Raw genomic sequence first — 46,344 nt, forward strand, 5'->3', positions numbered from 1 at the left:
GGCATCATCTTCATGTCGGTGCTGTGGTTCGGGCTGTTCCGGATGAAGACATTCATCAGCCTCACGCTCGGTTCCGCAGTCGCATTTCTCGTGCTCGGGCTTACTGCTGGTTACCGCTCGGATCGCATCAAGGCTTTCCTCAATCCTGATCTCGACCCGCAGGGTTTGAACTTCCAGAGCACTCAGGCCAAGTACGCATTGGCGAACGGCGGCATCTTCGGTCGCGGTCTGGGGCAGTCCGACGCCAAATGGAGTTACCTCCCGCAGGCGCACAACGACTTCATTTTTGCCGTGATCGGTGAAGAGTTGGGTCTGGTCGGTGCGCTGATCGTCGTTGCTCTCTTCGCCGCGGTTCTGATCGTCGGACTGCGAATCGCGAAGCGGTCGACCGATCCGTTCCTCAAGGTCATGACGGCGACAGCAACGACGTTGATCGTCGTGCAGGCGTTCATCAACATCGCCTACGTCGTCGGCCTGATTCCGGTGACCGGTCTGCAACTACCGCTCATCTCGGCGGGCGGAACGTCGATGATCACCACCCTGCTGATGTTCGGGCTCATCGCGCACGCAGCCTTCCGTGAGCCCGAGGCTGTCGCCTCGGCCGAGAGCAGCGGTCGCGGTTGGATACCGCTGGTCTTCGGCAAGCCTCGGTTCGGCATTGCCAAGAAGCCACAGACCGATCGACGGAGGCCGCCAGCTCGCCGCGCCCAGCCTGCTCCAACTGGGCAACGCCGACCGGAACGACGGGCACCACAACCCGACAGACGCCGGACGCCAGCTCCGGGCCGACGCGCACCCTCTCGCGACTGGTCGGAAGATCCACGTAGACGCGGCCGATCCGATCGGCCGCGGCGCGCTTCCTGATCTGGGCCAGTTCCACTGGCGGGCAGTTCGGAAGCGGGCAGTCATGCACCCGACAATTGCGTTGGGCGGCTACATTGGGAGTCGGCAAAACGACGTCTAATAAGGGTTGTGGACATGGCAGGTGGCGACAAGGCAGACCAGTCGGTGGTCGAACGTAGCTCGGTGACCGGACGTCGTACGACGCCGTCGCAGCGAGCGCGTTTTCGCCGGATTGTCGACGCCGCAATGGAATCCGCCTCCGAAGGCGGCTACGACGCGGTGCAGATGCGATCGGTGGCCGATCGCGCCGGCGTCGCGATCGGCACTGTTTACCGGTATTTCCCGTCCAAGAACCACATGCTTGTCGTCGCATTGTTGTGGATGTTCGAGGGTTTGCGTGACAGATTCCAAGACTTTGTAATCCCGGGCGAGACTCCGTCGGACCGGATTCTGTTTGTGCTGCGCAAGAATACGGAGGTCCTCGAGACCGATCACCTCCGTTACGAAGCGTTGGTTCGGGCGTACATGTTCGCGGACGCGTCGGCGACCCCGGAACTCAACGCGCTCGGTGGGGTCGTGACCGAGATGTTCGCGAAGGCGATCGGTGTCGAGGAAGTCTCGCAGCAGCAGTTGGACGCGGTGAAGGTGATCGACGACGTCTGGATGTCGAGTCTCGTCTCGTGGGTTGCGGGCCGGATGACGACGGACGAGGTGATGGCGCACCTCGAACTTGCCGTGCGACTGGTCTTTCGCAAGTTGGGCGGATAGCGCTCAGACGGTGTAGCCACCGTCGACGTTGAGCTTCTGACCGCTGATGAATCCGGCCGCGTCGCTTGCGAGGAAACATACTGCTTCGGCGATGTCGGCAGCTGATCCGAAGCGCTTCAACGGGATTCGGCTCATCGTCACGTCGAGCGCGCCTTGGTCGAGTTCGGCGGAGCTGATCAGGCGCTCCGCCATTCCGTCCGTCAACATGCCTGGTCCTACAGCGTTGAACCGGACGCCGTAGCGTCCTTCCTCTGCGGCGAATCCGCGAACAAGTTGTTCGACAGCCCCTTTGGTGCCAGCGGAGAGTCCGTCGCGCACGGGAAAGCGATCCGTTGCCGCGGTTGTCACCGCCACCACCGAACCCGAGGATGCACGCAGCGCAGGCAGGGCGGTGTGGACGAGGGTGAAGAACGCCGCGGCCTCCTGGTTGAGTTGTTCGGTGAAGAACGCCGGCGTCACACGTGAGAGGTGCGTCATCGGGACGTGCGGTCCCGCAGCGTGGACCAGCGTCGTCAATGTGCCCAGATCATCGACCGCATCGTTGACGGCGGCGCTGATCGACAACTCGTCGGTCAAGTCGAGAGAGTACGAGTGGGCGCGCACGCCATGCGCTCGAATCTGCTCGCTCAGTTGCTCGGCAGCGCCCTTGTTGTTTCGGTAGGTGAAGGCGACGTCGTGTCCGCGTTCGGCAAGGGTCAGGGCGATCGCCGACCCGATTCCACCGGTTCCGCCGCTGACAAAAGCGGTGCGTACTGCGCTCACAATGCCTCCAGATGTCTGCCGATTCCAAACCGAACAAATGCTTGGTTGGGGTGCCAATCGGAATATATCAGTCCGCGAAGGACAGGCTCAGATTGCTATCGCAACCGGACTGATCGTCCTAATCTGTTGCCATGTCCGGAGACAGTGTGCAGTTGACCGACGGGGCGCCCGGTGGGGAATCGGAACCTCACGCACCGAGTTTGAACAATCGCCTGAACTGGCTGCGTGCAGGTGTTCTGGGTGCAAACGACGGAATCGTCTCGACCGCAGGCCTCGTGGTCGGTGTTGCGGCAGCCACAACCGAGCGCTCAGCAATCTTCACAGCCGGTTTTGCTGGACTGGTTGCCGGCGCTGTGTCCATGGCGTTGGGCGAGTACGTCTCGGTCAGCGCTCAGCGGGATACCGAACGCGCACTCCTGCAGAAGGAGAAGAAGGAACTCCTCGAGACCCCGGAGGCTGAACTTCAGGAACTGACCGAGATCTACGAGAACAAGGGATTGAGTCCGGAGACGGCCCGCCGCGTCGCCGAAGAATTAACCGAGCACGACGCCTTCGCGGCGCACGTAGAAGTCGAATTGGGTATCGATCCAGACGATCTCACCAATCCGTGGCATGCAGCGATTTCGTCGGCAATCTCGTTCACGATCGGCGCGGCGATCCCGTTGGTCGCAATTCTGGTGCCGCCGACAGGCATCCGCGTCCCCATCGCATTTTTCGCGGTGCTGATCGCACTTGCGCTGACCGGGACGATCAGCGCGACGCTCGGCGGAGCTCGCAAGACCAGAGCGGTGCTACGCGTGGTGATCGGTGGCGCGCTGGCGATGGCCGTGACGTACGGAGTAGGTCAGTTGGTGGGCACGGGTCTCGCCTGACCCCTGCTGTGCGCCTTTATTAACCGCGGGGGGTTAATAAAGGCGCACAGCAATTCAGGCGCGACAGATCATGACCGGCCCTGGCGCATGGTGCAGCAGATTCTGGCTGGTGGAGCCCATCACGGCGCCCGCCATCGCACTGCGGCCGTGACTTCCGACAACTATCAACTGTGCGTCGTCGGCGTATTTGAGCATGACGGGAGCAGCGGCACCGGGTTCACTGATGCGGGTGACCGGCACGTCCGGGTACTGGTCGGCCATACCGGCTAGATTTTCCGCCAGTAGCGCCGATTCCTCCTGCTCGACAGCCTCCCAGTCGATCAGGATTCCCGCTCCGCCTTCGCGGAAGGTGGACGAGCCCTGCCAGGTGTGGACCGCGATGAGCGGCGCGTCGAACTGATCGGCATAACGAAACGCGTACTCGACGGCCTTCTTGCTCAACGCGCTTCCGTCCACTCCGACGATGACGGGACGCTGATCCGGACCGGGATTCTCCGCCGAACCACGCCACACGGTGACCGGACAGGTTGCATGATTGGCCACCTTCAGTGCGGTCGATCCGAGCAGCCGTGAGCGCAGTGCGCCCGATCCGGTCGACCCCATCACGATCAGGCGTGCGGTACCCGAGGATTCGAGGATATGCGTCGACGCCGGCCCTGGCGCGATCTCGGATTCGATGGTCAGTTCGGGGAATTCGGCCGAAATCACCGTGGCGGCGGCATCGACGATCGCTTCGCCGTCTTCGCGGATCTGACTGAGGAACTGTGACTGCAACATCACTGCAGCGGGACTGTAGATCGGGCCCTCTTGCGGCAGGGCGTGCGCCAGAATCAGTCGTGAGTTCACCGCGTTCGCGACGGAGGCCGCCCACCGGGCCGCCGCCGTCGAGGCCTCGGATCCGTCGATACCGGCGACGACATCCTGGTGTCCTGCAAGTGTGTTCATGTCTACTCCCTCTGAAATGATCGAGATCGGTCGACTGGTTACAGCGACGTCACCAGAGTGACGATGCTGACTTCACGGCTTCCTTCCACGTCTTGCGTAGCAGGGTCGATTGCCCGTCGGCTATTTCCAGTTCTCGTCGGTAGGCCATGCCCAATCCGAAACTGGTGAGCGAGGTATGCTCCTGCTCGGCTGCCATTGCAAGTAGATGATGTTGGGCGACAACGGAATCCTGGTGCTCGCCGAGAACATCCTGGAAGTGGCTGAAATGCTTCAGTGCACGCTTCGCTCGGCTCTTCGACACGGGTTCCATGACCTCGATCGCGTACTTCATCCGCTTGGCTCCCTTGCGGGCGCGGTGCATTCGCTCGTCACGCTCGGTGCGGCTATCGGCATCGAAGACGTGATCGACCCGCTTACCGACCTTGTGTGCCAGGTGCCGCAGGGTATGGGCCAACTCTCGTGCCGATGCCTTCTTTCCGACGCGGTGGGTGGCGGTGTCGAATTCGAGGTCGCCGACGTACTCGTCGAGGCGATCGAGCAGCGTGGTGTATCGCTCGGAATCGAGCGCCTCGAGGGCTGTTTCCTGGGCGGTTTCACCACGTGCAGAGAAGAACTCGTCGATTCGAGCTCGCACAGCTTCTCGCTCGGGCATCTCGTCGATTTCGCCGAGGCGTTCCACAAGACGCTCCCACTGGACCTCGACGTCGCGGGCGTCACCGAACTTTCCACCGATCCACCGCAGATCCGTGATGAGATCGTCGGTCTTGGGGGAGTGGCCGGCGTACGACTGCAGAGCGCTGCGGATGCGACGTGCCGCAACCCGGAAGTCGTGAACGGCTTCGTCGTCGGCCCGACGCGTGCCGAGATCCGCGGCGACCAGTGCGCGCAATTGTTCGATGAGGTAATTACGCAACAAGATCCGCGGATTCGACGCCTTGCTCGAGGTGACCTCGTGACCGGCGTACGGTGTGACCGACGTGCCCAGTGCTCGTTTGAGTTTGGACGGACTCGCAGAGCGCTCCAGCCCGGCGTCCAGTAGAACCGACTCGATTGCATCGGCCAGCTCTTGCCCGCCTGCGCCTTGTTCGACCTCGACTTCCTGCCACGTGGACTCTCCGGAACCGTCTGCCTTGCAGGCGATGACGGTGTCGGAGACCACTTCGGCAAGCAGCACACCGTTTTCGCCGTTGAGCCTGGTGCGCTCCCGATCGGTGATGATCAGGGCGACCGGCACCAGATCGTGACCGCGAATGATCGCCCGGATCAGACTCGACAGCGGCGAGGGCACATCGGTGCTCTCGTCCGGGGGAAGTTGGATTTCGGTTCGAGTGTCCTGGCCTGCGGGAAGTTTCATGTGCCACCCCGCGTCGTCGCCACCCTCACGCTTGCGCAGCGTGATCTTCTCGGCCAGCAACCGGTAGTCCGCGGTGTCGAAGTAGGTGGCAGAGAGCTGTATCGAGTCGTGGACCGGTTCGCCGACAACACCGGGAAGTCCGCCCAAGGCGGGAACTTCCTGCTCGGCCGGCGCCTCGTACTTGCGCTCGATCTCCCGTACGGCTTCGGGTACGACGGCGGTCTTGCTCATCTGGTCTCCTCTTGCGGTGCGGTCTGCGCTTCCATCCTCCCGGTATCGGAGGCGCAGTGGAAGGGTCCGGGGTCCCTACGGCGAGTCGCCACGGCCTGATTCGTCCGGCCAGGACAGGGTCCGCCGACTTTCGAACCGTTGCAGCCGGCCGGTCGTGGGATCCTCGAACTCGAGAACCTTCGACAGCAGGCGCAGCGGGTTCGAATAATCTTCTGCGGCAACGTCGTAGAAGTCGGGATAGAAGTTGTCGCCGTGGATCGGGAGCCCGAGCGAGGTCATGTGCAGCCGAAGTTGATGGGTCTTGCCGGTATGGGGAGTCAACCGGTACCGCGCGAAGCTGTCTCGCGTCTCGATCAGTTCGATCCGCGACTCGCTGTTGGGTTCGCCCTCGATCTCCGCGGCCTTGAGCACGCCGCGTTCTTTCACGATGCGACTGCGCACGACCACGGGAGTGCTCACCTGCGCGTCGTAACGCGCGATGGCCTCGTATTCCTTGGTGACGCGGCGGTCGGCGAACATGGTCTGATAGCCGCGCCGGGCCGCCTGATGCACGGTGAACAGCAGCAGTCCTGCCGTGACGCGGTCGAGGCGATGCGCTGGACTCAACTCCGGCAGATCGAGATCCCGACGCAACCGCACCAAGGCCGATTCGGCGATGTATCGCCCGCGGGGCGTGCTCGCGAGAAAGTGCGGCTTGTCCACGACCAGGATGTTTTCGTCCCGGTAGAGGATGTCGATCTCGAACGGCACCCGCGCTTCGACCGGAGCGTCGCGGTACAGGTAGACGAACCGCCGGGGAGCAAAAGCGCTCGTCTCGGTGATTCCGACACCCTTCTCGTCGACGACCTCCCCGGCTGCGACCTTCTCCCGCAATCGGACGGCGTCCTGGGGGAACCGTTCGAGCAGGTAGTCGAGCGTCGTCGTCCACATGCCGTCGTCTGGCTGACGGATGCGACTGGGGTTCAGGCCGTCGCGGACGGGAAGCGGTGATCGTGACACATCTTCAAAGCTAGCCGTCCGGTCGGCATTCAGACCTATTGACGACATATGGGACGGAAGTTACTATCCGGTAAGTTCGTGACACCGGTCACTGTCGTGGGGGCAGGGCTGGGTCATCACAACAGAAAATTGGGGTTTTCGTGAGGACACGACTTCTACGTCGAAGGTCGACAACGATTGCGGTGGGGCTGTGCGTCGTGGGATTGACGGTGCCGAGCGCCGTCGCTTCTGCGGATCCGACGGGAGGGTCGGACGGGCAGGCCTGGCTCGCGGCAACGGAGGCGACGCCGCAGTATCCGGGGGTCTCGATCGAGTGGGACGTGCCCATCACGATGAGTGACGGCACAGTTCTGCAAGCGAATGTGTACCGACCGGCGGATGCATCCGGGGTGGCCGTGGAATCGAAGACGCCATCGGTCCTCAACATCACGCCGTACACGAAACTGCTGGACACACTGGTGGATTCAGCTCTGTCGATCCCGCAGGTCGGTGAGACGCTGATGGACGTTGCGAACTCGCTCGACCTCGCGGCGCCGTTCGACGGCGTGTCGGAGTTGACGGGCGTCATCGCCGGCGGAGGCGCCAGGGTTCTCGGCGTCAACCGTGATCTGGTCCAGAACGGATACACGCAGGTAGTGGTCGACGCACGTGGAACCGGCTTCTCCCAAGGTAATTGGGACGTGCTCGGTAAGCGCGAGCAACAGGATTCGGTCGAGGTCATCGACTGGATGAGCAAGCAGGGGTGGTCCGACGGGAAAGTAGGGATGGCGGGCATCTCGTACTCCGCGATCAACTCGGTGCAGGCGGCGAGCAACAATCCACCTGCACTGAAGGCGATCTTCCCGGTCGAACCTGGCAACGATCTGCTGCGCGACATCGTCGGAACCGGTGGCGGCCTCGGAGTCGGGTTCATGCCGTTGTGGTTGACCGCGGTCAACGGGCTCAAACTCATCCCGAACGTTCAGGACATCCTGCAAGGAAACTTCGATCCCCTGTGGTTGGCGAGCCGCCTCGAGGATCCGGGAACGCTGATTCCCGAACTGGTGCAAGCGATGACGGCTCAGAGAATCGAGGACGTGTCACCGTCGACTCTGCAAGTCGCGCAAGACGGGCAGTTCTATCAGGACCGAGCCGCTGACGTCGGCAACATCGCCGTTCCGACGATGGTCTACGGCGGTTGGCACGACATCTTCGCCAACAGTGAGCCGCGGATCTACAACGGAATCGATCTGCCGCCCGGGCAGAAGCAGTTGATCATGGGGAACGGCTATCACGTCACTCCCGGTGGAGGATTCGGCAAGGACGGTGCGCCGCCGCGCCTCGACGTACTCGAACGTGCGTGGTTCGACAAGTGGCTCAAGGGCATCGACAACGGAATCGATCGTTACGGTCCGGTGACGATGTTCCAGCAAGGCGGCGGATGGATCACGGACGATCAGTTCCCGCGAGCCGGTGCGAGCTACGAACGTATGTATCTGAACTCTGCGCCCAGCGGTACTGCCGCCCACGCAGCGTACGACGGTTCGCTGACGAATGACCCGCCCAGTGCCGCAGCGCGATTGACAGTCGCACCAGGACTGCGAGGCTTCTGCTCCGGTGACGGAACTCAGGGAACTGCCGGGATCTCCGTGGTGCTCGGTGCGACGTGTTCCAAGGATTCCCGATTCCAGGAAGCGGAGGGCCTGACGTTCACCGGTGAGGCAGTGACGGAGCCGACCTCACTCTCGGGCCCGATCAACGTCCACCTCGAGACCGTCCTGGACGCGACGGACGGATTCTGGGCAGCGACGGTCAACGACGTAGCACCGGACGGAACATCGATACCGATCACGAACGGCGCTCTGACTGCGTCGCTGCGGGCAGTCGACGATTCGAAGAGCACTCGCTCGGCCAACGGTGACTACAGTGAACCGCACCACTATCTGACGATCGACACGCGTCAGCCGGTGGTTCCCGGTGAGGTCACCACCGTCGACATCAACATGCTCCCGACGGACGCAGTGCTGCAACCGGGGCACCGGCTCCGCGTCGACGTCTACGCTGCCAGCGTGCCGCGATACCTGGCGCTCGGCCCGATGCTCGCCGACAGCCAACTCAAACCGCAGCACATCGAGTTGGCTGCAGACCGGCCGAGCTTCGTCAACGTTCCGTTCGTCGGGGGCCGCTGACTCGGATTGGATCGGCGGCGTGAGAACCTGCGGGCTCGCGGACGTTCTGAGAAGATCGTCCGATGACAGAATCCCGACTCTCCGCCGCCGTCCACGATCGTCTGGACGGACTTCTGGATCCGGTGGACGAGCGGCTCGCGGCGCAGTACCCGGGAAACCGTGACGAGATCCAACCCGTGCACACGATTTACGTCAGTGCCGCGGATGCAACCGTCGACACCCCTCGACTCTGGGGTGAGCAGGCGATCGCGCTTCTCGATTCCCATGCTCATGTGTTCGCCGATCTCGACACGGAGAATGCGCTCGCTGATGTGCGAGTTCAACTCGGCCGCAAGCCGGTCCAAGACTTTCGGATCGATTTCGAGGACGGGTACGGACGCCGCAGCGACGAAGAAGAAGACGATGCAGCGACGTCGGCCGGACAGACGCTTGCCGGGCTCAGCGCTGATCCTGCCGGGCCGAACTGGAGTGGCATCAGGTTCAAGGGGTTGCCGGCCGGTGAGCGTCGGCGCTCGATCAGGACGCTCGAGCTTGTGCTCGACGCGGCCGGCGGAGTGCCGGACGGATTTGTCTTCACCGTTCCCAAACTGCGCGCGGTGGAGCAGGTCACGGCGACGGTGTTGCTCTGCGAAGAGCTGGAGAAGGCGCACGGACTCGAGCTCGGTTCGCTTCGGTTCGAGTTGCAGATCGAGAGCCCGCAGGCGGTCATCGCGGCCGACGGAACGGTGGCAGTTGCTCAGGCGATCCATCGCGGTGCCGGTCGTCTGACCGGTTTGCATTACGGCACTTACGATTACAGTGCAGCTTGCGGAATTGCATCGCGTCATCAGTCGCTCGAACATCCGGTGGCAGACCACGCAAAGGCTGTCATGTTGGCTGCTGCCGCGCAGACCGGTGTCTGGGTGTGCGACGGGTCGACTCAGGTCGCGCCTGTCGGGAGCGTTACGGCGATCCGCGACGCGATCACTCGGCACCATCGCCTCGTCACGCGGTCCCTGGAACGCGGTTACTACCAGGGGTGGGACATGCACCCCGGGCATCTGGTCACCCGCTGGCTCGCCACGTTCGGCTTCTATCGCAACGCGCTCGGCGCCGCTGCCCCGCGCATCCAGTCGTACTTGGGGCGCCAAGGTGGCGACGTGATGGACGAACCTGCAACCGCCCAGGCGCTCGCAGCGGTGGTACTGCGCGGGCTCGACGCGGGGGCTTATCCGGAATCCGAAGTTCTCCGGCTCGCCCCGAGCGCCGACACCAACGCACTCCGTCACCTCGTAGGACGCACCACACCGATCACAGGAGAACACTGACCGATGAGCACCACCGAATTCACCTTGCTGCCCGATCTCGCACTGCGCACCCTCGGCGGAGCCGTCATCTGGGCGAACGACGAGGCGTTTGCCGAGCGTGAGGCCCTGATCCGCCCAGGCAAGGCCGGGTACCAGCCGGCGACGTTCGGTCACAAGGGGCAGGTGTACGACGGTTGGGAGACGCGTCGCCGCCGGGTGGCAGGCCATGACGAGGCGATCGTCCGACTCGGTGTTCCCGGAGTGGTGCGAGGCGTCGTGGTCGACACCGCGTGGTTCAAGGGCAATTACCCGCCCGAGATCTCGGTGGAAGCAATCTCGGTCGACGGGTATCCGGATCCCGCCGACCTGGCCGGATCCGGTGAGTGGACAACCATCGTCGAGCGCTCGATCGTGCATGGTGACTCGGAGAATCCGTTCGCGGTGGCGTCGGAGCAGCGGTGGACGCACGTCAAGCTGACCATTTACCCGGACGGCGGCGTGGCGAGATTCCGTGTTCACGGCGAAGCGCGGCCGGACCCGCGTTTCCTCGATGCCGGGCCGTTGGACCTCGCAGCACTCGAAAACGGTGGCCGCGTGACCGATTGCTCCAACATGTTCTACAGCTCACCGCAGAACATCCTGTTTCCCGGACGCGCTGCTTCGATGGGTGACGGGTGGGAGACCGCCAGGCGCCGCGACAACGGAAACGACTGGGTGCAAGTACAACTCGCGGGTGAAGGCGTACTGAGTTTCGTCGAGATCGACACCTCGTACTTCCTCGGAAACAGTCCAGGTGAGGGTGCTCTGACCGGGCGGACGTCGGAGGGGGAGTGGATCGAACTGTTGCCGCGCACGACGCTGCGTCCGGATACGCGCCATCGCTTTCCGATCGATTCCGAAGTCCAGGTCACCGATGTTCGTCTGGACATCTTCCCGGACGGTGGCCTGGCGCGGCTGAGAGTCTTCGGCGTACTCACCGACGCTGCTCGCGCTGTGATCTCCGGGCGCTGACGGTAAAGTTGTTGGCATGAGCGACTATCCGCGCGACGACTATCCCCGGGACATGGTGGGGTACGGCCCTCATCCGCCGCATCCGCACTGGCCCGGCGACGCGCGGATAGCGGTTCAGTTCGTGCTCAACTACGAAGAGGGAGCCGAGAACAACGTCCTGGACGGGGACGCGGCTTCGGAAACATTTCTGTCGGAAATGACTCCGGCAGAGGCATTTCCGAATCGACACATGAGCATGGAATCGCTGTACGAGTACGGCTCCCGGGCCGGGTTGTGGCGTGTACTGCGAACCTTCGAGCGGCGAAACCTGCCTCTCACAGTCTTTGCGGTGGCGCGGGCGATGCAGCGGAACCCCGAAGCAGTCAGTGCTTTTCAGGAGTTGGGCCACGAGATCGCGTGCCACGGATTACGTTGGAAGTCTTACCAATCCGTGGACATCGAGCGCGAACGCGCAGACATGGCCGAGGCAGTGCAGATTCTGCGAGATCTGACGGGTTCGGCGCCCCTCGGTTGGTACACCGGGCGCGATTCACCGAACACCCGCGAATTGGTGGTCGAGCACGGCGGCTTCGTCTACGACTCCGATTCGTACGCCGACGATCTGCCGTACTGGGTCGACGTTCCGCGTGGCGCAGAATCGGTGAAGCACCTGGTCGTTCCGTACACCCTTGACACCAACGACATGCGTTTCGCCTCTCCCGCAGGATTTCCCAGCGGTGATCAGTTCTTTGCGCACCTACGCGATGCCTTCGACGTGCTGTATGCGGAGGGGACGGCCGGATCGCCCAAGATGCTCTCGATCGGGTTGCACTGCCGCATAGTCGGCCGCCCTGCCCGTGCGGCCGCTCTCGAGCGATTTCTGGACCACGTGCAGTCACACGAGAAGGTCTGGATCGCGCGGCGCATCGACATCGCCGAGCACTGGAAGACCGCGCACCCCGTTTAGATCACGGTCGGTCGACAAAAGACTTCATTCGAGCAGTCCGGGTACTGGTTCGACTGCCGCGTATTCCGCCATCGAATTCTAGGCCATTGACAACTGGCACGGTTGTGGATGACTCTTTGGAGATGGAGAAACACACAGCAGTCGAAGCGTCTTCAAGGTGAGCCGACCGGTGCCGACCAAGAAACCGACCAAGAACCGCGGATCGAAGGTGTCCCACAATGCCCGCGCAGTGGTGACCGGCGCCGGCAGCGGAATCGGCCGTGCCTTTTCGTTGGAGTTGGCGCGCAGAGGCGGTGAGGTGATCTGCGCGGATATCTCGCTGGAACGGGCCAAGGAAACAGTGGCACTCATCGATGAGATCGGTGGTACCGCGCACGCCGTCAAATGCGATGTGTCAATTCGTGAGCAGGTTCAGGACCTGGCGTTGTTCGCGGAACTCGAACTTGCGGGTCCGCTTTCGCTGGTGATCAACAACGCCGGGGTCGGTATCGGTGGAAAACCGGTGGGCCAGATCGGTTTCGACGATTGGGAGTGGGCACTCGGGATCAATCTGTGGGGTGTCGTGCACGGCTGTGAGATATTCGCTCCACAACTGCGTGCGAGCGGGGCCGGGGGATTCATCAACGTGGCCTCGGCTGCTGGGTTTGCGGCTGCGCCACTGATGGCGCCCTACAACGTCGGTAAAGCCGCCGTGATGTCGCTCTCGGAGACCTTGTCCGCTGAACTTGCCGGTACGGGAGTGCGGGTGACGGTGCTGTGTCCGACCTTCGTCAAGACAAATGTTGCTCTCGACGGCCGAATCACCGCGGAAGCAACACAATTGGCGCAAGCGTTGATGCGGCGAACCGGCTTTTCGCCGGAGCGCATCGCCGTCACCACTCTCGACGCCTACGACAAGGGTCGACTCTACGTGGTGCCGCAGTTCGATGCGAAGGTGATCTGGCGACTCAAACGGTATCTACCCGTTGCATACACCTGGGGCTGTGGAGTTCTCAATCGCTTTGCACCGAAACAGAAGTCGGGTTCATCTGGAACTTCGGCGGCGCCGGAGACGAACTCGCCGAGCACGAAAGGAGCGTGACATGTCCTTCGATTTCGACGGCATGCTGCACAAGATCAAGGACCGCCAATGGGCTCTGGTGGACATCGACTGGGATGCTCCGGGCGCCGAGACGATCAGTCCAGAGCTTCATGCGAAGCTGAAACCGTTCATGTCGGACCTGATGTGGATCGAGAACGTCGGTGCCCGTGGCTTCGCTGCGATGGCTCTCAAGGCGCCGACTGAAACTCTCCGAGACATCTATCGGCATTTTCACGCCGAGGAACAGAAGCACGCCAACGCCGAACTCGCGCTGATGCGTCGTTGGGGAATGCTGGACGGCGACGAGATGCCCGAGCCCAACATCAACGTCAAGCTCGTCATCGACTGGCTGGACAAGCATTCCGACGGTTTGTCGCTCTCGATTCTCGGGACCGTCATACCGATGCTCGAGGTGGCGCTCGACGGAGCCCTGGTCAAGTTCATCATGGACGAGATCGAGGATCCGGTCTGTCAGGCTGTGTTCAAGAAGATCAATGCAGACGAGTCCAGGCATCTGGCGGTCGATTTTGCGGTGATCGAGATGCTCGGGCACTCGACGACGCGCAAGCTCGTTGTCGAAACCGTCGGCGCCTGGATGAATCCGGCGTTGATCATCGGGACACTTCGCTACATCCCGCTGCTGAACAAGATGCGCGACAACATCGTCGACATGGGAGTGAACGAGGAACGGCTCTACACCGCGATGAAGCGATTCAGGAACGTAGGCGAACGGAGTCCGGCCGCGCTCCGCGTCCCGATGTATCGGGTGGTGAAGTGGCACGGCAACATGGTCATCAATCGCAACCATCCCTACCATCTGCTTGCCGATCGGATGGTCAAGGTCACTGGCCGACTTTCCGGCAGCAGGCTCAATTCCGAGCCGACCTGGGCCAAGGAACTTACGTACGAGCCACTCGCATGAGTACTGCCGAGCCACTGTCAGTGGCGATCATCGGTGGAGGTTTCGCAGGAATCGGAGCGGCGATTCGGTTGAAGCAGAACGGTATCGAGAACTTCGTCGTTCTCGAACGCGGCACGGAGGTCGGCGGGACGTGGCGCGACAACACGTATCCGGGAGCTGCGTGCGACATTCCGTCCCGTCTGTACTCGTACAGTTTCGCCCCGAACCCGGACTGGTCGCACACCTACTCGGCCAGCGCGGAGATCCTCGGCTACATCCGAACGATGGTGAAAGAGTTCGGCCTCGAGCCGAAGATTCGGTTTCGGTGCAACGTCACGGGCGTCGAGTGGGACGAGCAGACAGGTGTCTGGGCGATCGCGCTCGAGGGCCGTGAAGCGGTCATTGCCCGGACCGTCGTCATGGCGTCCGGTCCGCTGGCGAACGTCAGCTTTCCCGCTGTTCCGGGTTTGGAGAGCTACGAAGGACACAAGATTCACAGTGCTCGCTGGGACCATGACTACGACTTCACCGACAAGCGGGTCGCAGTGATCGGAACTGGGGCCAGTGGCGTCCAGATCGTCCCTGAACTCGTGAAAACTGCACGATCAGTGAAGGTTTTCCAACGAACACCGGGATGGGCATTGCCGCGAGCAAACCTACGCACCCGATCTCGCACGAAGGATCTGTACCGTCGTCATCCGGTCGTCCAGACTCTGGCGCGTCGGGCTTGGTACTGGGGACACGAATCGGTAGCTCTCGGGGTGGTGTGGGAATCCCCGTTGACGAGGGTGGTGGAAACAGTCGGGCGTCTTCATCTGCGCATGCAGGTGAAGGACCCGTGGTTGCGGCGACAACTCACTCCCGACTTTCGGGCAGGGTGCAAGCGGTTGCTGATGACCAGCGAGTATTACCCGGCTCTCCAGCAAGACAATTGCACACTCGTGACCTGGCCGATCGCGAGATTGGCGCCACATGGCATTCGCACGGTCGAAGGGATCGAGCATCAATTCGACTGCATCGTCTTCGCCACCGGCTTCGACGTTTGCAAGACCGGAACACCGGTCCCGATCATCGGCCGGGACGGACGTGTGCTCGCTCAGGAGTGGAAATCCGGGGCGCGTGCGTACAAGAGCATTGCGGTATCCGGTTATCCCAACCTGTATTTCACCTTCGGACCCAACTCGGGTCCGGGGCACAGCTCCGCCCTTGTGTACATGGAAGCGCAACTCGACTATCTCGCCCAAGCGATCAAGATCGTTCTCGAGCGCGACCTCAAGGCACTCGATGTTCGTCAAGATGTCGAAGATGCGTACAACGTCGAGTTGCAGCGTCGGCTGTCGAAGACCACGTGGAACTCGGGATGTTCGAGTTGGTATCTCACCGACGAAGGATTCAATGCCACTATGTTTCCCGGTTTCGCGACCCAGTACGTGAACCAATTGAAATCGGTGGATCTTCGGGACTACACGAGCACGGTGCGTGAGAAAGACACCGCGCAGACCTGATCCCGGGTTCTGATCGGCCTGGTGTTGCCACTAAGTTGGAATCGTGACGACCGACGCGGCAGAGGAGACGAGGCGGTGACCGAGTACCGCATCGACGATCTAGCGCGCGCTGCGGGCACCACCTCGCGGAATGTACGGGCATATCAGGAACGTGGATTGCTTCCTCCGCCGGAGAAGCGTGGGCGGGTAGGCATCTACGGCGACGCGCACCTCGAACGCCTCAAGCTGATCGACACGCTTCTTCAACGAGGTTTCACCACTGCGCATATCGACGACTTCATCACCGGGTGGGAAAGCGGGAAAGACCTGACAGAGGTGCTGGGTCTGCAGCACGCGGTCACCGAACCATGGTCCCGCAGCGACACCGTGAGTATCGAGATGGCCGTCGTACGCGAGTTTCTCGGGGGAGATGCAGATGGTCAACTGGATCGTCTCGTAGATCTCGGACTGGTACAGATCGAAGGAGAGAACTGCGTTTTCACCGATCCTGCTTTGCTCAGCGGATTTTCGAGTCTCCTCGACTACGGTTTCACTCTCGATCAACTGGTCGATGTGCACGAAAAGCTTCACAACGCTGTGGACGGGATCGCCAAAGACCTGATTCAGGCGGCGAAGGATCGCATCGTCGATCAGCACGGGGTCGGTTGGCTCCCGGAGGGCGACGAGGTTGCCGGAACAGCCGAGATGCTCCAGACGATGCGTGAACTCGGTGTGGCGTCGGTACATTCGGCACTGGCCCGGGCACTCGACGCGAACCTTCAGCGTGAACTCGGCGACTATCTTGCCGCTGCGATCGGCTCGCGGAGCGACGCCGACGAGTCCGACTAGCAGCATCGATCACGTTCGGGATGTGCGGCCCGTCGCGGTGCGCTCAGCTCTTGCGTGCCTCGATCAGGAATCGACTCGAGTGGGCGACAAAAGATCCGTCGCGACTGATCTGCTGATCGAGTTCGCGGAGCCGGTCCCGATACTGCGCGACGGTGAATCCCGGAACCATCCAGATCACCTTGCGTAAGAAGTAGACAACGGCGCCGATGTCGAAGAATTCCATGCGCAGACGCTCGAAGCGAAGGTCGACGAGGGTGAGCCCGGCCGCAATCGCGTCGGCAGTTTCGTCCTCGTGGTGCCGTCCGCGACGAGCCTGCGGCTGAGGACCAAGAAAGTACTCGACCAGTTCGAACACGCTGGCGTGACCCACATGTTGAGCGAAGTACGTTCCTCCCGGTTCGAGTACCCGCGCGATTTCGGTCCACCACACCGTCGCTGGGTGTCGGCTGGTCACCAGGTCGAAAGCCGAATCGGCGAACGGTAGCGGCGGCTCGTCCGGATCGGCGACCACCACCACACCTCGGGGACGCAGAAGGGCGGTGGCCTTGGCGATGTTCGGTGGCCAGGATTCGGTTGCTGCCATCACCGGCGGGAGTGACGGTGCAGCGGCGAGGACTTCGCCGCCGCCGGTCTGGATGTCCAATGCGGCGCCGGCGCGGCCGAGACGTTCACCCATCAGCCTCTGGTACCCCCACGACGGACGCTGCTCCGTGGCGCGTCCGTCGAGCCACGAGAAATCCCACCCGTCGACGGAGGCGGATTCCGCTTCGGCGACAAGTTCGTCGAAACCTCGTGACATGCTCTGTGACTCGCCTTCAGGCGTTCCTTCCGACATCACATCATCATCGTCGCGGAGGGTCGACGGTGCCAGTTGTTTACGGCTACTTCGGGGTGGCGCCGAGCATCGGTGCGAGTTGAGTGGCAATCGGGTTCAGGTTGAGCTTGTCCGGGTCCACCTTGGGCTTGCTGTCCCACGGTTGCGAGGTGTTCGGGTCGGCGAACGCGATGCGGTTGGCGCTACGAACTCCCGTTTCGCTGCCCTGAGGTGCCTGGCAGTTGGCGGCAGTGTTCAACGGGAAGTTCTGCGTCGTGTCGTCGAAGTTCGGGTCCTTGCGCTTCATCTCGTCGAGGATCGCCATGGTCCCTTCGTAACCGACGGTGCACGAGAGCGGGTTGTTGGTCTCGAGTACCAAGCCCAGATGTACTGTGCCGTCTCCCGGTGCAACGGTGGGCGCCGCCCCGGCGAGCGCAGGCAGGAAGAGCAGGAAGGGCTGCAGCGAGGGCAGTGTCGGTGCGGCTGCCGCTGCAACGGCGGAGAGGTTGGAGAGGTTGGTCGTGAGCGCGGGGCCGGCTTCGGTGACGAGAGAGCCGACTTGTTCGCTGGCCGGTATGCCGTTGTCGATCACGCGTCGGATGTCGGGGTCGCTGGTGCGCAATTGCGCCGTCAGTGCGTCGAGGTCGGTGCTGAACTGCTTGATCGCCGACGATTGATCGGACTGGGTCGTGAGCACCGTCTGGCTGTCGCGGATCAGTCCGAGGGTCTGGGGAAGGGTGTCGAGGCCGGACTGGGAGATCCCCGACAGCGAGTCGGCAAGTACCTGCAGATCTTCGCCCTTGCCGTTGAATGCCGCGCCGAGTTCTTTCGCGACGGTGTGGAGTGCGTCGACCGGAACGGAGTGCACCAGACCGTTGGCGCTGGTCAAGACATTCTCGATCGGGATCGGCGTGGTGGTGTCGCCCACGGCGATCACCGAGCCGTCTTCGAGGAACGGGCCCTGGTCGGTATCGGGCTGAAGGTCGACGTACTGCTCGCCGATGGCTGAGCGATTGGCCACCACGGCCCGCGCGGATGCGGGAATCTGCGGAGCACTGCTGTCGATCAACAGGTCGACTTCGATTCCGTCGGACGTGAGCGACATGTCACCGACGCGTCCGACGGGTACACCGCGATAGGTCACTTCGGCGTTGGTGAAGATGCCACCGGACGTCGCCAGTTCGGTTTTGACCGTGTATTGGCCGAATCCCAGAAGATTGTCCAGCCGTACGTATTTCGCTCCGACATAGATCAAGCCCAGGAGTGCAACCACGACGAGGGCGACCAGCTGCCATTTGGCGAGCTTCGACATCACCATGAGGTGACGACCCTGAACTGATGCGGTGTGTTCATGGTTCGACTCCCGAATGACAAGCCGGGTAAGGCTGGTGTTGAGCGAATTGTGTTCACCCACGGACGTTCTGAGGTGAACCGAAAACTTCCGGCAATTCGTTGTTGGCGATAACTATAAACAAGTCGTCACAGATAGAAAGTCGGCGCTGAGATTTCCGCAGGTCGTCGAAACGTAAGTGTCGCAGCTCACTTCGAATGCTTCGATGTGATGCAGACGGCTTTCGGTCCGGATCGGGCTTGACTTCGCCAAACATATCCATAAAAGTAGATGCGTTCCGGTTGTCGTGCAGAGGGGTGTGGTCCATGGATGCTTTGGCGATCTTCAAGGCGCTGTCCAACCCGACTCGCCTGCAGATCATGGAGTGGCTCGCGCACCCGGCGAAGTATTTCGACGAGGACTCGTATACGCAGCAGGATCTCGGGTTTCACATCGGAGTCTGTGTGGGTGACATCCAGGGGCGATCGGGACTTGCCCAGTCGGTGATCTCGGGGTACCTGCAGGGCATGAAAGATGTGGGTCTGCTCGAGTCCGAGCGCATCGGGAAGTGGACGTATTACCGACGAAACGAATCCGTGATCGGCGAGTTCAGGGAATTCGTTCGCGAAAAGCTGTAGCGGCCGAATTGCCCTCGTCGGCCGGTTTGTTCAACCAAATATATCTACATATCTAGATATGTAACTGTCTTGTGTGACGTAGTAGTGAGGAGTGTGTCGTGAAGTCGAAATTGTTGATACCGGTTCTGGCGTTGGGTGTATTCGGAATCATCACTACGGAGATGGGCATTATCGGGGTTCTGCCTCAGATCAGCGAAAAGTTCGGTATCACCGCGTCGACTGCCGGATGGTTGGTCGGTGTGTTTGCACTCGTCGTGGCGGTGACCGGTCCGTTCACAACGCTGATCACCTCGGGAATCAACAGGAGAACCGTTCTGTTGGTGGCGATTGCAGTCTTTGCGGTCTCCAATGTGGTGTATGCGACCACATCGAGTTTCGAGGTGATGTTTGCATTTCGGATCATCCCCGCCGTGGTTCATCCGGTCTTCTTCGCTGTCGCGCTTGCAAGTGCGGTTCGTCTGGTATCGCCGGAACAGGCGACCGCCGCGGTGACCAAGGTATTTGCAGGCGTCACAGTCGGATTCGCGTTCGGCGTGCCCTTGACGTCCTATTTGGCCGAGAACTTTTCGGTGTCGACAGCATTCGTGTTCGGCGCCGTGGTCAACGTTCTCGCGTTTTTCGGGATTGTCGTACTTCTGCCCTCGGCTCCTGTGACACAACGCCTGTCGTACGGTGCACAGGTCGGGATACTTCGCCGGCCGCGCGTGTGGTTGACCATTCTTTCCGTCACCTTCGTCTTCGCAGCCATGTTCTCGGTGTACGGATACTTTGCCGAATACCTCGGCGAAGTGACCGGCATGAGCGGATCGTGGATCAGCGCGATGCTCTTGGCTTTCGGTGTCGTGATGATCTTCGGCAACTTCGTCTTCGGGGCTCTGCTCGCCAAGGGGGTGGTGCGCACGGTTGTGGCATTTCCCTTGCTGTACATCGTCGTCTACGTGATGCTCTATCTGGCGGGCCCGTACTTCGGCGCGATGGTTGTAGCCGTGTTGGTTTGGGGTGTAGTGCATTCCGGTGGACTGGTGGTTTCGCAGAGCTGGATGGGGCGAGACGCAGTCGACGCGCCTGAATTCGGCAACAGCCTTTTCATCTCGTTCTCCAACCTGGGGATTACGCTCGGCACTGCGGTCGGTGGACTGTTTCTCGCGCATTTCGAAACCCGCCAATTAGTCTGGGCTGGAGTATTGTTCGCGATCCTGGCGCTGCTGGTGACAGGTGTTCGACTCTCGCTCAGGCACGCTCACAGCGAGAACGGTGTCAGTGTACCGGTGTAGTTCTTGGGAAGTGGCCGTGCGAACTCGCCGCGTGAACTGGTCGACAGTCCGAGGGTGACCAACGACTGAACCATCGTGACCCCAGCGGCAACGCCGTCGACTACCGGGACACCCAGTTCGTCGGACAAGTCCTGGCACAGGTCCGCCATGCCGGCGCAACCCAGCACGAGGACGTCCGAGTCGTCTTGCTCCAATGCGTCGAAACAGGCTTCCAAGATCACCTTTCGCGCGTCGGGATCACGATCGAGTTCCAGAACCGGAATCTCGCAGGAGTGGATACCCCGGCACCGAGCCTGCATGCCGTACCGGTCCACCAGATCGGCTGCGCGGCCGCGGGTTCGACCGAGAGTGGTCACGATGCTGAATCCGCGACCCAGGAAACTTGCGTAGTTCATGGCCGCTTCGGCAACAGCTACGACGGGGCCCTTGGCCAACTCTCGGGCTGCATCAAGACCTGGGTCACCGAAGCAAGCGATGACGTAGCCGTCGACTTCGTTCTTTTCTCCGGCGGCGATCTCGGTCAGGATTCCGGGGACGCTGAGAGCTTCGTCGTAGTGGCTTTCGATCGACGCGGGACCCATGGCAGGGCTGACAGCCTCGACGAATGTGCCCGAGCCTGCGACGGTCCGGGCACATTCCTCGATCTTGGCGGTCATCGCCCACGTGGTGTTAGGGTTGATCACCTTGATTCTCATGACGATCAGTCGACCGTCACAGTGTCGGGAGAGGAAGCATTCCGGACAGCTGAGGAAGAGCGCGCGGCGAGTAGGTAATAGACGGTGAATCCGAGCCCACAACCGATGAACCAGCTGTACTGCGCTGCGGTGTACATCCCGGTGAGGTCCTTGCCCAGGACCGGGACCATCGCGACGACGGCTCCCACCACGGTGGCGATCACTGCAGCAGGGTTGTATCCCTTGCTGTACCAGTAGGTTCCGGTCGGCGACATGCTGAACAGTTCGTCGACGATGACCTTCTGCTTGCGCACGAGGTAGTAGTCGGCAATCAGAATTCCGAACAGCGGACCGATGAAGGCTCCGAGGGTTTCGAGTGTGTAGTGAATGACGTCCGGATTGTTGTACAAGTTCCACGGCGTGATGAGGATCGAGCCGATCGCTGCGATCATTCCGCCGGCGCGCCAGCTGATCTTCTGCGGACTCACGTTGGAGAAGTCGAAGGCCGGGGAAATGAAGTTGGCCACGATGTTGATGCCGATCGTGGCGATGGTGAAGGTGAGTGCGCCGAGAACGATGGCGAAGGTGCTGTCGATTCGTGCAACGGTCGCAACGGGATCGGTGATCAGTTCGCCGTACACCGGCAGCGTCAACGATGCAGTGACGACGACCAACACCGAGAATACGAGGAAGTTCAACGGCAAACCGAGGAAGTTGCCCTTCTTGACGGCAGCGAACGACTTTCCGTAGCGGGAGAAGTCGCCGAAGTTGAGCATCGGTCCGGAGAAGTACGAGACAACCAGAGCGATCGCACCGAGCATGACCGGCACGGCGTCGAACCCCGAGTACTTGACGTCGCCGAGCGTGAGATCGATGGCGCTCCAGCCTGCCTTGTAGATCAGGTAGCCGCACAGCATGAACATCACGACATACACAGCCGGCCCGCAGAAGTCGATGAAGCGGCGGATCGATTCCATGCCTCGCCAGAAGACACAGGCCTGAAGTACCCACAGGAGCATGAAACTTCCCCAGCCCAGTGCGGAGAGTCCGGCGAATCCGTAGTCTTCGACGACGGCATAGGGCGCGAGTGACGGAAAGAGTTTGATCAGTACGACATCGAGGGCTGCTGAAGCGAGGAAGGTTTGAATTCCATACCAAGCCACGGCAATCAGGCCACGAATGATTGCCGGGATGTTCGCGCCGAGGACGCCGAACACGCTGCGGCAGATCACCGGATACGGCACGCCGGTAACTTGGCTGGGCTTGGCGACGAGATTGCAGAAGAAGTAGACGATCGTGATACCGACCAGCAGGGCGACGAGTACTTGCCAGCTGGCCAATCCCAGTGCGAAAAGACTACCGGCAGTGACATATCCGCCGACGCTGTGTACGTCGGACATCCAGAAGGCGAAGATGTTGTACGACGACCAGGTCTGCTTGCGAAGCGGCGCCAAGTCCTCGTTGGTCAAACGAGGGTCGTAGCCCGGCTTGATCAGGCCGCTTCCGACAGGGTGACCCGCGGCTTCGACAAGGTCACCCGATCCGCTTTCCTTTGGGGGAGTGGGGGTAGTGGTCGTTCGGGACGGAAGAATGTCGGTCATGACAGCTCCTGTGCATCAGTGCAGGAAATCAGCGGACGGTGCCACGAGCTCTCAGCGTCAGTGATGAAAACTGTGTTGAGAGAAAGGTATCGATGCTGTGTTGCACGACTATTGCGTGATCGGTATATCTTTTTCGGCCAATAGACCGGTGTCTGTCGGTAGAGTCGCGATCACGGTATCGAGTCGGCGATGATGGATTTCGGAAGCGCTCAGAAGTGCGGATGCGTCCCGACGCAGGAATGCGTCCAGCATCGCGGTGTGATCCGAGTGCAGAACCCGGCGATCGACGCCGGCAACATGGACCATCGGCTGTACTGGTTCGGTGATGTTCCAGGCAGCTTCGAACATGTGCAGAAGTCGAAGCATCTGAGACGGTCGGGTCAGTGCGAGATGAAAGTTTCGGCTCTCGCAGTGATAGGACTGAGAGTCGTCGTAGCGCAATGCGATCTCCAAACGGGAGTTCACCTCGACGGCGTGTTCGTGATCCTCTTCGGTTGCCTGCTCGACAGCGACGGCCAATGCAGCTGATTCGAGAGTTTCGCGGACGATGTACATCTCTCGCAGTTCTGCCGGCGTCAGCTGAGCAACGGTGTAGCCGAATTGATGTCGATGGTCGACCAAGGACTCTCCGACCAGTGTTTTCAGTGATTCCCGCACGGGTATTCGACTGACACCGAACACATCAGCCACGTCGCCGAGAGGAATCGGGGTACCCGGAGGCGCCGAACCCGACAGAATCACTCGCCGCAGTTCGTCGAGGATCGTTTGTTGTGGACTTCCGGGAGCATCGATTACCAGTTGCGTCAGCAGTACCGATCTACGGCGCGGCGGCATGTCGCTCTCCCTTCGTCTGTCTGCCAGAGTAGGAATACGTTGTTTCGTCTGCGTGACACCGGTGTGGCCGTCGTGCATCTCGCACTCGGGGGAGAACAAGTGGGCTCCGATCACATGCTCGCGTGAGTGCTGCTCGGGAGGCCGATCGTGGGGGTAGCGTTGTTGTGTAGTGGTATGGCAGAAAGCGAGTCGGTCGATGGCATCCGCTGTGCGCTCAGAAGCCGACCAGCGAGTTGTCGGCAACCTGCCCTTGGAGCTGACGAGTTTCGTCGGTCGTCGGCGTGAGTTGGCCGACGCCAGGAGATTGTTCGAGACGTCCCGTTTGTTGACACTCACCGGGATCGGTGGCGTGGGCAAGACACGGCTCGCGATCCGACTTGCGGGCGCGTTGCAACGGGTGTTTCGAGATGGTGCCTGGTTGGTGGAACTGGGGGAGCAGACAGATTCGGATCTCCTCGAAGATCATGTCGCCGTGACCCTTGGTGTCCGGTCGGTCTCGTCGGCGGACCCGCTGCAGGCATTGATCGACTACTGCGCCGATCGGAGTCTGCTGTTGGTGCTCGACAACTGTGAACATCTGGTCGATGCCGTCGCTGTGTTCGTAGGCGCGATCCTACGGCGATGTGCCGGCGTCAAGATCCTGGCGACGAGCCGCGAATCGCTGGGCCTGGGCGGTGAGGTGACGATGCGCGTTCCCTCACTCACCACACCGCAGCAACAGCCGCCCGAATTCGAGGGAATTGCCCAGTACGAATCGGTGTCGTTGTTCACCGAGCGTGCGGCTTCCGTCGTACCTGGTTTCACCCTCACCGAGGAGAACAAGCGCGCCGTTGCGCATATCTGTCACGACTTGGATGGACTCCCACTTCCGATCGAACTGGCGGCAGCTCGCCTGCGTGGTATGTCTGCTGAGCAGATCATGAACAGGCTCTCGGATCGATACCGACTTCTTACAACGGGTGGACGCGACGTTCCGAGTCGTCAACAGACGCTGCGATTGTCGATCGATTGGAAATACGACCTCTGCTCGCCAACCGAACAGCAGTTGTGGGGGAGGTTGTCGGTGTTCTCGGGTGGGTTCGATCTCGATGCCGCTGAGGGCGTGTGTGGGCAGGACATGAATTCGACCGAAGTGCTCGATCTCGTCACCGCGTTGGTCGAGAAGTCCATCCTGATTCGTGAGGAAACCGACGGGGATGTTCGGTACCACCTCCTCGACCTACTCCGGGAGTACGGACATGAAAAGTTGGAGTCCGCCGGTGAGTATTCCGCTCTGCGTCGAAGCCATCGTGATTGGTTCGAGGCACTGGTCGTTCATGCGGAAGCCGAGTGGATCAGTGGCCGGCAAGCTGCCTGGATCGCAAGGCTCGGTCGTGAACAGCGCAACGTCAACGATGCGTTGGAGTACTCGATTTCCACTGCCGGAGAGGCGCGATCTGCAACGCGAATGGTCGGTGCGTTGTACAGATTCTGGCTTGCAGGTGGATTACTTGTGCAGGCGCGTTACTGGACGGATCGAGCCTTGAATGCAGAGGATCGAGAGCTGGATCCGTTCCGAGTGGATGTCTTGGCCATCGACGCCGTGAATCACGCGATGCAGGGGGAACTCGAACGGGCAGAAGAGTTGGTCGACGAGAGTTGGCGCCTGGCAAACGACTTGGGGGATGTGCGCTCGCGCGGCTTGGCGACGTGGGGAGACGGATACGTCGATACCTTCAGAGGTAACTTCGATACCGCTACAGCCAAGCTGGAATCCGCGTTGACGCTGTTTCGACTCGACAAGAATCTGCTGCATGTTGTGATCGGCCTGGACACCTTGGGAGTCGCGTACTTCCTGTCCGGCGCTCTTGATCGCTCTGTGGAGTGCAACGAAGAGATTCTCGCGATCACCGTGCCCGCCGACGAGATGATGTTCCAGGCATTTGCGCTGGGAACTCTCGGGCTCGTGAGCTGGCTCCGAGGTGAATTGGAGGCCGCAAGTGACTATTTGACTCGAAGTTTGAGAATTCTCGATGCCCCGATGAACTCGGCGTGGTGTATCGAGCCGTTGGCGTGGATTGCTGCAGCGCAACGTGATTGGAAGCATGCAGCGGTTCTGCTCGGCGCGGCAGCCATGTATTGGCAGAAGGTCGGGGGACGGCTGGCGGGCCTGCCGGGTTTGTCAGCTCATCACGACACTGCTGCAGAGACTGCTCGCAAAGCCATGGGTGACGATGCTTTCGACAAGTCGTTTCGCAGCGGGTTTGCGATGTCCGAGGGTGAAGCTGTCGCATATGCGCTCGACAAGCGCTCCAGTGTCACGACTGCGTCGTCGGCTGAAGGGCCTCACCTCACTCCTCGTGAGCAGCAAGTTGCGGAACTGGTTGCCCAAGGGTTGACCAATCGCGCGATTGCGGAGCACTTGGTAATCTCGCTGCGCACCGCTCAGGGACACGTGGAACACGTACTGACAAAACTGGGATTCAGTTCCAGAGCGCAGATCGCAGCGTGGTACGTCTCGACCGCGCAGGAGCGTGACTCGCGTGAGGTCAATGGCTCAGCAGGCCGGAGTTGACGTCCGATAGCAGTTCACCACGGTCGTCGCCGCACAAGCAGAACACCGGGTAGCGCTTACCTTCTTCACGCCCCTGAAACGACACTCGTAGCGGTCCAGGCGCATCCGCGCGAGGGGATTCGGTGAGGAAAGTGTACAGCCACGGCCCCTCGTCCAATTCCACGATGGCGAGAACGGTCGAGGGGTCGCCGTGAACCGTTCGCCAGGACACGACAGTGCCGTCTCCGCAACACCGCGTCACGTCCAACCGCGCCCCACGGCACCTGGCGCAGACCGCGCTCGCGGGCGAGAGGATGACATCACATTCCGCGCAATGGGGGAGTGTCAATCGTTCGGCTCGCGACGAGCGATTCGAATATCGCCGCGATACACGCTGTTTCATCGAGCTTGCGGGATTCATGTCAGTAACGTCGGGCGAGGTAGTACGGCATCGAGTCCACGGGTGCGCGTTCGACCGACTCCCCGGACGTCGGGGCGTGAACGATCTCACCGCCTCCGGCGTAGATCCCCACATGCTCCCCGCCGTAGTACAGGACCACGTCACCCGGCTGTAGATCGTCCCGGGAAACTGGAGTGCCGCCAACCGCCTGGTCGTAGCTGGTTCGCGGAATCGAAACGCCCGCTTGTGCATAGGCCCATTGAACGAGACCGGAGCAGTCGAACGAGTCCGGCCCGGTCGCGCCCCAGACGTACGGAGCGCCGATCTTGGACTCTGCGGCTGCCAATACGCGGCCTGTATCCGAGGAAGCGAAAGCTGACACCTTCGCCGGATTCGTGTCGACGGAAACTGCGGCGATGTTCCAGTCCCGAAGCACGGGGGCCTGAGCGTTCGCGGTGTCGATACTCACGGCAAGGGTTGTCAGGGAAAGAACGCCGACGACAAGCGCTCTTCCGAGTGCATGCTTCTTCGTGCGGGGGTCGGTGAATCGGTGGTGCGACATTTCTCGTGTTGCCTTTGCGTCGATGCGTCCCGAAGCAGGTGTCCAGCTGGGTGTGATCGGGCTTCGGCTTGCGACACTCAGCCTGGTTGCGCCTCGACGTGTTCGCATCGGTCAGTTGGACGGGGTGCATACCTGTTTCGAGCGGCATTGTGGGTGCAAGGCCTGTTGATCGATCGCGAGAACTTCGACGGACTTTCGTGATCCGAATCAAGGAGGGCACGGCGGCCGGCCTCACCCCGGCTCCGGTCAGGCGATTCGCAGCGGGAGCGCCAACGCTCAACAGTGGCACGGTCGGATGGACCACGATCCTGCGCACAAATGGCTGCGCGAACAAGTACGTGAGGCAAGCGTCTGGCTGGATTCGGCGGACGTTCTGTACTCTCGCAGTCATGCAACAGCGGAGCACAGGAACGGTGACACGGTCACTGTTGCTGCTTCTGCTGCCGTTCATCGCTCTTCTCGCGGTGCCTCCGCTTGGTTCCTCGGGTAGCGCCGCGGTGCTGGGAACTGCGATTGCCGTCTTCGTGGTCGCTGCGCTCGCAACTTCCTCGAAGTACGAACTTCTGCAACTGTGCGCGGTTTCGGCCACTGGCCCGTCTGATGACGAACGCTGCCTGCGTGGTGCTTTCCGCAGGCAGAGCAGCCCGGACGCGCCCGGTCGTCCGCAACCTCGAGCTCCGGGAATCGGTCTGTAGATCGGCAGTCGGCGGGTGTGAACTCGTCGTAGGTCGGTCAGACGTCTTGCGTCCACGACCATTCCCGCGCTCTCATCTCTCTGAGCGTGCATTTCGGTGAGGTTCATTCGTCATGCTCGATTTTGTCTACTACCCCGTGTCCGGAATCCTCTGGTTCTGGCACAAGGTCTTCTCACTGGTCTCCGGATCACCCGACAACGGCGTCGTGTGGGCGTTGTCGGTCGTATTTCTCGTCTTCACGCTCAAAGCCCTGCTGTTCAAACCCTTCGTCAAGCAGGTCCGCACTCAACTGGTGATGCAGAAGCTGCAACCTCAGATCAAGGCGTTGCAGAAGAAGTATTCGGGTGACCGGCAGAAACTCACTGTAGAGATGGCCAAGCTGCAGAAAGAACATAATTACAGTCCGTTGCTCGGCTGTCTGCCGATGCTGGTTCAGGCACCGGTGTTCATTGGTCTTTATCACGTCCTGCGATCGTTCAATCGGACCGGAGCGGCATCGCACGTCCCGTTTCTGAGCCCGACCGAACCGATGTCGGTGGCGGACAACGCGAACACGGCCAACTACTTCTTCAGTGCCTCGGACGTGCAGTCTTTTCTCGACGCCAAACTGTTCGGCGCACCGTTGTCCGCCATGATTTCGAGCCCGGCAGCACAACTGGAAGCATTCGGCGACGTCAGCCGTATCTCCATCATTCTGGTAGCGGTACCGCTGATGATATTTGCCGCCGTCGCTACACATTTCACATCGCGGGCATCCATCGCGCGCCAAGTGGACACCGGAACCGTCAACCCTCAAACAGCGATCATGAACAAGCTCGCATTGTGGGTGTTTCCGGTGGGGGTGATCGCTTTCGGTGCGTTCGCGCCCGTGGCGATCCTGCTGTATTTCGTGAGTAACAACTGCTGGACGCTGGGACAACAGCATTTTGTGTACGGACGCATCGCTGCGGAGCAGAAGGAAGCCGAATCGTCGCCGACTCCCGGAATGGCCGCGCCCCCGTCGCCCAGAGTGGCTGCACCGCCGCTGCCGGGCGCCAAGCCCATCCGCGCCAAGCGCAGGCGATGACGGAAAGCGACCCCTCCCTACCGGCGAGTAAGGCACGTACGCTGGAAAGCATGACCAAATGGACCGCAGAAGACGTAGTCGATCAGACCGGCCGCACATTTGTCGTCACGGGGGCGAACAGCGGACTGGGTGAGGTAGTCGCACGAGCGCTGGGCAAAGCCGGGGCCGACGTCGTCCTCGCCTGTCGTGACACCACGAAGGCCGACGCCGTAGCCGCCGAGATCGGGCCCAACGCGGTTGTCCGCAAATTGGACCTCTCGGATCTGTCGTCGGTACGAGCCTTCGCCGACGCAACGGAGAAGGTCGACGTCCTGGTGAACAACGCCGGCGTGATGGCGGTTCCGTTCCGCCGGACGGTCGACGGATTCGAAATGCAGATCGGCACAAACCATCTCGGACACTTCGCATTGACCGGATTGCTGAAGGACAAGCTCACCGATCGTGTCGTGACGATGTCCAGTGCCCTGCATCAGCTCGGAACTGTCGATCTGGACGATCTCAATTTCGAGCGTCGGAAGTACAACCGATGGTTGGCCTACGGGCAGTCCAAGCTTGCCAATCTGTTGTTCACGTACGAACTTCAACGCAGGTTCGCGGCGTCGGGATCTTCGCTCAAAGCGCTCGCTTCGCATCCGGGATACGCGTCGACGAACCTGCAGGGGCACACCGAGTCGATCCAGGACAAGCTGATGGGAATCGGCAATTCGATCTTCGCGCAGTCCGCGGAGATGGGCGCCCTTCCCGAACTGTGGGCGGCAACCGCGCCGGATGCCTTCGGCGGCAGTTACATCGGACCGGACGGTCCGTTCGAGCAGCGAGGGTATCCGAAGGTCGTGGGGTCGAACAAGAAGTCACACGATACGAAGACAGCCTCGGGTTTGTGGACACTGTCGGAGAAGTTGACCGGAGTCTCGTTCGGGATTTGATTCAGATATGAAGGTGGCCGCGAACTTCGAGAAGTTCGCGGCCACTTTCATATCCGTTCGAGCTAGATGTTGTTCGGGTTACAGCGTGACAACCATCTTGCCGGTGTTCGCGCCGCGCATCAGGTCGATGAACGCTTGCGGTGCATTCTCCAGGCCTTCGACGATGGTCTCGTCCCACTGAATCTTGTTGTCGGCGAGCCACCCTGCCATGTGGGTGCGGAATTCGCCACCGAGGTGACGGTAGCCGCCCACGAGGAATCCGCGCAGTGTGAGCTGCTTGCCGATCACCAGTGCCAGGTTGTGGGGAGCGGTGGGCTTCTCGGTGGTGTTGTACTGAGCGATGGCTCCGCACAGGGCAATCCGGCCACCCTGGTTCATGGCATCGATTGCGGCTTCGAGATGCTCGCCACCGACGTTGTCGAAGTACACGTCGATGCCGTCAGGGGCGGCAGCGGCGAGTAGTTCGGTGATCGGGCCGTCGTGGTAGTCGAATGCCGCATCGAATCCGAGTTCGAGAAGTCGGGCAACCTTCGCCGGTGAACCGGCGCTACCGATTACTCGCTTCGCTCCGAGCAACTTGGCGATCTGACCGACGAGCGATCCGACGGCACCTGCTGCGCCGGAGACGAATACGGTATCGCCTTCCTTGAACTCCGCAACCGCGGTGAGGCCGGCATACGCGGTGAGGCCAGTCATGCCGAGGGCACCCAGGTAGGCCGTCGCCGGCGCGATGGACGTGTCGGCCGGAGTCACTGCGGATCCGTCGAGGATGGCGTATTCACGCCATCCGAGGCCGTGGACGACAACGTCGCCCACGGCGCGATCAGCCGACTTGGATTCGACGACCTCGCCGACGGCACCACCGTCGAGCGGCGCACCGACCTGGAACGGCGGAAGGTAGGACTTCACGTCGTTCATTCGGCCGCGCATGTACGGGTCGACGGAGATGGCGATGTTGCGGACCAGGATCTGGCCGTCTTCGAGTTCGGGGAGTTCTACTTCGGCGGTGGCGAAGTTCTCCGACGTGGGCCAACCGTTCGGGCGTGAAGCGAGACGGATTTCCCGGCTGACAGTGGTAGTGCTCATTCGTCGTCCTTACTTACTTCGAGGGTGACCTCGATGTTGCCGCGAGTTGCATTGGAGTACGGGCACACCTGGTGTGCCTTCTCCGTCAGCTCGACGGCCTGATCATGGGGTAGATGGGGGAGTGAAACCTCCAGCGTCACAGCGAGTCCGAAGCCTCCTGCACCGTTGGGGCCGATGCCGACCCGCGCGCCGACTGCGGAATCAGCCACGTTGGCCTTCTCGGCACGGGCGACCATCTGCAGAGCGGAGTGGAAGCATGCTGCGTATCCGGCGGCAAAGAGCTGCTCGGGGTTGGTGCCTTCGCCGCTGCCACCCATTTCCTTGGGAATGGCGAGGCCGAGATCGAGGCGTCCGTCCGAGGTGCGAGCGTGACCGTTGCGGCCTTCGCCGGTGGCAAGTGCTTCTGCGGTGTAGACGATGTTCATGACTTCTTCTTTCCGTCGGAGTGGGCGTTGGATGCTTGAAGTGACTCACCGAGACGAGTGAGAACGTCTCGGAGTTCGGTGAGTTCGTCGTTACTCAGACCAGTGGCGCCTGCGAGCTTGGCCGGGATGTCCTCGGCCTTGCTACGCAAGGTGGAACCCGCCTCGGTCAGGTGAATCTCGACGCGACGCTCGTCCGTGGTGAGGCGTCGGCGCTCGATGAATCCCAGACCCTCCAGCCTCTTGAGCAGCGGCGACAGAGTTCCGGTATCGAGATCGAGTGCCTCACAGATCTCACGCACGCCCCGGCCGTCTCGTTCCCAGAGTGTCAACAGGACGAGGTACTGAGGATACGTGATTCCCAGGTCGTCGAGCATCGCCCGGTACGCGGCCGTCGTGGCCCGCGACGCCGAATAGAGGGCGAAGCAGACCTGGCGTTCGAGGGCGAGTGGGTTGGTCACGAGAACAACTGTAGCGCACAGTTAAGTTGTGCACAACAAAGAAGTGTCAAATAGATCTACGGATAGGCGGCCGTTCGTCTACGGCGTCGACAGGATCTCGGAGACATGCGAGAGGAAGGTGTGCACTGTCCGGGCAGCGGGCGCAGGAAACCTGGTCCGCACTGCCAATCCGTCGTGAGTTCGTGAGAACCAGAACTGAACGTCGTCGGCGTTCGAGACGCGACTGAGTTGCTGCGGATTGATCGGCGCAGGCTGTGATTCGCTGGACTTTGATTTACGGGGGCGAGATCCACCGGGCATGGTTCGGTAGTCGGCGTAGGACACCGAGAAGATGTCTCTGCGAGTGGGCGAAACCTCGGGCCCCAAGCTCCGCAACACCTGCCTCGACGAGACGGACGACAGTGAAAGTGACTCGTGGAAAGCGAGATTGACTGCCCGGGCAGTGCTGTGAAGATTGTCCATGCTCGTCACGGTGATGGGCGCATTGGCTACCAGCCATCCGAAGGTGTGGTTGTGTCGCGGTTCCCGACGCGTGTGAACAGGGAACAGTAGGTGCGTGTCCCTCTTGTCGGTCAATTGTGTTGTGGCCAAACCGATCGACGCAAGAATTGCACCGAACGACGAGTGCCGATGATCGGCGCAGTTCTGGTCGAACAACTCTGCTTCGTCGGCGTCGAGGAGCATTCGGGTGTCTGTGCCCTGGGGCGACATCGCCCCGGCGGGCAGTCCCAGATCTACGGGAAAATGGGGAGTGTCACCCCCGCATGCTCGGAGGAAGGACCGCCAACCCGCAATCCGGTGGTCGCCGGGCTCTGGATCCGCGGTTGCCGATTCCCGGAAGCAGTAGTTGAGGAAACTCCCGGGCTCCGGAAGGAGATCAGACGCGATCGGATCACGGTCCGCCCGCGTGTATTCGCGATACAGAGTGCTGATCTCGGTAATTGCGATGCTCATGGACCAGCCGTCGCAGATGGCATGGTCGAACCCGCAGACCACTGTCGACTGGTCCTCGCGGGTGATGGCACCGAGAAAGTACGCGGGAAACGCGAAAGGATTGCACCATCGATCCAAGCGCTCGCCCAAGAGTTCTCGCACCTGCTCCGGTGTTCGCGCGTCAGCCACTGTTTCCTCACGCAGGCGCAGATCGGCGACGTCGGCGACGTCGACGAACAGTGCCGAGGATTCACCCGATTCTTCGGCCTGGGAGAACGAGCACGACAGGGCGTCGTGACGGGACGTCCATTCCTCGAAGCTGGCCTTGAGTGCGTCCGTGTCGATGGGGCCGGGAACGTCGAAAGTGGCAGCGAGCCAAGTCGTATCGCCGCGGCTGCCGGCAAGATGCAGCTGCTGATTGGAGGTCGGAGGAACCGGATACGTCGTTCCGGTGGAGATTTCACTCGGCGTCCACTGCAGAATGCGGCCCGGCCGTGCCTCGAACCTGTCGAGAAACGTGATGTGCATCAGGCGGTCTCCACTTCCTGACGTGCATCCGCCTGACGCACGACACGGTAGTCGCCGGTATCAGCGACCGTTCTCAGGACGTTGCGAAGGTGTCGTAGGTACCGATTCACCGATGTGTGCGCCTGCTCGGTGTCCGGAAAACTGACCATCACGTACGTACGGTCTTCCTTCCGGTTGATCCACATCGACAGATCACCCGTCGTTCCTGGCCCACCCAGTGCCCGCGCCTCGAGTTCGTCATGGTGCTCGGCACCTGGAATCAGGCGCATGTCGATGTACGACACCATCGGCGGGACCGAGGTTCCACCGATGTCGGATCCGGTCAACTTCGACACCTGGGCGATCACCGAGTGAATGGACACGTCCGCGAGTCCCTTCACCGCAGCGCGAGCAGCGTGGGCAAGGGGGAGTGCATCGGTAAAGTTCGTGACACCGCTCAGCGTGAACGAGACCGGGACGAGATTGATGAACCAGCCTTGGGAATAGAGGTATCTCGGATCGGAGCGAGTGCCGACTGCGTTGAGCGCGAAGTAGTTCGCTCGATCCGCAACTTCGATCTCGGTGAGGGCGAGGGCTGCGAAGATCCCCGTGGAGAAGCCGACGCCATTGGACTTGCACAGCGCTGCGAACGCGGCTGACTCGTCGCTGTCGAGAACGTCGATATGTGTGCGGGTCGACCGGGTCTGTTCGCCCCGCGCGACACCGAGGTCGAGGGGGAACGTCGGGAGTTGGCCGGCGTTGGCGGCGAGAATCGAAATCCACTGCTGCACAGGCGCTGCGGCCAGGTCGAGGTTCCCCGCGGATGTCCGTTCCTCGCCGCTGTACTCGACGTAGCTGCCGGGAGAGGGAAGTTGAGCGTCGATGCCGGCGCTTTCGGCGATGTACAGCGCACGAAGTTCTTCGACGCCCAGCATCAACGACAGGCCGTCGGTGTGCGAGTGATCGACGCCGTAGTAGACGGTGAAGCCGGCGCCGTGCTCGACGACGCCACTGATGAACGAGGGCCATTGCAATGGGCTGGTATCGCCGGCGAAACTTCGGCTCACATGCTCGCGAACCGCATCTGTCGTGTTCAGAGAACCGATGCTGTGCGGCGTGAGTTCGATCGTCGACGCATCCACCACGTGACGGTCGATGACCCCGCTACCGTCGGGATCTTCGGATGATCTCACCTCGAACCAACTGTGCAGTGTGTTGTGCCGCAGGACAAACGCCTGGACCGCCCGACGCAGTGCCTCCCGATCGAGATCACCGGGCAGAGTGAACGTGAATCCGATCCACGGTGACCAGTCGACGCCTTGTGCGCGCTTGTGATCGGCGGTACGAATGTGTCCTTCCTGTAGGAACGAGAGCGGTTGGTCGCTCCGCGGTGCCCCGGATGCCGCCGCCAGGGATTGTTCAGTAGGCCTGAACTCGGTGAGCGTCCCGGCTTTCGGTGCCCAGAGATCGATGGGTGTCATTTCCATGAGAGTTCTCCTCGATCGGTGCAGCGGTTTTGGTCGGAGGTGCGAAAGTGTCGGTCGAGAAGGCAAAGTCCTCCATTTCGCGGCGTAGGAGTCCCGCGAACTGATGGATGTGGCGGCTCGTGCGCGCGTTGCCCGGGTGGCGTATGGCCAGATTGAGCCCTTCGGGAGTCCGCGTGAGCCAGATGTAGACGTCGGTTCCCGAATGATCTCGACTACGAAGGCCCCTGGTCTGCCAGCTCGTCCATTGCTCGGCACCAGGAACGTGACGAACGTCCATGTACGAGAGCACGAACGGCAGGTGCTGCGGGGAGTCGATCAGCTCGCACACTTTCGAATACGGCAGTGCCGCGGCGGGGCGGACGCGCCGTATCTCCGTGCCGGCAACCTTGGCCAGATCGCTCAGGGTTGCGGCGGGGGCAATCGGAATCCTCACCGGCACAACACCGATGAACCATCCCAGCGACGCGGCCCATCGAAGCTCCGAACGGGTGTGTTGCGGCACGACGACGCGGAATTCGTCTGCACCGGTGAGATCGCCGGTCACCTTGGCCGCGCACGCGAGTATCGCGGCCAGGAATCCTTGGTTGCTGCGCTTGCTCGCTTCTGCCAGGCGTTCGGCTCCCCGGGCGCTCAGAAGCCAGGCGGACAGGCTCTGCTGAGGGACTCGGCGTCCGGTGACCGGTTCGGGTAGCGCTGGAAAGTACGGAGCCTCGCCCTGCGCGTAGAACTCGCGCCACGTCTGCACTGCCGGGTGAGAGCGGTCCGCGTGTCCCACGAGATCTCGTTCCTTGGTGCCGAAGTCGATGTAGCTTCCGGTCTCCGGCGGCGAGGGAGGGCTTCCCTCGCTCAACGATCGGTAGATCGTCTGCAGTTCGTGCGCGGTCAACGCCACCGAATATCCGTCCAGCAGAGCATGATCAGCGGCAAAAACCACGGTGAAGTGGTTGGGGCCTTCGATCGTCGCGAACTGATACGCAGGCCAGACAAGTGGATCGGTCGATCGGTCGAGCAGTTGCTGCAGATGCGTGAAGACAGACATCGAGGACGCAAGGTGTCCGACCTCGGTGCCCAGAATCCGGACGTCTCCAGACGCCGCGGTGCGTCGGACTATCGTTTCGCCCTCCACGGCGACGTGTGTTCGGAGCACTTCGTGGCGATCGATCCAGTGATCGAGAGCGGCCGCCCAGATCCTTCGGTCGAGTCGGTCGTGGATGCGAAACGAGGTACCCAGCCACGACGGAGTGCACACGTCGGTCTGATGGTGCACCTGCCGTTTCGCCTGCTGGGCATGTTTCAAGTGTGCCTCGTGTATGTAGCTGGCGGGACGCTGGTCGACAGGCCACAGTTCGGGCGGATTCACCGCGGCGGGAGTCCACTCGGTGACGGTCCCTGGAGGTAGGGGATAGTCGGCAAGTTCCGTGAATTCCATTGGGAAACCTGATCTCTCGAGATGGCGAAAGGTGGGGATCGTGAACGGGGCGGATGTTTGTAACCGAGAGTGACAGATGATTAGTCAAGGCAAGTAGAACGCGGCCCGAGGCTCCGCGCAACTGCTTCGGTGCGGGATGTGACGAGGAACATTCCGCTCGTTATTTCGGACAATTCGAATACTGGACATCCGGTTTACGGCTCTGGTCACCTGTCAGTTGATCGATCAATCACTCTGTGGTGAAACAAATTTCAACAGACCGTTGTGAATTCCGTCGGCGACGAAGCATGTGCGCATGCGAACGTCGGAATATGTTTATGTGTAGCAAGTTTCGTATGGATTCGGCTGTATCTCTTTTAATTGCAACAGGGTTCGTGTACTGCCGTCGTGTCGTTTCGGCGCGCGGATTGTTCACCGAGTATTGACATGCTCGGCATCTGCCGGTCGTATGCAGACGGTATTTGTAAGCGATGACTGATCCGATGGAATACGACCTGGTTGTGATCGGCTCCGGCCCGGGTGGGCAGAAGGCTGCCATCGCGGCGGCCAAGCTGGGTAAACGGGTAGCGATGGTCGAGAAGGGCAACATGCTCGGGGGAGTGTGCGTCAACACCGGCACCATTCCGTCGAAGACGTTGCGTGAGGCGGTTCTCTACCTCACCGGGATGAACCAACGCGAACTGTACGGCGCGAGTTACCGCGTCAAGGAGAACATCACTCCGGCCGACCTGCTGGCGCGAACCCAGCATGTCATCACCAAAGAAATCGAAGTCGTTCGATCTCAGCTCCTGCGCAACCGCGTCGAATTGTTGGTAGGGGTCGGCTCGTTCGTCGACGAGCACACCATCCTCGTCGAGGACGCCTCGCGCGGAGACAAGATGACGATCACGGCGAGGTTCGTCGTGATCGCGACCGGAACGTTGCCTGCTCGCCCGGCGGGGGTGTCCTTCGACAGTCACCGGGTGCTCGACTCCGACGGAATCCTCGATCTGACCTCCATCCCGACCACCATGGTCGTCGTGGGCGCGGGAGTGATCGGTATCGAGTACGCATCGATGTTCGCGGCACTCGGCACCAAGGTCACCGTCGTCGAGAAGAGGACGTCGATGCTGGACTTCTGCGACCCCGAGGTCATCGAATCGCTTCGATTCCATCTACGCGATCTGGCGGTCACTTTCCGATTCGGTGAAGAAGTGACGGCCGTCGACGTCGGAGCGAACGGAACGCTTACGACGCTGCGCAGCGGCAAGCAGATTCCAGCCGAGACCGTGATGTACTCGGCTGGACGGCAAGGCCTCACGGCGCCACTCGCGCTGGAGAACGCCGGGCTCGAAGCCGACGAACGTGGCCGTCTCTACGTCGACGACAATTTCCGCACCAAGGTCGAACACATCTACGCCGTCGGTGACGTCATCGGATTCCCGGCGTTGGCGGCGACGTCGATGGATCAAGGTCGACTCGCGGCCTATCATGCCTTCGACGAACCAGGCGCGAAGCTGATGGATCTGCAGCCGATCGGCATCTACTCGATTCCCGAGGTGTCGTACGTGGGCGCCACCGAGGTCGATTTGACCAAGGAATCGGTGCCGTACGAGGTCGGGGTTTCCCGATACCGCGAACTCGCACGCGGGCAGATCGCAGGCGACACCTACGGGATGCTCAAGATCTTGGTGTCGACGGATGACCTGAAACTGCTCGGTGTTCATATCTTCGGCTCGGGTGCAACGGATCTCGTGCATATCGGCCAAGCGGTGATGGGGTGCGGCGGGACCGTCGAATACCTTGTCGACGCCGTCTTCAACTATCCGACACTGTCCGAGGCGTACAAGGTGGCGGCGCTCGACGTCATGAACAAGATCAGGGCTCTCAAGCAATTCCACTAGGGGTCGGGGTGTCCCCAGGTACCGGTCAGGGGCGGTCGGTGTACTTCTCGGGTAGCACTTGTTCGAATACCTGAGGGTGATGTCAGGCCTGGGGAAATAGGGCAGGGTCTATCTCCATGACCATTGCCCAGGAACTTCGTGTGGAATTTCGATGCTGATCGGACTGATTGCCGCGATCGTGGCTTGCGTCGGGTACGGCGTTGCATCCGTGCTGCAAGCCTACGGCGCGCGCAAGTCGGCAGCTGCCGCCGAGCAGCGTGGCGAGGCCGGACACGTGACGGCGTCGGGTGGCCCGACCTTGCGTTCGACGTTCGCGGCCGCGCTGACGGCGTCGTTCATCCTGGGCACCGTGCTCGATGCGGTCGGATTCGCCGGAAGTGCCATCTCCGCGCGGCTCATTCCACTGTTCTTGTCGCAGACAGTGGTCAGTGCCAATCTCGTCATCACGGCAGTGCTGGGGACCGTGGTCCTCGGCATCCAGTTGCATCGTCGCGACTGGTTCGCGATCGCTGCGGTGATCGGATCGCTCCTGCTGCTCGGATTGTCGTCAGGTCACGCGGGCGGTGGGAGTTCCAACGACGTCGTCCATTGGGGTGTCCTCGTGGGCTCGGCGTTGATCTTGCTGATCGGCATCGGTTTGATCCGATGGTTGGGCTCACGCGCAGCAGTTGTCGCCGGGTTGATCTCGGGTGTGCTGTTCGGCTGTCTGGCCATTGCCGTACGCGTGGTCTACGGAATCGATCCGTTCGAAATCGGTACGATGCTCCGCGATCCGGCCGGCTGGGCGATCCTCGTTTCGGGCCTGGGCGGTTTCTATCTGCACACGGTGGCGCTGCAACTGGGATCCGTCAACGGAGCGACAGCGGCTCTGGTTGTCGGCGAGACGGTGGTTCCGGGAATCGTTGGCGTCGTGGTGCTCGGCGACGCGTCGAGACCGGGCCTGGAATGGCTTGCCGTGGTCGGCTTCGTCGGGGCAATCGCGGGCGCCGTCGCCGTGGCCGTCTTCGGCGCGGCGAGCCACGAGGAGAAACCGGTCGAAGAAGTGACCGTCTGATGCGGTAGCGAAAAGCTGTGCTGTTCGATCGGTCAATTGGTAACGGAAACCGCGTTCTCGCAGATAGTTCCAGCGCGCCCCAACGTCCCGCATACGTTGTGCGGTCACGGGCAGCGGGACGAAGAACGGAGGAAAGTGATGAGCAGCTTGGATATTCAACGCTGGTCGAACGACTTCACCGCGCTGACCAAGGTCATATCGGAAGGCATCGAGCAGTTTGTTCTCCGGTTCATTTCCAGCTGAAGTGATCTGAGCTCGCTGCCTGTCATGGAATTATTGATCTCCACCGCGGTTCGGAGGACGAATCGTGATGAAGCAGAGGTTCTTACGGGTTTCGGAGGCCTGGGCGGGGGCGAGCAGGTAGGAGAACACGTACGTAACTGCGGCGATGACCGCCAGTACGATCAAGGAGGTCGGGAATCCTCCGGCATCTCGCACCGGGTCACCAGTAGCGACGACAGCCGACATGAACACTCCGATTACCAGCAATGTCACCGCCAAGGCAGAGCACGCAGCGAACCGATGCTTCCAGCAGCAGACTGTGCGCGCCGGCCATGTGTGGCTTGTTCTCAGGGCGCAGCGCCCACCTGCAACAGCGCTCGAGCCGACAATCAGCCCTGCCAGCGCTCCGATGAAGGCGGGTATGAACAGTCCTACCCAGGACCAGGCTCCATCGCCGACTATCGGGATCATCACGGCGACACCTGTGACCGCACCTGTGAGTGCAGCCAGACTCAGTTCCTTGTCGACCCAGCTCATGGATCAACTAGAACACAGGCACGCTCGCGAGGCTGTGGAGTATCTCGGATTCAGGGGCTGAAGAACTCGAGTCGGCGGTGCAGGCGTGCGATCGACGGGTCCCCGATCGTGCGTCTGCCGTCGGTTCGGGCTTGGCTCGGGGTCATCCCGTAGAAGTCCTTGAACGCTCGCGCCAACTGGGATTTCGAGGTGAAGCCGCATCGCAGGGCCAACGCTTCGATCGTTTCGTTCGGCATCTCGGTTCTGGTCAATTCGCGGTAGACGAGTTCGAGACGCTTCCGCCGAATGACAAGAGCTATTCCGCCGTCGGATGCGAATGCGCGATAGAGCTGTGCCCGGGAGACGGACAATGCTGCGCACATGCTCGTCGGGCCGAGCCAGGTCTCCGAGAGATGCTCGGCGATGTAGGCGTGCGCACGATCGCGGAGAGAGTGATCGGGCCGCGGCGACAGATGAGGTTCGGCGATACCCAAGCTGACACGAAGGAGGGAAGCGACGACGTCCTCGTAGCCGGCCGCAGCATCGGGATCGAGATGCGGTAGCGCGAGTACGACCGATTGCATGCACTGAGCGAGCACGACGGCAGGAACTCCGCGCAGTACCGTCCCGTGTAGAGAACGACCTTTCGACTCGGCCTCGACGAGGGAACGCGGTGCGAGGAGCGTGATGGTGCGCCCTGTCGATTCCGCCTCCGCGTCGGCGGTCCAGGTACGCCCGAGGTCGAAGAATGTGACATCGCCTGGACGTGCGACGAAATCGACTCCGTCGGCGTTGCCGCTCAACTGCCCGTCGAGGACGACCTGGACCATGTATTCATCGTCGAGTCCGCTCTCGGCGATCAACCGATTGTTTCGGGTGTACTTCTGTGCGTTGAAGGTAGTTTGACCGATCAACGAGGTTCCGATGGAAAGCGCTGTGATCGAGCCTTCGAGAGATGTGTCAGGGTCAATTCGGTCGGTGACGAAGAACGGACGTGTGGCACTGCGCCAGAAGTCGTCGGCGTCCGCAGGATCGACCGATCGGGTCGACACGCGGATGCGGGCGGAATTCATCGACACGCGGGCATGATATGTCAGATCCCGCAGGTCGCAGTCACTCTCCCGCAAATAGACGTCAATAGTGACCGAGCCCACATAATGAGACAAATCGGGCGTATTTGTGAGACGGCCAGTGCTCGCGTGTCGCGGCGAAGCTGTCTATGTTGTTCGTTATGGGTGGACAGGTTGGGAGTTCGATGCTCGAACGAAATCTCGAGTTCGGCGGGGATCGACTGCTCGTTTGTCGGCCATCATGACGTCCACTTCGAATCGATCGCAGCTATCTCGAGCAAAGCGAAATCCTCGAGGAAGGGGCACGCTGCAAAGGCGGCTTGCCGGGCGTGGAGCCACGGCGATTCGTCCCCGCCTCCTCGGATTGATGGAACGCTCGGCGGGATTGACTGTCATCGATTCGCCGCTTGGGTTCGGCAAGACGGAACTCGCCGCGTTGTGGCTCACGACTCTCGGGCAGGTGCCGAGCAGACCGGTAGTCTGGGTGCCGGCGCCATCGCATCGGATGACCCCCCTCGAGTACTGGAACACCGCGCTCGCAGTAATTCAGGATTCCCTGGAATCACTCGAGGCCCCGCCACGAATGCGCGAGGATCCAGTGGGCGCGATCGAATCACTCCTTGACTCGTCGCCCGCACCATTCGTGTTGGTGTTCAACCGCATCGACCTGGTTGAGGGTGACGAGGTGGGACGCCGAATCGTGGATCTGATCGTGCGGCTTCCCGGATTGAAAGTAATCGTCACGCTGCAGGATCGGTCTGCGACGGACTTGCTCGAAGACGTCCGCGTGGACGAGTACCTGTGCGCGAACGACCTCAGATACACGCTCGACGAGTCCACCGTTCTGTTCGCGGAGGCAGGGATTCACCTTCCCTCGGGCATCGTCCATTCGATCTGTGAACGCGTCGCCGGCGTTCCCGTGCTGATGAAGGTTGCTCTGAGTGCGGTTGCGGGGCTGAGTGAACCGAGCCGTGGACGCGAACGCGTTCAGCAGCGAGTGGACCAGGCGATCCACGCGTACGTCAGTCGGACCGCTCCTCGGTCGGGCAAGTCGCTCGAGTTGTTCGACTTCGCGACTACGATCGCCGCTGCCCGCACGGTGACACCAGAGATCGCTCGTGTCTTGTCCGACGATCTTGACGTGGAGGGCAAACTGGACTTGCTCGAGTCTTTCGGTCTGATCTTCCGGAATGGTTTCGAGGGAGAACCGTCCTGGTACTTCGCGCCGTCAGTTCGACTGGCATTCATACAGATACGGGCCGAACAAGGGGATGGATTCGAAGATCCCTTCCAGGTACTCGTCGATCACGCTCTCGGGACTTCGGATATAGCCGGTGCCGTTCACTACGCCTTGGACGGACGCAAGTGGACCAGGGTGCTCGACATACTCGAGCGCCACTGGGCTGATCTTCTGGTCGATCACACCGGATTGGTCCGGACTGCGTTGCAATCCATACCCGGTGACGTACTCAGTTCGAACCCTTCGATTCTGGTGGGTCGTGACCTGCTCGAATCACGTCTGCGGCCGCAGTTGATCAACGGCGATTCATTACCGACGGAACCGGCGGAATTGCGTGCGATAGGTGGTAGTCCGCATGCGCACAGCTTGTTGAACGTCGGAACTGTCCAATCGGTGGTGCTGAGAACGTCCGGTAAGTACCAACGCTCTACCGAGATCACGCGCAAATTGGCGCACGTCGTATACGGACTCGGCGACGAGTCGTTGGGTGCGTTGGGGTCTCAACTGCCCGCCCTGCGGTTGATCTGGGGGGTCTCGCATCAATTGACCGGTGACCTCGGTGATGCCGCGGTGGAATTGCGACTCGCCTATCAAGGTGCGGTGCAACATGGTCCGGAGTTCGTCCTGCGTCACGCCGCAGGCAATGCCGCGCTCAACTCCGCGCTGATCGGGGACGTCGCGCACGCGACGGACTGGCTGCACCTGGAATGCACACACCCGGACGTTTCGGGATGGTTGGGACCGCCCTCGCACATGGGGGGAGCGATCGCGCGGGCACTGGTGGCGTGCGACAGCGTGGACCTGCACGCCGGCGCTGCCGCGATGGACGCACTCGCCGAGGTCACACCGCCGGGCGACCTGTGGGCGTTCGCGGCCTACACTTACACCAGATTTGCACTGCTGCAATCGGACCCGTTCTCGGGGCTGATTTCCCTCCAGCGCGCAGTGGCAACGCACGGGCACGTGAATCCGTGTGAACGATCGCTCGGTGACGCGCTTCTCACCGCGGCACGTATCGATCTTCTGTTGGCGTCCGGGGAGGGTACCAAGGCGCTGGAAGAATCAGTCGCTGCGCCACATACGTTTGCAGTTGTCACGGTCTCCGTGGCGCGGACGCATCTCCTGACCGGGTCGCCGTCCCAGGCATTGGAATTGTGCCGCGAAATCGATTGGAGCGGGCAGTATCTCACGAGGTTTCGGCTCGAATCCCTGCTGATCGAATGCGCTGCTCTGTGTGAACTGGGCAGGATCCCCGCTGCCGCGAGTACATGGGAGGAAGCTCGCGGACTGCTCGAAACCTCCGGTGTCCTGTCGGCCCTGGCGACGATACCGCGTGATCTGATCAGGCAACTCGAAGATGGGGCCGAGGGCTCGAGCAGTGCCGTCGCGACCTTTCTCGAATCCGAAGCGGCGCAGATATATCCGGCGGCCATCGTTCGGGTCCAATTGACGAAACGGGAGATGGACGTTCTCGTGGAACTGGGTCTCGGCATTCCGATCGGTGAGATCGCGCGGCGGTTGTTCGTATCCAACAACACGCTGAAGAGTCACCTCCGAGCCTTGTATCGCAAACTCGGTGCGCATTCCCGGGAAGAGGCTGTCGCGGCAGCGCACCGACACAACCTCCTCGGCAGTGGGCAGGACTGATCGGCGTCAGTGCAGATTGCGCTCGGCGTAGACCTTCATCGCGTCACGGACCAGTGAAGCGGTGCCTTCTCCGTACCTGTCGTAGTTTGCAGTGAAGCGGGGATCGTCGACGTACATCTGGCCGAGTCCGGTGAAGGCGTCGGCGCTGGGAGTCCTTCCCTGCCAACCGATCTTTATCCACTCGAACTGTCTTCGGGTAATCGTCTGGACGTCGTCGCTTTCCGCGGACAGCCCCGCTGTCAGTGCTTTTCCGAATGCCGCTGCGATGTCGGCTTGAGCTTGCAGATGAGCTTTACGGTCCTGCTCCGACATCGACCGCCACCAGTTGTCGCCGCTGGTGTAGGCGTCCTTGCCCCAACGCTCGATGACCTCGTCCTTGTATCGGGTGTGGTCGAACCCGTCGAAAACATCTTCCGGCATGAGTGATTCACCATTCTTCGTCTTGTTCAAGGTCCTGTTGACCGATTCGATCTGTCTCGAGATCCGCGTGCGCTCTTGCTCGAGGAGTTCGAGGTGCGTACGCAGTGCGGCGGCCGTATCGCGTTCGCCGGTGAGGACTTCGGCGATGGCCGGCAATCCGAGTCCGAGTTCCCGAAGTAGAAGGATGCGTTGCAGTCGCACCAGGGCGTCTTCGTCGTAGAAGCGGTAGCCGTTGGCGCCGATGCGACTCGGTTCCAGGAGTCCCAAATCGCCGTAGTGACGCAGCGTTCTGCTGGTGGTACCTGCGGATTTGGCGAGTTCTTGGATGGACCATTCGCTCACGTGGAGTTCCTACTCTCGGATCGGTTGTGCTCATTCAGCATGCAAGTTGACGTTGCGTCAATGTCAAGAAAGTTCTCGGTGTGCATTGTCGGGAACGTTTTATGTCCGTTTCGCCGTATCGCCACGAACGGGTCTCCAACTGATTGATTCGATGACCTAGGTCACGTGATTTGGCTCACAAATTGTCAATTTGAATAGTTGAACAAGCCTCTGTTGACGCTTTCACATACCTCGACCACGATCATCTGAACAGATCGAGTTACGCGGTTGTTGAAAATGCACGGTAGTTGAAATGCACTGCAGACGGAACGGTGGTCCACGATGACTGAACTGGTGTCGGGCGTAGCCCAGGCCAAGCCCTATGACCTCGATGATCGGTACCGGTCGGGATCGGGACCGGTGTTGCTGACCGGTGTTCAGGCAATTGCACGAGGCTTCGTCGAGCAGCACGTTCGCGACATTCGGGCAGGTAAGCGTATTGCCACCTTCGTCTCCGGTTACCAGGGCAGCCCCCTCGGCGGCGTCGACAAGATGCTTCACGGCATGCCCAAGGTTCTCGCCGAGCACGACATCACCTTCATCCCTGGCTTCAACGAGGAGCTCGCCGCCACGGCGGTATGGGGAAGCCAGACGGATCTCCCCGCCGGAACCGCGACCCACGACGGCGTGACCGGCGTCTGGTACGGCAAGGGCCCCGGCGTCGACCGCGCTACCGACACCATTCGCCACGCCAACATGTACGGCGTGAACCCCAAGGGCGGCGTCGTCCTCCTGGTGGGCGACGACCCCGCGTCGAAGTCCTCCACGGTTCCGGCCGTCAGCGAGCGCTCGCTTGCCGCGATGGGCGTGCCGGTTCTCTTCCCACGCAATGCCGAAGAGATCATCACGATGGGTATGCACGCCGTTGCACTCTCGCGTGTATCCGGTTGCGTCGTAGCGCTGAAGATCGTCGCCGACGTCGCAGACGGTGCCTGGACGATCGACGGCAGCATCGCGGACTTCGACATCGTGGTTCCGGAAGTGCAGTTCGAGGGCAAGCCCTTCGTCTACAAGCAGCGTCAGATGGCCGCGCCGCCGGACAGTGTCATAGCCGAGGCCGATCTGTACGGCCCGCGATGGGATCTTGTGCACGCGTACGGAACTGCCAACAACCTCGATGTGATCGAGGTCAACCCCTCCGGTGCGAAGATCGGTATCGCCGCCACCGGTACAACTTTCGACTCCGTCCGACAAGCTCTGGCAGACCTCGGTGTCGATGATGCCGCGCTGCACCGCGCCGGGATCCGTCTCCTTCGCATCGGAATGTGCTACCCCGTCGTGGGCGAGAAGATCAAGGAGTTCGCCGAAGGTCTCGAGCAGATCGTCGTGGTCGAGGACAAGACCGCGTTCATCGAAGCTCAGATCCGGGAAGTCCTGTACGGCACCGACGATGCCCCTCGCATCATCGGCAAGCGTGACGGCCAGGGCCGTCTGCTCATGCCTGCCAGTGGTGAACTGACCGCAGGCCGGCTGCTCGCCCCGTTGCGCCGCGTACTGAAGCCGCACGTCGAACTCAAGCGCACCCTACCGGCCCCGCTGTCGCTCAACGTGCTCTCCGCCAAGCGAACCGCGTACTTCTGCAGCGGGTGCCCCCACAACCGTTCCACCGCTATTCCCGAGGGTTCCATCGGCGGCGGCGGAATCGGTTGCCACACACTCGTCACCATGTCCGGCCGTGAGGACAGCGCTGTCACCGGCCTGACGCAAATGGGCGGCGAGGGCAGCCAGTGGATCGGGCA

General features: G+C 61.4%; 40 protein-coding genes and 1 pseudogene (1 of these 41 running past the window's edge). 21 read left to right on the forward strand and 20 right to left on the reverse strand.

Features of this window, described 5'->3' with window-relative positions; translation table 11 throughout:
• Both ftsW and PCS43_RS25130 read left to right on the forward strand, forming a co-directional pair.
• Nucleotides 1–864: the 3' portion of a putative lipid II flippase FtsW gene (ftsW, locus tag PCS43_RS25125; protein WP_064687643.1), read on the forward strand. The gene continues 513 nt to the left of window position 1, outside the view; the window shows 864 of its 1,377 coding nt (coding positions 514–1,377); its start codon lies off the left edge, out of view; the stop codon is at nucleotides 862–864.
• Between the two features lie 114 nt (nucleotides 865–978).
• Nucleotides 979–1,611: a TetR family transcriptional regulator gene (locus tag PCS43_RS25130; RefSeq protein WP_007733896.1), complete on the forward strand. Its 633-nt coding sequence runs from the start codon at nucleotides 979–981 to the stop codon at nucleotides 1,609–1,611.
• A gap of 3 nt (nucleotides 1,612–1,614) precedes the next feature.
• Here the strand turns inward: PCS43_RS25130 and PCS43_RS25135 are convergent, their stop codons facing one another.
• Nucleotides 1,615–2,373, reverse strand: coding sequence for an SDR family NAD(P)-dependent oxidoreductase (locus PCS43_RS25135; protein ID WP_007733899.1), 759 nt, complete (start codon nucleotides 2,371–2,373; stop codon nucleotides 1,615–1,617).
• 131 nt (nucleotides 2,374–2,504) lie between these two features.
• Here PCS43_RS25135 and PCS43_RS25140 point away from each other — a divergent pair, with 131 nt between their 5' ends.
• Nucleotides 2,505–3,245 (forward strand): VIT1/CCC1 transporter family protein, encoded by a 741-nt coding sequence (locus PCS43_RS25140; RefSeq protein ID WP_007733901.1) that lies wholly within the window; start codon nucleotides 2,505–2,507, stop codon nucleotides 3,243–3,245.
• A gap of 54 nt (nucleotides 3,246–3,299) precedes the next feature.
• On the opposite strand, the gene PCS43_RS25145 is transcribed toward PCS43_RS25140, so the two are convergent.
• The 3 genes from PCS43_RS25145 to PCS43_RS25155 all read right to left on the reverse strand — a co-directional run bounded on the left by PCS43_RS25145 (nucleotide 3,300) and on the right by PCS43_RS25155 (nucleotide 6,774).
• Nucleotides 3,300–4,190, reverse strand: a complete 891-nt coding sequence (locus PCS43_RS25145; protein ID WP_047271050.1) for a universal stress protein — start codon at nucleotides 4,188–4,190, stop codon at nucleotides 3,300–3,302.
• 49 nt (nucleotides 4,191–4,239) lie between these two features.
• Nucleotides 4,240–5,775, reverse strand: coding sequence for a CYTH and CHAD domain-containing protein (locus PCS43_RS25150; RefSeq protein WP_209909746.1), 1,536 nt, complete (start codon nucleotides 5,773–5,775; stop codon nucleotides 4,240–4,242).
• Nucleotides 5,776–5,850: 75 nt separating this feature from the next.
• On the reverse strand, nucleotides 5,851–6,774 hold the full coding sequence (locus PCS43_RS25155) for a pseudouridine synthase (protein ID WP_209909743.1): 924 nt from the start codon (nucleotides 6,772–6,774) through the stop codon (nucleotides 5,851–5,853).
• A 140-nt stretch (nucleotides 6,775–6,914) separates the two neighbouring features.
• Between PCS43_RS25155 and PCS43_RS25160 the strand changes: the two genes are divergently transcribed.
• The 8 genes from PCS43_RS25160 to PCS43_RS25195 all read left to right on the forward strand — a co-directional run bounded on the left by PCS43_RS25160 (nucleotide 6,915) and on the right by PCS43_RS25195 (nucleotide 16,500).
• Nucleotides 6,915–8,942: a CocE/NonD family hydrolase gene (locus PCS43_RS25160; protein ID WP_209909740.1), complete on the forward strand. Its 2,028-nt coding sequence runs from the start codon at nucleotides 6,915–6,917 to the stop codon at nucleotides 8,940–8,942.
• 62 nt (nucleotides 8,943–9,004) lie between these two features.
• On the forward strand, nucleotides 9,005–10,249 hold the full coding sequence (locus PCS43_RS25165) for a DUF6986 family protein (protein ID WP_209909737.1): 1,245 nt from the start codon (nucleotides 9,005–9,007) through the stop codon (nucleotides 10,247–10,249).
• Nucleotides 10,250–10,252: 3 nt separating this feature from the next.
• Nucleotides 10,253–11,239, forward strand: coding sequence for an allantoicase (alc, locus tag PCS43_RS25170; protein WP_081558344.1), 987 nt, complete (start codon nucleotides 10,253–10,255; stop codon nucleotides 11,237–11,239).
• 16 nt (nucleotides 11,240–11,255) lie between these two features.
• Complete coding sequence (gene puuE / locus PCS43_RS25175; RefSeq protein ID WP_003940421.1) at nucleotides 11,256–12,185, forward strand: allantoinase PuuE; 930 nt, start codon at nucleotides 11,256–11,258, stop codon at nucleotides 12,183–12,185.
• Nucleotides 12,186–12,354: 169 nt separating this feature from the next.
• Complete coding sequence (locus PCS43_RS25180) at nucleotides 12,355–13,266, forward strand: SDR family NAD(P)-dependent oxidoreductase (RefSeq protein ID WP_007733918.1); 912 nt, start codon at nucleotides 12,355–12,357, stop codon at nucleotides 13,264–13,266.
• 1 nt (nucleotide 13,267) lies between these two features.
• A complete protein-coding gene (locus PCS43_RS25185; RefSeq protein ID WP_003939862.1) occupies nucleotides 13,268–14,188 on the forward strand; it encodes a hypothetical protein in 921 nt (306 codons plus the stop codon).
• The gene (locus PCS43_RS25190) at nucleotides 14,185–15,672 is read left to right on the forward strand and encodes a flavin-containing monooxygenase (RefSeq protein ID WP_209909734.1); all 1,488 of its coding nucleotides are present in this window, start codon (nucleotides 14,185–14,187) and stop codon (nucleotides 15,670–15,672) included. The genes PCS43_RS25185 and PCS43_RS25190 overlap by 4 nt, the downstream gene beginning before the upstream one ends.
• 75 nt (nucleotides 15,673–15,747) lie before the next feature.
• Nucleotides 15,748–16,500, forward strand: coding sequence for a MerR family transcriptional regulator (locus PCS43_RS25195; RefSeq protein ID WP_030535276.1), 753 nt, complete (start codon nucleotides 15,748–15,750; stop codon nucleotides 16,498–16,500).
• A gap of 43 nt (nucleotides 16,501–16,543) precedes the next feature.
• Here the strand turns inward: PCS43_RS25195 and PCS43_RS25200 are convergent, their stop codons facing one another.
• Nucleotides 16,544–17,299 (reverse strand): class I SAM-dependent methyltransferase, encoded by a 756-nt coding sequence (locus PCS43_RS25200; RefSeq protein WP_209911693.1) that lies wholly within the window; start codon nucleotides 17,297–17,299, stop codon nucleotides 16,544–16,546.
• Between the two features lie 82 nt (nucleotides 17,300–17,381).
• On the reverse strand, nucleotides 17,382–18,632 hold the full coding sequence (locus PCS43_RS25205; protein ID WP_020908890.1) for an MCE family protein: 1,251 nt from the start codon (nucleotides 18,630–18,632) through the stop codon (nucleotides 17,382–17,384).
• Nucleotides 18,633–18,970: 338 nt separating this feature from the next.
• Between PCS43_RS25205 and PCS43_RS25210 the strand changes: the two genes are divergently transcribed.
• Nucleotides 18,971–19,282 (forward strand): ArsR/SmtB family transcription factor, encoded by a 312-nt coding sequence (locus PCS43_RS25210; RefSeq protein WP_007733929.1) that lies wholly within the window; start codon nucleotides 18,971–18,973, stop codon nucleotides 19,280–19,282.
• 98 nt (nucleotides 19,283–19,380) lie between these two features.
• Nucleotides 19,381–20,556 carry an MFS transporter gene (locus tag PCS43_RS25215; protein WP_042451348.1) on the forward strand — a complete coding sequence of 392 codons (1,176 nt, stop codon included), beginning with the start codon at nucleotides 19,381–19,383 and terminating at the stop codon, nucleotides 20,554–20,556.
• Here the strand turns inward: PCS43_RS25215 and PCS43_RS25220 are convergent.
• The 3 genes from PCS43_RS25220 to PCS43_RS25230 all read right to left on the reverse strand — a co-directional run bounded on the left by PCS43_RS25220 (nucleotide 20,523) and on the right by PCS43_RS25230 (nucleotide 23,665).
• Nucleotides 20,523–21,251 (reverse strand): aspartate/glutamate racemase family protein, encoded by a 729-nt coding sequence (locus tag PCS43_RS25220; RefSeq protein WP_007733934.1) that lies wholly within the window; start codon nucleotides 21,249–21,251, stop codon nucleotides 20,523–20,525. The two genes, PCS43_RS25215 and PCS43_RS25220, sit on opposite strands and share 34 nt — an antisense overlap.
• 5 nt (nucleotides 21,252–21,256) lie before the next feature.
• Nucleotides 21,257–22,831 (reverse strand): NCS1 family nucleobase:cation symporter-1, encoded by a 1,575-nt coding sequence (locus PCS43_RS25225; RefSeq protein ID WP_007733936.1) that lies wholly within the window; start codon nucleotides 22,829–22,831, stop codon nucleotides 21,257–21,259.
• A 108-nt stretch (nucleotides 22,832–22,939) separates the two neighbouring features.
• Nucleotides 22,940–23,665 carry a GntR family transcriptional regulator gene (locus PCS43_RS25230; protein ID WP_042451513.1) on the reverse strand — a complete coding sequence of 242 codons (726 nt, stop codon included), beginning with the start codon at nucleotides 23,663–23,665 and terminating at the stop codon, nucleotides 22,940–22,942.
• 196 nt (nucleotides 23,666–23,861) lie between these two features.
• Between PCS43_RS25230 and PCS43_RS25235 the strand changes: the two genes are divergently transcribed.
• Complete coding sequence (locus tag PCS43_RS25235) at nucleotides 23,862–26,219, forward strand: ATP-binding protein (protein ID WP_209909732.1); 2,358 nt, start codon at nucleotides 23,862–23,864, stop codon at nucleotides 26,217–26,219.
• Here PCS43_RS25235 and PCS43_RS25240 read toward each other — a convergent pair.
• Nucleotides 26,194–26,430: a hypothetical protein gene (locus PCS43_RS25240; protein ID WP_007733940.1), complete on the reverse strand. Its 237-nt coding sequence runs from the start codon at nucleotides 26,428–26,430 to the stop codon at nucleotides 26,194–26,196. The genes PCS43_RS25235 and PCS43_RS25240 overlap by 26 nt on opposite strands.
• Nucleotides 26,431–26,620: 190 nt before the next feature.
• A complete protein-coding gene (locus PCS43_RS25245; RefSeq protein WP_039973374.1) occupies nucleotides 26,621–27,160 on the reverse strand; it encodes a C40 family peptidase in 540 nt (179 codons plus the stop codon).
• A gap of 389 nt (nucleotides 27,161–27,549) precedes the next feature.
• On the opposite strand from PCS43_RS25245, the gene PCS43_RS25250 reads away from it, so the two are divergent.
• The 3 genes from PCS43_RS25250 to PCS43_RS25260 all read left to right on the forward strand — a co-directional run bounded on the left by PCS43_RS25250 (nucleotide 27,550) and on the right by PCS43_RS25260 (nucleotide 29,847).
• Nucleotides 27,550–27,855 (forward strand): DUF6412 domain-containing protein, encoded by a 306-nt coding sequence (locus PCS43_RS25250; protein ID WP_029256089.1) that lies wholly within the window; start codon nucleotides 27,550–27,552, stop codon nucleotides 27,853–27,855.
• A gap of 112 nt (nucleotides 27,856–27,967) precedes the next feature.
• A complete protein-coding gene (gene yidC, locus PCS43_RS25255; RefSeq protein ID WP_058037777.1) occupies nucleotides 27,968–28,921 on the forward strand; it encodes a membrane protein insertase YidC in 954 nt (317 codons plus the stop codon).
• Between the two features lie 50 nt (nucleotides 28,922–28,971).
• A complete protein-coding gene (locus PCS43_RS25260; RefSeq protein ID WP_030535283.1) occupies nucleotides 28,972–29,847 on the forward strand; it encodes an oxidoreductase in 876 nt (291 codons plus the stop codon).
• Between the two features lie 78 nt (nucleotides 29,848–29,925).
• On the opposite strand, the gene PCS43_RS25265 is transcribed toward PCS43_RS25260, so the two are convergent.
• The 6 genes from PCS43_RS25265 to PCS43_RS25290 form a co-directional block, all read right to left on the reverse strand.
• Complete coding sequence (locus PCS43_RS25265) at nucleotides 29,926–30,933, reverse strand: NADP-dependent oxidoreductase (RefSeq protein ID WP_019745038.1); 1,008 nt, start codon at nucleotides 30,931–30,933, stop codon at nucleotides 29,926–29,928.
• On the reverse strand, nucleotides 30,930–31,358 hold the full coding sequence (locus tag PCS43_RS25270) for an organic hydroperoxide resistance protein (protein ID WP_003939720.1): 429 nt from the start codon (nucleotides 31,356–31,358) through the stop codon (nucleotides 30,930–30,932). Before PCS43_RS25270 ends, PCS43_RS25265 begins: the two co-directional genes overlap by 4 nt.
• The gene (locus PCS43_RS25275; protein ID WP_003940568.1) at nucleotides 31,355–31,816 is read right to left on the reverse strand and encodes a MarR family winged helix-turn-helix transcriptional regulator; all 462 of its coding nucleotides are present in this window, start codon (nucleotides 31,814–31,816) and stop codon (nucleotides 31,355–31,357) included. The genes PCS43_RS25270 and PCS43_RS25275 overlap by 4 nt, the downstream gene beginning before the upstream one ends.
• A 78-nt stretch (nucleotides 31,817–31,894) precedes the next feature.
• A complete protein-coding gene (locus tag PCS43_RS25280; RefSeq protein ID WP_209909729.1) occupies nucleotides 31,895–33,277 on the reverse strand; it encodes a condensation domain-containing protein in 1,383 nt (460 codons plus the stop codon).
• Entirely contained in the window at nucleotides 33,277–34,743 is a 1,467-nt protein-coding gene (locus PCS43_RS25285) for a condensation domain-containing protein (RefSeq protein WP_050654764.1), read from the reverse strand. Before PCS43_RS25285 ends, PCS43_RS25280 begins: the two co-directional genes overlap by 1 nt.
• Complete coding sequence (locus tag PCS43_RS25290; RefSeq protein ID WP_050654763.1) at nucleotides 34,676–36,172, reverse strand: condensation domain-containing protein; 1,497 nt, start codon at nucleotides 36,170–36,172, stop codon at nucleotides 34,676–34,678. The genes PCS43_RS25285 and PCS43_RS25290 overlap by 68 nt, the downstream gene beginning before the upstream one ends.
• A 470-nt stretch (nucleotides 36,173–36,642) precedes the next feature.
• On the opposite strand from PCS43_RS25290, the gene sthA reads away from it, so the two are divergent.
• Nucleotides 36,643–38,055: a Si-specific NAD(P)(+) transhydrogenase gene (gene sthA, locus PCS43_RS25295; protein WP_209909727.1), complete on the forward strand. Its 1,413-nt coding sequence runs from the start codon at nucleotides 36,643–36,645 to the stop codon at nucleotides 38,053–38,055.
• A 151-nt stretch (nucleotides 38,056–38,206) separates the two neighbouring features.
• The gene (locus PCS43_RS25300) at nucleotides 38,207–39,109 is read left to right on the forward strand and encodes a hypothetical protein (RefSeq protein WP_003940348.1); all 903 of its coding nucleotides are present in this window, start codon (nucleotides 38,207–38,209) and stop codon (nucleotides 39,107–39,109) included.
• A 273-nt stretch (nucleotides 39,110–39,382) separates the two neighbouring features.
• Here PCS43_RS25300 and PCS43_RS25305 read toward each other — a convergent pair whose 3' ends face one another.
• Both PCS43_RS25305 and PCS43_RS25310 read right to left on the reverse strand, forming a co-directional pair.
• Nucleotides 39,383–39,868, reverse strand: coding sequence for a hypothetical protein (locus PCS43_RS25305; protein WP_209909724.1), 486 nt, complete (start codon nucleotides 39,866–39,868; stop codon nucleotides 39,383–39,385).
• 50 nt (nucleotides 39,869–39,918) lie between these two features.
• Entirely contained in the window at nucleotides 39,919–40,920 is a 1,002-nt protein-coding gene (locus PCS43_RS25310) for a helix-turn-helix domain-containing protein (RefSeq protein ID WP_245361829.1), read from the reverse strand.
• 364 nt (nucleotides 40,921–41,284) lie between these two features.
• Here PCS43_RS25310 and PCS43_RS25315 point away from each other — a divergent pair, with 364 nt between their 5' ends.
• The gene (locus PCS43_RS25315; protein ID WP_209909704.1) at nucleotides 41,285–43,804 is read left to right on the forward strand and encodes a helix-turn-helix transcriptional regulator; all 2,520 of its coding nucleotides are present in this window, start codon (nucleotides 41,285–41,287) and stop codon (nucleotides 43,802–43,804) included.
• Between the two features lie 6 nt (nucleotides 43,805–43,810).
• Here the strand turns inward: PCS43_RS25315 and PCS43_RS25320 are convergent, their stop codons facing one another.
• On the reverse strand, nucleotides 43,811–44,566 hold the full coding sequence (locus tag PCS43_RS25320) for a MerR family transcriptional regulator (RefSeq protein ID WP_209909701.1): 756 nt from the start codon (nucleotides 44,564–44,566) through the stop codon (nucleotides 43,811–43,813).
• Between the two features lie 321 nt (nucleotides 44,567–44,887).
• Here PCS43_RS25320 and PCS43_RS25325 point away from each other — a divergent pair.
• Nucleotides 44,888–46,344 (forward strand): annotated as a pseudogene (locus tag PCS43_RS25325) (indolepyruvate ferredoxin oxidoreductase family protein); the annotation flags it as partial.

Origin of the sequence: Rhodococcus sp. C-2, assembly GCF_027854095.1 — a bacterium.
Lineage (GTDB): Bacteria > Actinomycetota > Actinomycetes > Mycobacteriales > Mycobacteriaceae > Rhodococcus_F > Rhodococcus_F qingshengii.

What these genes read in the sequence shown, in the direction of transcription:
- yidC (WP_058037777.1), top strand. Translation starts at nt 27,968, where the DNA reads ATGCTCGATTTTGTCTACTACCCCGTGTCCGGAATCCTCTGGTTCTGG.
- PCS43_RS25300 (WP_003940348.1), top strand. Translation starts at nt 38,207, where the DNA reads ATGCTGATCGGACTGATTGCCGCGATCGTGGCTTGCGTCGGGTACGGC.
- PCS43_RS25140 (WP_007733901.1), top strand. Translation starts at nt 2,505, where the DNA reads ATGTCCGGAGACAGTGTGCAGTTGACCGACGGGGCGCCCGGTGGGGAA.
- PCS43_RS25200 (WP_209911693.1), bottom strand. Translation starts at nt 17,299, where the DNA reads ATGTCACGAGGTTTCGACGAACTTGTCGCCGAAGCGGAATCCGCCTCC.
- PCS43_RS25225 (WP_007733936.1), bottom strand. Translation starts at nt 22,831, where the DNA reads ATGACCGACATTCTTCCGTCCCGAACGACCACTACCCCCACTCCCCCA.
- PCS43_RS25285 (WP_050654764.1), bottom strand. Translation starts at nt 34,743, where the DNA reads ATGGAAATGACACCCATCGATCTCTGGGCACCGAAAGCCGGGACGCTC.
- PCS43_RS25305 (WP_209909724.1), bottom strand. Translation starts at nt 39,868, where the DNA reads ATGAGCTGGGTCGACAAGGAACTGAGTCTGGCTGCACTCACAGGTGCG.
- PCS43_RS25185 (WP_003939862.1), top strand. Translation starts at nt 13,268, where the DNA reads ATGTCCTTCGATTTCGACGGCATGCTGCACAAGATCAAGGACCGCCAA.
- PCS43_RS25260 (WP_030535283.1), top strand. Translation starts at nt 28,972, where the DNA reads ATGACCAAATGGACCGCAGAAGACGTAGTCGATCAGACCGGCCGCACA.
- PCS43_RS25265 (WP_019745038.1), bottom strand. Translation starts at nt 30,933, where the DNA reads ATGAGCACTACCACTGTCAGCCGGGAAATCCGTCTCGCTTCACGCCCG.
- puuE (WP_003940421.1), top strand. Translation starts at nt 11,256, where the DNA reads ATGAGCGACTATCCGCGCGACGACTATCCCCGGGACATGGTGGGGTAC.
- PCS43_RS25235 (WP_209909732.1), top strand. Translation starts at nt 23,862, where the DNA reads ATGGCATCCGCTGTGCGCTCAGAAGCCGACCAGCGAGTTGTCGGCAAC.
- alc (WP_081558344.1), top strand. Translation starts at nt 10,253, where the DNA reads ATGAGCACCACCGAATTCACCTTGCTGCCCGATCTCGCACTGCGCACC.
- PCS43_RS25245 (WP_039973374.1), bottom strand. Translation starts at nt 27,160, where the DNA reads ATGTCGCACCACCGATTCACCGACCCCCGCACGAAGAAGCATGCACTC.
- PCS43_RS25130 (WP_007733896.1), top strand. Translation starts at nt 979, where the DNA reads ATGGCAGGTGGCGACAAGGCAGACCAGTCGGTGGTCGAACGTAGCTCG.
- PCS43_RS25165 (WP_209909737.1), top strand. Translation starts at nt 9,005, where the DNA reads ATGACAGAATCCCGACTCTCCGCCGCCGTCCACGATCGTCTGGACGGA.
- PCS43_RS25230 (WP_042451513.1), bottom strand. Translation starts at nt 23,665, where the DNA reads ATGCCGCCGCGCCGTAGATCGGTACTGCTGACGCAACTGGTAATCGAT.
- PCS43_RS25210 (WP_007733929.1), top strand. Translation starts at nt 18,971, where the DNA reads ATGGATGCTTTGGCGATCTTCAAGGCGCTGTCCAACCCGACTCGCCTG.
- PCS43_RS25310 (WP_245361829.1), bottom strand. Translation starts at nt 40,920, where the DNA reads ATGAATTCCGCCCGCATCCGCGTGTCGACCCGATCGGTCGATCCTGCG.
- PCS43_RS25290 (WP_050654763.1), bottom strand. Translation starts at nt 36,172, where the DNA reads ATGGAATTCACGGAACTTGCCGACTATCCCCTACCTCCAGGGACCGTC.
- PCS43_RS25315 (WP_209909704.1), top strand. Translation starts at nt 41,285, where the DNA reads ATGGAACGCTCGGCGGGATTGACTGTCATCGATTCGCCGCTTGGGTTC.
- PCS43_RS25220 (WP_007733934.1), bottom strand. Translation starts at nt 21,251, where the DNA reads ATGAGAATCAAGGTGATCAACCCTAACACCACGTGGGCGATGACCGCC.
- PCS43_RS25190 (WP_209909734.1), top strand. Translation starts at nt 14,185, where the DNA reads ATGAGTACTGCCGAGCCACTGTCAGTGGCGATCATCGGTGGAGGTTTC.
- PCS43_RS25250 (WP_029256089.1), top strand. Translation starts at nt 27,550, where the DNA reads ATGCAACAGCGGAGCACAGGAACGGTGACACGGTCACTGTTGCTGCTT.
- PCS43_RS25280 (WP_209909729.1), bottom strand. Translation starts at nt 33,277, where the DNA reads ATGCACATCACGTTTCTCGACAGGTTCGAGGCACGGCCGGGCCGCATT.
- PCS43_RS25150 (WP_209909746.1), bottom strand. Translation starts at nt 5,775, where the DNA reads ATGAGCAAGACCGCCGTCGTACCCGAAGCCGTACGGGAGATCGAGCGC.
- PCS43_RS25145 (WP_047271050.1), bottom strand. Translation starts at nt 4,190, where the DNA reads ATGAACACACTTGCAGGACACCAGGATGTCGTCGCCGGTATCGACGGA.
- PCS43_RS25205 (WP_020908890.1), bottom strand. Translation starts at nt 18,632, where the DNA reads ATGGTGATGTCGAAGCTCGCCAAATGGCAGCTGGTCGCCCTCGTCGTG.
- PCS43_RS25270 (WP_003939720.1), bottom strand. Translation starts at nt 31,358, where the DNA reads ATGAACATCGTCTACACCGCAGAAGCACTTGCCACCGGCGAAGGCCGC.
- sthA (WP_209909727.1), top strand. Translation starts at nt 36,643, where the DNA reads ATGACTGATCCGATGGAATACGACCTGGTTGTGATCGGCTCCGGCCCG.